The organism is Streptomyces purpureus (assembly GCF_014648195.1).
Classification (GTDB): domain Bacteria; phylum Actinomycetota; class Actinomycetes; order Streptomycetales; family Streptomycetaceae; genus Streptomyces; species Streptomyces purpureus.
On the sequence record NZ_BMQQ01000041.1, the window covers coordinates 1 to 46045 of the forward strand.

The following is a 46045-nucleotide window of genomic DNA, read 5'->3' on the forward strand; positions in this document are numbered from 1 at the left end:
CAGTTGTTGATCGCGTTCGGGTTACCGCTGGACTCCCGCATGATGTTGCGGTGGATGCCCTCGTAGCTGCCCGGGATGTTGTGCTGCTTCATGATGTCGAGGGACTCGCGGATCCAGCCGTCGAGGTTGTTGGCGTAGACCGCCTTCGCCGGCGCCGCCTTGGCGGCCGGGGCGGGCGCGGCCAGAGCGGTGGGGCGCGCCGAGCGGTCCGCGCGCTCGGTGGCGGCCGCGCGGGGGGCGGCCTCCTTGGCGATGGTGAGCTTCATGCCCGGCCGGATGAGCGCCGGGTTCTTGCCCACGACGGCGCGGTTGTCCTTGTAGAGCTGCTTCCAGCCGCCCTTCACCGAGTGCTTCTCGGCGATCTTCGAGAGCGAGTCACCGGCGACCACGGAATACGTCACCTTGCCGGACTTCGCGGCCGCCTTGACCGCAGCCGTGAGCGATCCCTTTTCAACTGCGACGGAATGTGCGGCCTGCGGCGTCGCCGCTCCGGCGGTGGTGGCGCCGATCACCGGCAGCACGAGTGCGGCGCCGCCGGTGCCGACGGCGGCGAGACGGCGAGCGAGCGGGTTGTCCTTGGGTCGGCGGTGCTTTCCGTGTCCACGCATGGCGAGTTCCTCTCCTTCGCCTGCGAGGTGAGCTGTCGGGTTCGGGCAGGAGATGCCCGGCCGCGGCGCACGCGGCTTCACCCCGAGCCGCTCCGGAGACCGGACCGGCGGCAAACCTGGGTCCCCCGCTCCTGCCGGACGTGTGGGTGGGTTCGATGCCCGGACGGCGGCAGGATTCGGCGGTCCATCCGGATGGAGGTGACCGTAAGCGAAGGAAAGCGACAAGAACAAGGCCGCGATTCATCAATGCAAATGAATCTGGCGTAAGAAAAGAAAAGGATCAACCCTACGCCCGCCACGCTTTGACCCAACTATTCTGCCGGGCTTCACATCTGACTCCGCGCCAGCATCACAGGGGGCGGAATTGGAGGTGACCCACATCACTGGCGGCGACCACCGATTCACCATTTATTAGAAAACGGAATTGGCGTCACCCATCACCCGAAACAAGAACCTACGGGCATACTTTCTCGAAGTATCAATAAAGGTGCCTAAACGGACATCGCTTTGGTGCCGGCCTCTACGACGATCACCGCCACAGCTGGCGGCGGACCAGTTCGTGGAACAGGCCGTCCGTGTCCGCGAGCAGTTCCGCCGGGGAGCCCAGCTGGACGACACGGCCGTCCGACATGGCGATCACCCGGTCGGCGTCCATGATCGTGGACAGTCTGTGCGCGATCACGATGCGGGTCGCGCGCAGGGCGCGGGTGGATTGGATCACCACGCGCTGGGCTTCGTTGTCCAGCGCGCTGGTGGCCTCGTCGAAGAAGAGGATCCGGGGCCGGCGGATGAGGGCCTGAGCGATCATGAGCCGCTGGCGCTGGCCGCCCGAGATGGTGCCGCCGCCGTCGGAGAGCATGGTGTGCATGCCCATCGGCATGGCCTTGATGTCCTCGGCCAGCCCGGCCATCGCAGCGGCCTCCCACGCCTCCTCCAGCGAGAACGCTTCCGCTCCCCGGATGCAGTCGAGGATGGAGCCGGTGAAGGGCTGGGCGTTCTGCAGGACGACGCCGCACTGGCGGCGCACCGCCGCCTGGTCGAGCGCCGCCAGATCCTGGCCGTCGAAGAGCACACTGCCTGAGGTGGGCTTGTCGAAGCCGATGAGCAGCCGCAGCAGGGTCGACTTTCCGCAGCCGCTCGCTCCGACGATCGCGACGAACTCGCCGGGGCGGACCTGGAAGTCCACGCCGTCGAGGACGAGCGGACCGTCCTCGGTGTAGCGGTAGGACAGCTGCCGGGCCTCCACGGCTCCGCTCAGCACGCCCGGCTGGGTGGCGGCGCCGCGTACCTCCGGCTCGGCCCGCAGGATCGGCGCGACCTCCTCGAAGAGAGGCTGCACGGCGGCGGCGGACAGGAGCGCTCCGGTCAGCTGTGTCACCGAGGAGAGCATCATCGTCACGGCGGTGCTGAAGGTGAGGAACTCCGCGGCCGACATCGTGCCGCGGGCCGGTCCGGCCAGCAGCATGAACATCACGAGCGTGCACAGCGGCAGGCAGACGGCGTTGAGGACCGTGACGAGGTTCTGCAGCCTGCCGACGCGCTGCTGCAGCACCCGCGTGCCCGCGAACTCGCGCGCCCAGGCCGCGTAGGCGAAGCTCTCGGCGGCGGCGACGCGCAGCTTGGGCAGACCGCGCAGCGTCTGGAAGGCGCGGTTGTCGAGCCGGTGGCTGATCTTGATCAGGCGACGCTGGTAGCGCAGCTGCCAGAGCCCCAGCCCGGTGAAGACCGCCGCGATCACCAGCAGCATGGCGAGCGCGACCAGCGCCAGCGGCACGCTGTAGACCAGCAGCAGCACCAGGTTCATCGTGCCGACCGTGCTCGCCTGCACGCAGACCGTGCCGATGCCGGACAGGGTGCGGCGGATGGCGCTGATGCCCATGGCCGCGCCGGCCAGCTCCCCCGTCGAGCGTCCCGCGAAGAAGTTCGTCGGCAGCCGCAGCAGCCGGTCCCACACCGCGGGCTGCAGCGTGGCCTCTATCCGGCCCTCCAGCCGAAGGATGGACATGTTCTGCAGCAGCATGAAGGCGGCCGCGACCACGCCGGCCGCGATGAGCGCGACGGCGGTCTGCACGATCAGGCCGGCTTCGGCCGCCGGTACGTACTGGCCGAGCACCTTGCCGGTGGCCACGGGCACCAGCGCCCCCAGCACCACCGCGACCAGCCCGCCGAGGACGATGGCCCGCAGCTCCTGGCGGGTGCCCCGCAGGCTGAAGCGCAGCAGGGACAGCAGCCCCGGCTTTCCGTCGGGCAGCGGGCGGTAGAACATCACGGCGTGCCGTTCGAAGCCGGCCTCACCGGTCTTGGTGATCCGCTCGCGCGTTCCGTCCGCGGGGTCGACCGCCACGTACCCGCCGCGCCGCCACAGCAGGGCGACCGGCGTCGCGTCCTCCTCGCGCCGGCCCACCAGAGGCCCGCTGTTCTCCCGCCACCAGCGCCCTTCGAGCCGGACCGTGCGCGTACGGAGCCGGGAGGCGAGCGCGACCCGCTCGACGGGGTCCATCCGCTCGGCTCCCGCCCCCGCGTCAGCCGGTTCGGACAGGGTGATGCGCGCCTCTTCGGCGACCAGACGGCAGGCGGCGAAGGTCGCGTCCACGCTGGCGGTGGGGCGGGCGCCCCTGCCGGAGCGGCCGATGGAGGCCAGCAGCGCCTGGTCGGCCTCGGTACGTGCCGCGCGGCCGGCTTCCAGGCCGGCCGCCGTACGGTCCTCGTGGTCGCGCTCGCGCTGTTCGATCCAGCGGTCCAGCGCGTAGAGCAGCCGGTACTGCTGCTCGACCATGCCCTGCCACATGGCCGGGTCGACGAGGAGGACGCCGGCCGCCTCGGCCTCGTAGGCGGCGCCGTACTGCACGCTGCCGGGGGTGAGCCGCATCCACACGATGTCGTCGTCGGCCGCGCCCGGCTCGCTGTCGGCCCGGCCGTCCAGCGGCGCCTGGTAGAGCACCCTCAGACCGCGGCCGACGCCGAGCGCGAAGGCGTTCTCGAGGGGGCTGAGACCGCTGTGGGCGTGTCCGTACCCGCCGGGGCCGTACCCCCCCTGGCCTTCGTACCCGTGCGCGTCGTACCCCTGCCCGGTGCTCCACTGCCCGGTGTTCCACTGGGTCGCGTCCCACTGGTTCGTGTCCCACCCGTTGCCGTGCTCCGGGCGGTACAGCTCCCGCAGCTCGATGCGGCGCAGGTGGCAGTCGCGCGAGGGCCGGCCGATCAGGGTGTGCTGGGGGCCCTCCGCGGGGCCCAGCAACAGCGCGCCCGCTTCGAGGCGGCCCAGGAAGTGCCAGTGGCCGAGCAGCGCGGCGTCGACGGCGAACAGGTCCAGCGCGCCGTGAACGACGAGCCAGAGTACGGACGGGCCCTCCAGTGCCAGGCTGCGCAGGTCCGTGCAGTCGACCGGTGTGCCCAGTGCGCCCAGGGCGGCCGCGACCGGGTCCGGCGCCATGGGAGTGTGGGCGGCGGTGACCGGGGCGGGGTGCGGAGAGGTCACCTCAGTGCTCCTTGACCAGTTCGGCGTACGGGCCCCCGGTGGCCAGCAGGTACTCGTGCCGTCCTCGTTCGACGACGGTGCCGCGGTCGAGCACCAGGATCTCGTCGCTGTCGCGCACGGTGCTGAGCCGGTGGGCGATGACCACGCAGGCGCAGCCGCGGCGGCGCAGGTTGTCGATGACGAGCCGTTCGGTCACCGCGTCCAGGGCGCTGGTCACTTCGTCGAGCACCATCACGCTGGGGTCGCGGACGAGGGCCCGGGCGATCTCCAGGCGCTGACGCTGGCCTCCGGAGAAGTTGCGGCCGTCCTGCTCGACGCGGCTGCGTATCCCGCCGGGGCGGCGGGAGACCACGTCGAGGACGGCGGCGTCCTGGAGCGCGGCGACGACGGCCTCGTCCGGGATGGAGGGGTCCCACAGCGTCACGTTGTCGCGGACGGTGCCCTCGAAGAGGAAGACGTCCTGGTCGACGAAGGAGACGGAGGCGGACAGCGCGCCGCGCGGGATGTCCTCCAGCCGCATCGCGTCGATACGGATGGCGCCTTCCCAGGGTGCGTAGAGTCCCGCGATCAGCCGGGAGACGGTGGATTTGCCGCTGCCGGAGCCGCCGACGAGCGCGACCTGCTGCCCCGGGCCGACGGACAGCGAGAAGTCCTTGAGCAGCGGGGCGTCCAGCGGGCTGTAGCCGAAGGTGACGCCGTCCAGCTCCACGCGGCCGGTGAGGCGGCGGGCGGTGGCGGGTTCGCGGCGGGTGTGGATCGGGTCGACGGGGAAGTTCTCGACGTCCTTGAGCCGGGCGACGTCGGCGGCGAAGTCCTGGATCCGTCCGGCGACGCCGTTGAGACGGGTGATCGGCGCGGTGAAGCTGGTCACCAGGGCCTGGAAGGCGACGAGCAGACCGACGGTGAGATGTCCCTCGACCGCCCGCAGGCCGCCGATCATCAGGATCAGGGCGCTGTTGAGCGCGGCCAGGGTGGGTGCGACGATCGCCAGCCACGCGCTGGGCACGCCGAGGCGCTGCTGCACGTCGAGGGTGACGGCGTGCTGGCCGGCCCAGCGGCGGAAGAATCCGTTCTCGCCGCCGGTGGCCTTCATGGTCTCGATGAGCTGGAGGCCGCTGTAGGACGTGTTGGTGAGCCGTGCGCTCTCGGCGCGGAGTTTCCGGGTGCCGGTCGCCCGTACGTGGATCGCGATCCGCATGGCCACCACGTTGAGCAGCGCGATGCCGATGCCGACGACGGTGAGTTGGGGGTCGTACGTCCACAGCAGCACGGCGTAGAGCACGACGACGACGGCGTCCACGCCCGCGGCGGACAGGTCACGGGCGAGCGTTTCGGCGACCGCGTCGTTGGACCGCAGCCGCTGGACCAGGTCGGCCGGGCTCCGCTGGGCGTAGAAGGTGACGGGCAGCCTGAGCAGGTGCCGCAGGAACCGGGCGCTGCCGAGGGTCGAGGAGATGATGCGCCCGCGCAGCAGGTTGGCCTGCTGGAGCGCGGTGAGCACCGCGGCGAGCACCAGTGCGGACGCCATCGCCGTGAAGAGCACACCGAGCAGGGACGTCTGCCCTCCGATGAGGAACATGTCGATGTACGTGCGGCTCAGGGCGGGTACGGCGGCGCCGACGGCGACCAGCAGGAGGCTGGAGATCACGGCGGCGGCCATGGTGCCCGAAGTGCCGCGCAGGCGGGCCGGCATGGCGGCGAGGACGCCGGGGCGGCGGCCGCTGCGGCGGAAGCCGGGGCCGGGCTCGAAGGTGAGCACGATGCCGGTGAAACTGGTGTCGAACTCGTCCATGGGTACGAACCGGCGGCCCTTGCCGGGGTCGTTGACGTACACGCCCATGCGTCCGAAGCGGCGTGCCATACCGTCGTAGACGACGTAGTGGTTGAACTCCCAGAACAGGATGGCCGGGGCGGCGACCTCGGCGAGCGCCGCCAGGTCCATCTGCATGCCCTTGGCCTGCAGTCCGTAACCGCGCGCCGCCTTGAGGAGGTTGCTCGCGCGTGAGCCGTCGCGGGAGACACCGCAGGCGATCCGGAGCTCTTCCAGGGGGACGAAACGGCCGTAGTGGCCAAGCACCATGGCGAGGGCGGCGGCGCCGCACTCGACCGCCTCCATCTGCAGCACGGTGGGGGTGCGTACGGCGCGGGGGCGGCGGCCCTTGGGGGCGGGGCGACGGCGTCGGCGGCCGGCGGGCTGGAGCCGGCGGGAACTCGGCCCGGACCGGGCCGGGGCCCCGTCTCGGTCGTTGTCGCGAGCGCGGTCGTCGGTGGAGGTCACGGGAGCAGCCAGTCGATGGGGCGTTCGGCGGAGAGGTGGACGGCGGCGGTGACCGGCGTCCCGGAGTCGACGGGGTGCGGGGGGCCGTCCGCGGAGGACCAGGCGTAACCGGACGGGCCGGAGGAGCGCTTCAGTTTCACGAGTACCGCGACCGGGTTGCCCTGGCGGGCGAACTGCGCCGCGCGGGCGCTGTCGCCGAGGAAGTTGCCGATCTGCGCCTGCGTCTGGGGCGCGCGGCCCACCGCCGCGACGCGACCGCGCAGCACGCCGAACCGCTCCCGGGGCACGGTCTGGACCGCCAGGTCGACCGAGGCGCCCACCTGGATCGTCGAGGCGCTGCCGCCCGGTACGTACACCATGGCCACCAGCGGCTCGTCCGAATCCGTCACGCGCTCGACGGTCGCCACGTCCGCGCCGGTGGTGACGACCGAACCGGTGGTGGCGAAGAGGGTGGTCACCCGACCGCCGGCCACCGCGCGCACGGGCCGGTCACCCTGTTCGGTCCGCACGACGAGGAGGGGCGTGCCGGATGAGACCGTCCGGCCTTCTTCGACGAGGACGTCGGTGACCTGTCCGGCGACAGGACTCTGCAGGAGGTAACTGCCCCCGGCGTGGGTGAGGATGCCGGGCGCGCTGAGCTTGGAGGACACCGTGCCGGTGAAGGCCCAGAAGCACGCGGCGGCCATGACGACGACCGTGACCGCCAGGACGAGTCGTCCCTGCGGGCGCGCGAAGCGTACGGGAAGATCGAGTTCTTCGGGTGACTGCAGCTTGGAAAGCGCCTTTTGGCGGAACTGCACGGACTATTCCTTCGGCTGCATTTGTTTCGGGTCGGGCGCGGTGGTGCACCATGAACCCCGGAACGGGGAAGTTCCGGGGTTCATGGTGAAATCCGCTCAGAGACCGGCGAGACCGGTGACGCCGGCGGCGTTGACCGAAACGCCGGCGACGCCCGAGGCCAGGCCGGGGACGCCGGAGGCGAGGCTCTGGACACCCTGGACGGTCTGGAGCGAGCCGACGACGCCGAGGACGTTGGTGACGTCGCCCGTCGCGGCACCGGCGAGACCACCGGAGACGGTCACCAGACCGCCGGAGACGGCGTCCAGCTCGGTGTCGGCGATCTCACGGGTCTCAAGGTCGTTACGCATGTGCGCACCCTTCGTTCTTTTTCGGGGGGAATCCATATCTGCGGCAGCCGGACGGCCTTACGGGCCCGTAAGTCGGCCGTTGTTCGCAACCGCCGCAGCGCGCCTGATCAAAGCACGGGAACGGGTGACGCTGCCAATTGAGTTGACGCGCTCTCAGAGGCGGATGTGTACCTCGAATGACGTGCGTCAAGCTAGTTTCACCGAATGGCGACATCTTCTCCTCAGAACCGAGTAACACTTATCGCGACCTCGTCATGCGAGGGGTATGAATGGGGCAGAGTTCGACATAGCGGCGTGGTTGGTGAGGCGGATCAGGTGACCGGTGGCTACGGGAAACTCTCGACAGACACACAATGTGGAGGTTCTCGTCGGGTCTCATCCAGGATCGGCGATGCCGTGGTCAGGGACGGTGTGAACGTGATCAGCGACCGACGGCCCAGGCGAGTGCGTAACCGGTGCTGTTGAGCGCGAAGTGCAGCGCGACGGGCGGGATCAGACTTCCGGACCTGCGGCGCAGCTCGCACAGGAGCACTCCGGCGAGAGCGGTGGCGACGACCGCCGCCGCCACGGACAGTGCGACCGCGGTCCGACCGGACCCGAAGAGCGACTCGGCCGCGGCGTTCGACCGGGTGAGGCCGCGTGAGGGCGGTACGTGCCAGAGTCCGAAGAGCAGCGAGGAGACCGCGGTCGCCCAGGTGGTCCCCCACCGGCGTGCGACGAGCGCCCACAACACCCCGCGGAAGGCGACCTCCTCCAGCAGCACCGTGCCGAACGGCACACGCACCAGTACGCGATACACGAGCTCCCCACCGGACAGTCCGGCCGCCCGCTCGTCGGTGAACGCCTCCCGGGTGAAGGGCAGCGCGAGCCCCACCAGACACACCACCACCACAGTGCCGGCCAGCACGAGCCCCCAGCGCCCTCCTCGGCGTAGCGACTTCCGCCCGAGCCCGAGCTCATCCCAGGTGAGCCCGGCCAGCCGAGCGATCAACAACAGGAGCCCGGCGGCGCCCACACAGACCGGCACGTACCACTCGGGCACGAGCACGTTGTTGAGCGTGCTTGCGCCCGCGAGCACCACAAGGGTCAGGAACAGCATCGCCATCGCGGCCCAGGATGACCGATCCCGCGCCGGCGACGGCCGCAACGCGCCGCGCTGTCCGCGCCGGGCCCCGGGTCGCAGCAGCCTTCGTCAGCCGCCCGCTTCGACGTACGACGCCAAGTTGGCCAGTGAGGAGGCGATCCCGGCCTCGTGGGCCGCTGGGTCGATGCCCGGTGGCACGTCCGTGGCGGTGACGGTGACCAGGGTTCCGTCCGGGGCGGGGGCAAGGTGCCAGGTCATGGTCATGGTGCCTGCGAAGGCCGGGTCGTCGGACTCGAACACCGCCCGTTGTACGACGCGCTCCGGGGGCGCCAGGTCGACGATCTCGATGTCGACGACGTCCGTCGCGTCCGACGTCTTGCCCGGGGCGCCGGTGGCGTCGAGGTAGCTGAGGATCATCCGGAATCCGCCGCCGGGGCGGGGATCCCACCGCTCGATCCGGCCGCGCATGCCGTCCGGCGGCAGCCAGGCCTCGAGGGCGACCCGGTCGAGAAGGGCGCCGTAGACAGTCGCTGGGGGTGCCGCGATCAGCCGGCTGGCGCGGTCGGTCCTGTCCATGGCCGGATTCTAGGACGGTCAGGCGACCGCGCTGAGGGTGTCCGCCAGTCTGCGGCGGGCCGCGCGGGCGGCCGGGACGATGGTCAGGGCCAGGGCTCCGAGGACCGCGGCCACGGCGAGAGTCAGCAGCTGGAGCAGCGGCGGGGCGTGGGCGATGCCCGCGCCGATGCCGCTGGAGTGGCCCTCGCGGTCGATCAGCCAGTTGGCCACGGGGACTCCGAGCGCCGTGCCTGCGACCGCGGCGGCGAGGGATGTGCAGCCGATGGCGGTCACGGTGACCGCGGTGATCTGGCGGGGTGAGAGGCCGATGGCCTTCAGGGCCAGGAGATCCCGTTCGCCGTCGCGGACGCAGCCTCCGATCGCGGTGGACAGTTCGGTGAGGCCGATGAGGGCGAGGACGGCGATCAGGCCGGCCACCACGCCGCGCAGGGCGGACAGGCGGTCCGCGGGGCTGGTGACCTCGTGGACGTCGAGCCGCCCGGCGGAGGCGTCGGCGAGTTCGGCGCGTACGGTCCCCGGGTCCGCGCCGGGGTGGAGCTGGAGCTGGTAGAGGGTGGGGCGCAGCGCCGGGTCGTTCTCGCGGAGGGTGTCCAGCGAGGTGGAGATGACCCGGCCGGCGTTCTCCGGTTCGATGCTGCGGCCGACGATGTGCAGCACCTGCGGGTGGCCGCCGACGGTGATCCGTACCCAGTCCCCCACGCGGACGCCGAGCAGGTCGAGCAGGCCCTGTCCGGCGACCGCCTCGTCGGGGCCGTGGGCCGGGCGGCCCTCGGCGACCGTGTAGGGGTAGGGCTTGTCGCGGGTGCCGAGGCCGCGCAGGGCGATGGTGCCGGTCTGGCCGGGGACGAGGGCGGCCACTTCCAGTCCGGGGTGGGCGGCCGCGATGTGAGCGTTGCCTTCGAGGAGGGTCTGGGCCTGGCGGTCGCCCAGGCGCTCGTCGGCGCGTGCGGTGAGGGCGGCGGCCAGGCCGACCTGTTCGGGCCGGCTGTCGAAGCGTTCGATGGTGGTCCAGGCGCCGAGAGCCACGGTGATCAGCAGCAGGGGCAGCGCGAGGCGGACGATGGTGGCGGGCGCCCGGCGGCCGCGGCCGAAGGCCCGGTGCCAGCCGAGGACCAGCGGCGCGGGCACCCGCAGCCCGAGCGCCTTCCTGGCCGGGCCGGACAGTCCTCCCCCGCCCGCCGCCGCCGGGGCGAGCGGTACCGGTACGGGCTCCACCCGCCCGGCGCGCCAGGCGGCCAGGCAGGTGGTGGCCCCGATGAACAGCACGGCCGCCACGGGCACCCCGAGCAGCGCCGCGGTGTGGCCGGGCAGGCCCTGCCAGACGCCGACGGCGTCGCCGAGCCTGCCGGGCAGACGGCTGCCGAGGAACTGGATGAGGACGGCGGCGAGGGCCGCGCCGAGCACCGCGAACGCCAGGTGCTGGACGAGGAAGACGCGGACCACCTGGCCGGGGGTGAAGCCGATGGCCTTCAGTACGGAGATGTCGCGCAGGTGTCCGCGGACCCGGGTGCTGATGGCGCCGAACACGGCGAGCGCGGCGGCGAGCAGCGCGCCGAGGCCGAAGACGCCGAGGATCTGGCCGAGGAGTTTGGTGTCGCCCTGGGCGTCGGCCCGGGCCTGCTCCCAGGTGGAGACGTCGGTGACGGCGCCGGCCCCGAGCGCGGTGACGGCGCGCTGCACGGCGTAGTCGGTGTCGCCCTGGTCGGCCAGGAGCAGTCCGACGACCTGCCCGGAGTGCTCGCCGGCGAGAGCCCGGGGCAGGGCCCAGACGGTGCCGGGGTGTTCGCCGGGCCGGTAGCGGGGCTCGGCGCTCTCGGCGACGCCGAGGACGGTGAGGGTGCGCGGGCTGCCGCCGGGGAGGGTGAGGAGGTCGCCCGGTTCGGCCCACAGCGCGCGGGCGAGGGAGCTTTCGAGGACGACGCCGTCGGGGACTGCGGGGTCGAGCCAGCGGCCGGAGGTCAGGAGCGGGCGCCCGGTGGTGGGCGGCTGTTCGCCGGCGGCCCGCAGCTCGACGCCCGCGCGGGCGCCGCGGGACTCGAGGGTGGCCGATGCCGTGCGGTACGGGCCGGAGACGTCCGTGACGCCGTCGAGTCCGGCGAGCCGGCCGGCGTCGGCGGCGGCGCCGGTGTGGATCCAGACGTGCGCCCCGCGGGACTGGGCGAAGACCCGCTGCCAGGGGTTGGTGGCGTAGCCGAACAGCGCCGTCGCGAGGAGCAGGGAGGCGACGATTCCGGCGGTGGCGCAGACGAGGAACAGCCCCTCGCCGCGGTGGGTGCGCAGGTCGGCGTGTGCCCAGCGCAGCATGGCCCGCACGGTCAGCCCTTCAGTTCGAGCACGCCGGACAGGCCGGTGCCGCGCCGTGGTGCTCGGTCCAGCTCGGCGTCGTCGGCTATCCGGCCGTCGAAGAAGCTGATCGCCCGGTCCGCGGCGCTGGCGAGCCGGGCGTCGTGGGTGACGAGCACGATCGTCTGGCCGCGCTGGTGGAAGCGGGAGAGCAGCCGCATGACCTCGCGGGTGCCCTTGCTGTCGAGGCTGCCGGCCGGTTCGTCGGCGAGGAGGAGGCGGGGCTGGTTGACCAGGGCGCGGGCGAGGGCGACGCGCTGCTGTTCGCCGCCGGAGAGCTCGCCGGGCATGCTGCGTGCCTTGTTCTCCAGGCCGAGCTCGGCGAGGAGTGTCTCGCGTTCGGCGCGGGCCTGCCGCGCCGAGGTGCCGGCGAGCAGGGCGGGGAGTTCGACGTTGTCGGCGACGGTCAGGTTGGAGACCAGGTTGAAGAACTGGAAGACGATGCCGATCCGGCGGCGCCGCTCGACCGCCCAGCGTGCCTCGCTGTAGGCGTCGGTGCACTCGCCGTCGAGCCAGAGGGAGCCGCTGTCGGGGCGCTGGAGGCCGCCGAGCAGATGGAGCAGTGTGGACTTCCCGGCGCCGGAGGGTCCGGTGACGGCGACGAACTCGCCGTGCCGTACGGACAGGTCCACTCCCCGGACGGCGTGGGCGGGGGCGCCCTCGCCGTGGTGGGTCTTGACGAGGCCCTCGGCCCGCAGCAGTGGGCTGCCGGTGTCCGGGCGTACGGAGTCGTCGGCGCCTGTGCGTATGGAGTCGTCGGCGGGGTCGCTCATTCCAACTCCTCCAGTTCCTCCTGGCAGCGCTCCAGCCAGTCGAGGTCGGCCTGCAGATGCAGCATGGCGCCCTCGATGAGCAGCTGGGAGATGCGGTTGTCGCGGTCTTCGGCGGCTGCCAGCTTGGAAAGGTTGCGCATGGTGATGAGGTACTCGCGTCGCTGTTTGTTGATCAGAGCGATCTGGTCGGCGAGCCCGGTGCGCGGGGCGAGGGCGAGTTTCATGAAGAATTCGTCCCGGACTCTGGGTTCGTCGGCCGTCTCCTCGAACCAGGCACGCAGCGCCTCCTGCCCGGAATCGGTGAGGCGGTAGATCTTTTTGTTGGGCCGGCTCTCCTGGGCGATCTCCTCGCCCTCGATGAGTCCCGACTTCTCCAGCCGGCCGAGGGTGACATAGATCTGGCCGACGTTGGTTGGAGGGTACGCGGCGCCCAGCAGTTGCTCAAGGTCCTGCTTGAGCTCGTAGCCGTGGGCGGGGCCTTTGGCGAGGAGGGCGAGGAGGGGCAGGCGCACTCGTGCTGTCCTCCTCCGTAGGCTGTTGTGCGATGCGGGCTCTAGTATCGCCCATGCCTAACGGGTATACATGCCCGTGTCGCCGGACGCGGGTGTCCGGCGCCGGTGCACTGGGAGGAACCTATGCGGTGGATACGTGCCGCGGGTAGGGGTCTCCTGGTCGCGATGGTCGTCATGGCCGGGTACGTGGCGTCCGGCACCCCCACCGGCACGGAGCGCGACGGTGGGCGCGGCCCCATGACGCTTGCCACGGCGGGCGATCTCACCGGCTATCTCGGCCCGGTGCTGGAGGGCTGGAACCGGGATCATCCGGCGGAGAAGGTGACGCTCGTCGAGCTGCCGGACTCCGCCGACGAGACCCGCTCCCAGATGATCACGGATCTGCGGTCGGGCGGGGGCCGGTTCGACGTCCTCAACATCGACGTGGCGTGGACCTCGGAGTTCGCCGCCGCGGGATGGATCGCGCCGCTGGAGCGGGACCGTTTCGCGCTGGAGAGCTTCCTGCCGCGCGTGACGGACACGGCGACGTACGACGGCAGGCTGTACGCGGTCCCGTACGTGACGAACGCCGGGATGCTCTTCTACCGCAAGGACGTGCTCGACCGCGAGGGCGAACGGCCCCCGCGGACCTGGGCCGAGCTGGAGCGGCAGGCGCGGACCATCGCGCCCAAGTACGGCCTGGGCGGATACGCGGGCCAGTTCCTGCCGTACGAGGGCCTGACGGTGAACGCCGCCGAGGCGGTGTATTCGGCGGGCGGCACGATCCTCGGCGACGACGGGGAGCGGGTCACCGTCGATTCGGCCGCGGCGCGCTCGGGGATCGGCTTCCTGGCGCGCGGCGTGCGGGACGGCTGGATCCCCCGGGAAGCGCTGACCTACAAGGAGGAGGAGTCCCGGCAGGCGTTCCAGGACGGCCGGCTGCTCTTCCTGCGCAACTGGCCGTACACCTGGGCGGGCGCCTCCGGCAAGGACTCCGAGGTCGCGGGGAAGTTCGGGGCGGTGCCTCTGCCGGGCCCCGACGGGCCGGGTACGAGCGTGCTGGGCGGCGCCAATCTGGCGGTGAGCTCCCATGCGCGGCATCCGGAGTCGGCGCGCGATCTGATCGCGTACCTCACCAGTGAGCCGGTGCAGCGCCGGGTGCTCACGGAGGGCGCCCTGCCGCCCGTACGGGCCGCGCTGTACGAGGACCCGGCGCTGGTGAGCCGCTTCCCGTACCTGCCGGCGCTGCGTACGAGCGTGCTGTCGGCCGCGCCACGCCCGAAGAGTCCGCATTACGAGCAGGTCAGTCTGGCCGTGCAGGCCGTGGTGCATGACGCGTTGGCGCAGCACCAGACGCCCGAGGCCGCCGTGCGCCGGCTGGCGGACGAGCTCGCGGCGATCACCCGCCGCCGCTGACTCCTGCCCGGCCATCTTCCCCCTTCTGGATAACCTCCTAGATACCTGTTAGGTATCTCTTCGGTCGCTTCCCTGACCCTTAAACCGGGATATACACCCCCAACCTCCGCCGCTTTCTGCGCAATCGTTGACACCCTCTCGTCACCCCTACTTAACATGCATGCATAACCGCTACCCGCTCTGGGTGGCGTGCACCCCTTCACGAAGAAACAAGGTCAACGGGTGATGCTCACAGCCCCGGCCGGCGACGGCCTCTCGCAGCGCACCGACCACCACTGGTGGCGCGACGCGGTGATCTATCAGGTGTACGTCCGCAGCTTCCTGGACAGCACCGGGGACGGAATCGGCGACCTCGCCGGGGTCCGCGCCGGTCTGCCGTACCTCAAGAAGCTCGGCGTCGACGGCATCTGGCTGAGCCCCTTCTACCCGTCACCGCAGGCCGACCACGGCTACGACGTCGCCGACTACCGCGACGTGGACCCCGTCTTCGGCGACCTCGACGAGTTCGGCCGGCTGGTCGCCGACGCGCACCGGCTCGGCATCAAGGTCCTGCTCGACATCGTCCCCAACCACTGCTCCAGCGAGCACCTCTGGTTCCGCGAGGCGCTCGGCGCGGCCGCCGGCAGCGCCGCCCGCTCCCGCTTCCACTTCGCCGAGGGCCGGGGCGCGGACGGCGAGCTGCCGCCCAACAACTGGCACGCGATGTTCGGCGGTCCCGCCTGGAGCCGGATCACCGAGCCGGACGGCACGCCCGGCCAGTGGTACCTGCACATGTTCACGCCCGAGCAGCCGGACCTGAACTGGCGCAACCCCGAGGTCGGCGCCCACTTCGACGAGGTGCTGCGGTTCTGGCTGGACCGGGGCGTCGACGGTTTCCGTATCGACGTGGCCGCCGGTCTCTTCAAGCACCCCGAGCTGCCGGACTCCCCCGACCCGGAGGCGGACGCCCGTACCCGCGACTCGGTCAACCCGCTCGCCTGGAACCAGCCCGAGGTGCACGACGTGTGGCGCCACTGGCGCTCGGTCTGCGAGGAGTACACGGCCCGCGACGGCCGCGAGCGGCTGCTGGTCGGCGAGGTGTCCGTGCCGACCGCCCGCGAGCACGCCATGTACGTCCGCCCCGACGAGCTGCACCAGGCGTTCTTCTTCGACCTGCTGGGCGCGCCCTGGGACGCCGACACCTTCCGCAAGGTGATCACCGAGGCGATGCGGGACATCGCCGGCACCGGCTCCACGGTCACCTGGGTGCTCAACAACCACGACCAGGTCCGCAGCGTCACCCGCTACGGAGAGTCCGGCACCGAGGGCAGCGGGCTGGGCGCCGCCCGCGCCCGGGCCGCCGCCATGCTGATGCTCGCGCTGCCCGGCGCCGCGTACATCTACCAGGGCGAGGAGCTCGGCCTGCCGGAGGTCGACGACCTGCCCGACGAGGTGCTCACAGACCCGATATTCCGCCGCACCGGAAGCCGGGCCCGCATCCGCGACGGCTGCCGGGTGCCGCTGCCGTGGTCGGGGCACGCCTCGCCGTTCGGCTTCAGCACCGGCGCCGAGAGCGCCAAGCCGTGGCTGCCGCAGCCGGGCTGGTTCGCCGAGCACGCCACCGACCGGGCGCTCGCCGACACCCGCTCGTTCTGGCACCTGTACCGCGAGGGCCTGCAGCTCCGTAAGGGCCTGCCCCAGCTGGGCGAGGGCACCATGCGGTGGCTGGAGTCGCCGCCCGGCGTCCTCGCCTTCACCCGCGGCGAAGGCCTGGTCTGCGCCGTCAACTTCTCCCCCGTGCCGGTGCCGGCCCCGGTCGCCGGCGCCCCTCTGCTCGCCAGCGGGCCGTGCCCGGCCGGCGTACTGCCCGGATCCACCGCCGCCTGGTGGATCAGCGACGACCACATCACCCACCCCTGACCCGGAGGTACGGCAATCATGATGCGACGACGGACAGCGACGCTCAGCTGCGCGGCACTCACCCTGGCGCTCGGCGCGACCGCCTGCGGCGGCCCGGTGGCCGCGGGCGGCGGGCAGAAGGAACTCGGCGGCCAGACCCTCACCGTCGCCGGTGTCTGGTCCGGTGCCGAGCAGAAGAACTTCCAGAAGGTGCTGGACGCCTTCACGGAGAAGACCGGGGCCAAGACCCAGTTCGTCTCCACCGGTGACAACGTCTCCACAGTCGTCGGCAGCAAGATCGAGGGCGGCAACGCCCCCGACGTGGTGATGGTCCCGCAGGTCGGCGTGTTGCAGCAGTTCGCGAAGAACAACTGGCTCAAGCCGCTCTCCGACACGACGCGCAAGTCCGTCGACGCCAACTACGCGACAGTCTGGAAGTCCTACGGAACCGTCGACGGATCGCTGTACGGCCTGTACTTCAAGGCGGCCCACAAGTCGACCGTCTGGTACAGCCCCGCGGCCTTCGAGCAGGCGGGTGTCAAGCCGCCGAAGACGTACGAGGAGATGCTCACCACCGGGCAGGCCGTGTCCGACTCGGGCCTGCCGGCCTTCGCGGTCGCCGGTGAGGACGGGTGGACGCTCACCGACTGGTTCGAGAACATCTACCTCTCCCAGGCCGGCCCCACGATGTACGACCGCCTGGCCAGGCACGAGGTCAAGTGGACCGACCCGACCGTGGTCAAGGCTCTGACCACCCTCGGCAAGCTGCTCTCCGACAAGAAGCTGATCGCGGGCGGCCAGAAGGGCGCGCTGGGCACCGACTTCCCCGGCTCGGTCGAGAAGGTCTTCGGCCCCGACCCGGAGGCCGGGATGGTGTACGAGGGCGACTTCGTCGCCGGCATCGCCAAGGACCAGTTCGGCAAGAAGATCGGCGAGGAAGCCGCCTTCTTCCCCTTCCCCGCGGTCACCGGCGGCCAGGCCCCGGTGGTCAGCGGCGGTGACGCCGCGGTCGTCCTGAAGGACGGCAAGAACCAGAAGGCCGCGATGGCGTTCCTGGAGTACCTGTCGACCCCCGAGGCGGCCGCCGTGTGGGCGAAGGCGGGCGGATTCCTCTCCCCCAACAAGAAGCTGGACCTCGCCTCGTACGGCGACGACACGCTGCGCGAGACCGCCAAGTCGCTGATCAACGCCGGGGACTCGGTCCGCTTCGACATGTCCGACCAGGCTCCGGCGGCCTTCGGCGGCACCAAGGGCACCGGCGAGTGGAAACTGCTCCAGGACTTCCTGCGCGACCCGTCGAACCCGGCCGGCACCGCGGCACAGCTGGAGACCGCCGCGGCCAAGGCGTACAGGAACTGAGGCGGACGTCATGACCACAGTCACCGCACCCGCACCGCCGCGGCGGGCCGCCGGCCCGCCCGGCGGCCCCGGGGCCACCACCCCCCGGGCCCGCGCCCGCCGCCGGCGCCGCATCATCGCCGTGGCGTTCGTCCTGCCGGCGCTCCTGCTGCTGGGCGCGCTGGTGGTGTACCCCGTGCTGTTCTCCGTCGGCCGCAGCTTCTTCGACGCGTCCGGTACGCGCTTCGTCGGCGGCGGCAACTACGCGGAGATGTTCCGCGACCCGGCCACGCTCAAGGCCATCCGCAACAGCGCGATCTGGGTGGTCGTCGCCCCGACGCTGCTGACCGGGCTCGGTCTGATCCTCGCCGTCCTGGTCGAGAAGATCCGCTGGGCCACCGCCTTCAAACTCCTGCTGTTCATGCCGATGGCGGTCTCCTTCCTCGCCGCGGGCATCATCTTCCGCCTCGCGTACGAGGAGGATCCCGACAAGGGCGTGCTCAACGCCGCCGTGGTCGGGGTGCACGACACCTTCAGCGAATCGTCCTCGTACCCGGCGGCCCGTGCCCGGGAGGGCCACGGCCTGGCCAGGGCGGCCGACGGTTCGTACGCCACGGCCGGAACGGCCGCCCCGGGCAGCAGCGTGAGTCTCGCGTTCGTCGGCGTCCCCCCGAAGGAGATACCGGCCGAGGCGAAGCCCGCCGCAGAGGCGGCCGCCGCCGGCGCCGCCACGCGCGAGATACGCGGTGTCGTCTACCTGGACTTCACCCCCGGAGGCGGCGGCAAGCCCGGCGTGGTCGACAAGGCCGAGCGCGGACTGCCGGGCATGACGGTGGAGGCGGTGCGGGACGGCAAGGCGGTCGCCAAGGCCACCACCGCGGCCGACGGCTCTTTCCGCTTCGGTGACCTGGCCGACGGTACGTACACGGTGCGGCTGCCCGCGGCGAACTTCTCGCCGCCGTACGAGGGTGTCTCGTGGCTCGGCCCGGCCCTTGTCACACCGGCGATCATCGGGGCCTATCTGTGGATCTGGACCGGGTTCGCCATGGTCCTGATCGGCGCGGGCCTCTCCGCCCTGCCCCGCGACACCTTGGAGGCGGCGCGGATGGACGGCGCCAACGAGTGGCAGGTGTTCCGCAGGATCACCGTGCCGCTGCTGGCGCCCGTCCTGACGGTCGTCTTCGTGACCCTGGTCATCAACGTGATGAAGGTCTTCGACCTGATCTACATCATCGCGCCGGGTCCGGTGCAGGAGGACGCCACCGTGCTGGCCACCCAGATGTGGCTGGTCTCCTTCGGCGGCGGCAACAACCAGGGCCTGGGCAGCGCGCTCGGCGTCCTGCTCCTGCTGCTGGTCATCCCCGCCATGGTGTTCAACGTCCGCCGTTTCCGCAGGAGCCAGTCATGAGCACGATGACATCGACGACGGGCGGCGGCCGGCTGCGCCGCTGGCTGGGCAACGGCCTGGTCCAGGCGTTCCTGGTGGTCGTGGGACTGGTCTGGGTCACGCCGGTCGCCGGGCTCCTGCTGTCCTCGCTGCGCTCGGCCAACGACAACGCGGCGAGCGGCTGGTGGACCGCCCTGACCAGCCCCGGGCAGCTGTCCCTGGACAACTACACGGCGCTGCTCGGCAATGCCGGCATCACCCAGGCGTTCTGGAACACCGTGCTGATCTCGGTGCCGACGACCGTTCTGGTCGTCGTCCTCGCGGCGCTCGCCGGATACGCCTTCGCCTGGCTGGAGTTCCCGGGCCGGGACTGGATCTTCCTGCTGGTGGTGGCGCTGCTGGTGGTGCCCGTGCAGGTGGGTCTGCTGCCGGTGGCGAAGCTGTTCGGGCAGCTGGGGCTGTTCGGCACGATCCCGGGCGTGGTGCTGTTCCATGTCGCGTACGGGCTGCCGTTCGCCATCTTCCTGCTGCGGAACTACTTCGCCGAGATGCCGCGCGAGATGCTGGAGGCAGCCCGGATGGACGGCGGCGGCGAATGGCGGATCTTCACCCGGCTCGTACTCCCGGTGGGCCGGCCCGCCATCGCCAGTCTCGCCATCTTCCAGTTCCTGTGGGTGTGGAACGACATGCTGGTGGCACTGCTCTTCGCGGACAGCACCTCGCAGCCACTCACGGTGGAACTCCAGTCGCAGGTGAGGCAGTTCGGCAGCAACATCGATGTGCTGGCGCCCGGCGCCTTCCTGTCACTGATCGTGCCGGTGGTCGTCTTCTTCGCCTTCCAGCGGCACTTCGTGCAGGGGGTGATGGCGGGCTCGGTCAAGTGAGCCCGCCGTGGGGGTCAGTGGGCGCGCCCCGTCGTGGAGGCGAAGCCGAGCCAGGTGTGGCGATTGTTCCACCAACACCAGCCGACCTTGGGGGCGTTGCGCCGCTCACGGCCGTCGCGCCCCGTGCCGTTGCTGATCCAGATCGCCGGCGTACGGGCGTCCAGGGTGCCGTTCGCCTTACGCAGCCGGGAGCCGATGGTCATGAAGCAGCGGTTGCGCTCCAGGGCCGCCGGCTGCTGGAGCACCCAGTGGATGCCTTCGGTGAGGATCAGGGGGGTGCGGTCCTCCTTGGTGAGGGCGGGCAGCGCCTCGTCCGGGCTCCAGTTGGCCATGTGGTCGCCGCGGTCCACGCCTTTCACGAGGTAGAGCGGGGCGTCCGGAACCTCGACGGCGCAGGGGGTGAAGAGGTCGACGTCGGGCATGTCGACGACGACGAAGCCGGCCTTGTCGTCGCGGCGGAGCAGCGGCGCCAGCGCGGAGGCCGGCACCCGGTCGGGGTGGACGGCGAGCAGGGCGTCGCCGTGTCCGCTGTCGGCCTCCTCGGCGAAGGTCCGTACGGCGTCGGCCGGCAGCCCGGCGAGCTCGTGCACGCCGAGCTCGATCAGGCGCTCCGCCTGCGCGGCGAGCGGCGGGAGAGGGGGAACGGCTTCGGTGGACGGGGTGTCGGGCAAGGTACTCCTCGTTCGCGGTACGGGCGGTCGACTTGTGATCAACGGCGCGGCCGACGGGAATGTTCCCGCCGCGACCGGGCCCCGCGGGGCGGACTGTTCGCTCGGATGACGGTGCGGTCGCCGCCGGCGCCTAGAGGGTCACGAGGATCTTGCCGGTGTGCGTGTTGGACTCCATCAGCCGGTGCGCGTCGGCGACGCGGTCCAGCCCGTCGAAGGTCTCGGCGATCACGGGCGCCAGCGTGCCGTCGGCCAGGCCCGAGCCGATGTACGCGGCAGCACGCTGCCGGAGGTCCGAACGCTCCACGAGTGTGCCGTTGTTGTACATGTGCACCGTCTGAGGCCAGTTGAGGCCGAGCTGCGCCGGGCGCGGGTCGAGCCAGCCGTACAGCACCGCCGTACCGCCCGGGGCGAGGGCGTCGCCGAGTGCGGCGAAGCCGGGCCCGCCGATCGCGTCGAAGACGACGTCGGCGCCGTGGCCTGAGGTGATGCGGCGGACCTCCGCGACCAGGTCCTCGGAGTCCGTCGCGATCACATGGGCCGCGCCGAGCTCCAGGAGCCGCTGCCGCTTCCCCGGCCCGCGCGTGGTGGCGATGGGGATCGCGCCGTGCCGCAGGACCGTCTGGATCGCGGCCGTGCCGACCCCGCTCGACGCGCCGGTGATCACCACATGGTCGCCGGGGTTCATCCCGGCCGTCTCCACCAGCCCGCCGTACGCCGTCGTGTACGTCAGCCACGCCGCCGCCGAGGTCACGGCGTCGGCGCCGGCGGGACGGCGCACCACCGACTCCTGCGGCAGCACGACCCGTTCGGCGTACACGCCGTGGACGCCGAAGTCGAAGTTGGCCGCGGCCATCACCGGGTCGCCGGGCGCGAAGCCGGTCACACCGTCGCCGACCGCCTCGACGACACCGGCGGCCTCGTAGCCGAGCCGGGAGCCGGGCAGCGTGGGCGGGTAGTAGTAGGTGCCCGCGCGGAAGAGGGCGTCGGCGCGGTTGAGGCCGATCGCGTCCACGCGGAAGAGCACCTCGCCAGGGCCGGGCGGGCCGAGCGGCACGTCCTCGACGCGCAGGACTTCGGGACCGCCGATTTCATGGAAGAGAACTGCCTTGGTGTAAGGGGTAGTTGCCATGCGGACGACGCTATGCATCAGCGGTGCGACGATCCATGCCGCCATGTCTTCCCTTACTGTCCGATCGTCTCGCGAACCGTGGGCCGGCGTACGGTCGGGGCATGGATGTCCTCAGCGACGCCGTCACCGCCATGCGCGCGGGACGGCCGCACTCCTCCCGTACGGCACAGAACGCTCCGTGGGGCGTGCGGTTCCCCGACTCGGACGGTGCCGGATTCCACGTCGTACTCCGGGGCGCGGCCTGGCTGCTGCGCCCGGGGGAAGCCGCGCCGGTGCACCTCGGCCCCGGCGACGTGGTCTTCCTGGCGCACGGCTACGGGCACGCTCTCGCCGACCATCCGGACACTCCCCTGGAGGACTTCGCGCTGGGGCCGGACGGCTCCTGGCCGGTGGCCCCGGATCCCGGCCCGGCTCCGGACGCGGACACGCTGCTGCTTTGCGGCGCCTACCAGTTGAACCGGTCGCGTGCACACCCGCTGCTCTCGGAGCTGCCTCCCGTCGTCCACGTACGGGCCGGGGTGGGGACACACCACGGCCTCCGGTCGGCCCTGGACCTGCTGGGCGCGGAGCTGACGGAGCCGCACCCCGGCTCCGACGCGATCATCTCCGGCCTCCTGGACACGCTGTTGGTGTACCTGTTGCGCACCTGGTGGCTGCGGAAGTCCCCGGAAGGGCAGGAGGCGACAGGCTGGGCGGCAGCCCTGCGGGACCCCGCGGTGAGCGCCGCACTGCGGGCGATGCACTCCGACCCGACCCGCCGATGGACGGTGGAGGGACTCGCCTCCCACGGCGGCCTGTCCAGGGCCGCCTTCGCCCGCCGCTTCAACACGCTGGTGGGCAGGCCGCCCCTGACCTACCTGACCTGGCTCCGCATGACGACGGCGGCCCGCCTGCTGCGCTCGGGCGACACGCCGCTGCGCATCGTCGCGGAACGCGCGGGCTACACCTCCGAGTTCGCCTTCGCCAAGGCGTTCAAGCGCGAGTACGGCGTCCCGCCGGGGCAGTGGCGGCGGCGTCACCCGGCGGCCGCCGGTCGCTAGATGGCTGAGCTCCCCGAGGTGATCATCCGCCCGAAGTCGCCGGAGGGGTCACGGACTCCTCGTCCAAGCGCAGGCCGGCGCTGCGTGAGCGACCTGGGCTCCTCGCCCGGGCGGCGGGAGACGCAGGTCACATCCGTCCATGTCACAGGGCGCGGGGCTGTCTCGTCTCAGGGTCGTAGCCAATGACAACCACGGAGGAGCACACCATGGACACGCGACTGAACTACTTCGCCAGCCCGACCGCCGGCAAGGCCTTCAAGCACTTCATGGCGGCCGGCAAGGCGATCAAGGACTCGACCCTGCCGGCCGCCACACAGGAACTGGTGTCGCTGCGCGTGAGCCAGATCAACGGCTGCGCGGTCTGCGTCGACAACCAAGGAGGCAGCCGCTGCCGGGGAGACCTCGGTGCGGCTGCACCTGGTGGCGGCGTGGCGGGAGGCCACGGTCTTCACCGACGCCGAGCGCGCCGCGCTGGAGTTCGCCGAGCAGGGCACCCGGATCGCGGACGCGGCCGGCGGGGTCAGTGACGAGGTGTGGGTCACCCCGTGGTGGCCACTCGGTCGCGCCACCAGTCCACCGTCTCCTTGACCTGCTCGTCGATCGGGGTGGCCCGTACCGTGAACGCGGCTTCGTAGGCGCTGGAGTCGAGGACGAACGACCGGTCGAACTGGTAGCGGATCTCCTTCAGTTCGCGGATCAGCGGGGAGAAGAGCGACGCCACCCCGAGCGCGGCGGGCGAGATCCTGCGTACCGCGACCGGGCCCGTGCCCGACCCCTCGGAGAGGCGGGCGACCATCTCGCGGGTGGAGAGCGGCGGTTCCGTCGGGACGTGCCAGGTCTGGCCCCAGGCCCGCTCCTCCCCCACCACCTCGACCAAGGCCCTGGCCACATCAGGGAGATAGCTCCAGCTGTGCGGGGCGTCCGGGTCCCCGAGCGTGGAGACCGGCTTGCCGCGCAGCAGCCGTGGCATGACGTGCGCGGCAAGGTGGCCGCCGTCGGTCACGCCGGGGCCGAAGAAGTCCGAGGCCCGTACCTCGACGGCCTTGATACGTCCCTGGTCGTGCAGGGTCCGCGCCCGCTCCCAGACGGCGGCCCGCACCCGTCCCTTGGGGCCGGTCGCCGCGAGCGGCAGCTTCTCGGTCATGGGCCCGTCCACCGGGCCGTATCCGTAGAGGTTGCCCAGCATCACCAGGACCGCCCCGGTCGCCTCCGCCGCCGCGCAGAGCGACGAGGCCAGCGCCGGCCACTCGGCCACCCAGCGGTGGTAGGGCGGCGCGGCGCAGCTGAATATGGCGGCCGCGCCCTGGGACGCCTCGATCAGTCGTTCACTGTCCGCCGCGTCCAGCGCCATATGTTCGATACCGGGCTCCGGGGGCCGGCCCGAGCGGGTCACGACCCGGACCGCATGCCCCTGCTCGGCCAGCAGCCGAGCGGTGGCCGCACCGGCGGCCCCGAATCCCACGACGATGTAAAGGCTCACATCCGCACACTAGCGCGAACGACTGACAGAGCTTCAGGGACGTGGTTCCGTCGTGAGGTCCTCCACTCGGGGAGCGATGCGGCCGAACAGGTCGCCGATGGTGGCCAGGGCCGCGCTGTGGAGGGTGGCCGCGGGCAGGGCGGCTCCGGTTCCGGTTCCGTCAGGGGTGGCGAGTGAGCGGGTCGCGGTGGCTTCTGCCACGACGGTGGGCCGGTAGCCGAGGTTGAAGGCGCCCTGGGCGGTGAAGCTGACGCACATGTGTGTCATGAATCCGGCCAGCACCAGCTCCGGGCCCGCGCCCAGTTCGCGCAGCGTCTTCTCCAGATCCGTGTCGTGGAAGGCGTTGGGGAATTGCTTGACCACCACCGGCTCCCCTTCGACCGGGGCGACCTCGGGGCTGATGGCGCCGATCTCGGTACGGATGTCGTACGGGGTGCCGTCGCCGCCGTCGTTGACGATGTGCACGACGTGCGCGCCCTGGGCGCGGGCGGCGGAGAGCAGCCGCGCGCCGGCGGCCAGGGCCGGCTCGGCCCCCTCCAGCGCCATGACTCCGGTGCGGTACGTGTTCTGGAAGTCGATCATGAGGAGGGTGGTGTCGGCGAGCCTGGGGAGCTGGTTGTCCAGACCGATCAGGTCGCGGAGTGTGGTGGAAACGGGCATGGCTGATCTCCTCTCGTGCCGGTGGGCACCGGCAAGGTGGGTACAGGGGTCGCGCGTCCGGACGTACGGGGAGGGTGCAGTCGGCGGTGAGCTGTGGCCGGGGCTGCGAGTCGTCAGGCCGTGGTGGTACGGAAGCGGCGCCGGTAGGCGCCCGGGCTCGTGGCGATCTGCCGCCGGAAGGCGCGGTGAAGGGTCTCCACCGAGCGGAGCCCGGCGGCCTGGGCGATGTGGTCCAGGGGCTGGTCGGTGCTCTCCAGCAGGCGGCGGGCGGCCTCGACCCGCAGGGCCTCGACGTACGCGGCGGGTGTGGTTCCGGTCTCCTGCGTGAAGACGCGGGCGAAGTGCCGCTCGCTCAGGCACATGCGGGAGGCCAGCGTGGCCGCCGAGAGGTCGGCGTCGAGGTGGTCGGCGATGTAGAGGCGCAGCTCGTCGATGTCCCTGCGGGATGCCGGAGGGCGGCTGATCGGGACACTGAACTGGCTCTGGCCGCCTTGGCGTTTGAGGTAGACGACCAGGTGCCGGGCGACCGTGAGGGCGAGGTCCTCGCCGTGGTCTTCGGCGACGAGGGCGAGGGCCAGGTCGAGGCAGGCGCTGATGCCCGCGCCGGTCCATACCCGGCCGGAGCGGACGAAGATCGGGTCGGGGTCGACGGTGACGGCGGGGTGGTCGGCGGCGAGCTGGTCGGCGGTGGACCAGTGCGTGGTCGCGGTCCTGCCGTCCAGCAGACCGGCCGCCGCGAGCAGGTGGGCCCCCACGCACACCGAGGCGATCCGCCGCGTGTGGGGCGCGGTGTCCTTGATCCAGTCGACGACGTGCGGGTCGATCCTTGGCCGGGGCCCGTCGGCGTACGCGTCCACCGCGCCCGGCACGAGGAGGGTGTCCACCCCGGCGCCGACGTCGGCGAAACCGAGGTCGGTGACCACCCGCACGCCGGCCGAGGTGGCCACGGCCTCCCCCGCCCGCCCGGGACCGGCCAGCTGGACGCGGTAGCGGGCCCGGCCACCGGCCTCCCGGTTGGCCAGCGTGAACACCTCGGCCGGCCCGGTGACGTCGAGCAGATCGACATCGGGGAAGACCGCGATCACAACGCGGTGACTGATCTCGGACATGCCCCCATCGTCGGGCCCCGCCCGGCGCGACGGCAATGACGGGCTGATGTCACATCCGGACATCCAGGTCGAGCATCAGTGCCACGGGCTCAGACCGGCGGCCCCGCCGAGAGCGAGGCGCCCTTGGAGGAGGTCTTCAGCGACGGCACCGTCTGCTTCCGGACGCCGGAAGAGAGGAACGGCGATACCGGCCGGCGCTCCACTCCCCGGGACAAGGCCGTGGGCCGCGCCGGTGCCGCCCAAGGATGCCCAGGCCATGGCCGCCGAATCCGTCGGAGGCCCGCTCACGGGCTGAATCGGCATCCGGCCGCCGGTTGAGGACGAAATATCGGCGCCCGGGAGCGGTGGGGCCGCTCCCGGGCACGACAGACCAGCCCGGCGAACCGGTTCTCAGTAGGCGATGCGGTCGGACTTGGCCAGCCACGCGTCGAACGGCGCCGTACGGTTCGGCAGGTCCAGCTGCTCGACCGACATCGGCCACCTCGACGCGGGCTGCTTCTCGAACAGGTCGTAGAACCTGCGGTCGTCGAATCCGGCCATCGCGGCGTCGTCACGGTCGGCGGCGTAGATGAACCGGTCGACGCGCGCCCACAGCGCGGAGGAAAGACACATCGGACACGGCTCGCACGAGGTGATCAGCACACAGCCCTCGAGCGAGAAGGTGCCCAGTTCCTTGCAGGCGGCCCGGATCGCGCTCACCTCGGCATGCGCCGTCGGGTCCAGGTTCGCGGTGACCTGATTGTTACCTATCGCGACAACCTCGCCCGCCTTGGCCACCAGCGCGCCGAACGGACCGCCGCCGTTCGCCACGCTGTTCGTGGCCAGCCTGATCGCCTCGTCCAGCCAGGTCCGCTCCAGCTCGTGGCTGCTCGTCTCTTGGGTGTGCGCGGTCATGGTTGCTCCTTCTTGGAAACGGTGAGGATTCCCCCGGATGCTCTGCCGCGCTTCCGCCCATGTGAGGGGGTCGGAGTACTGGGTCGGAGTACTCCACGACACTCATCCTTGCTTCGTTGGAATGCGTGTAAGGAGTACACAGCCAACCGACCGGAAACAGTCAGAGGTTGAAGACATGAAACGTCGGCAAACAGAGGCCCGACCTTTCGTAGCTTGCTACAAGGGTCGGCGCCTCGGACCCACGCGCCAGGCCCGGTCCTGCCGACGCTCAACCTGATTGGGGCGCGTATGAGCCCTCTTGTCCCCTGATCACGTCCGGGCACGTCCGGGGGTGAGACGTCCCCGCGTTCAGGATGAAACCTTCGGGTGGGCCTCGAAGAACTCCCAGATGAGATCGGTCGCGTTCACGCCGGTCGCCGGGTGGCCCCTGGTCTGGTCCTTACTGCCTGGCCAGCTGTGGCCCATGTCCGGGAGACGGTACGTCGTGAACGCCGATTTGTCGCGACATGTCGCCGATGTGCGCGTACTCTTGCCCTCGATCTTTCCGGGACTCCCCGCCTTGCAATCGAGGCGTTCCGTCCAGGCCTTTATGCCCTGTTCGAAATCCCTGTAGTATTTCTCCAGACCGCCGACAAAAGTGACCACCGACACCGGTTTTTTCGGCATATACGTGGTTTTCTGCGCGGCCGTGCCGATATAGCCGCCGCTGACCGGGGCAATCGCGGCGAACGTGCCCGGTATTTCTATCACGAGTTTGAAGGACATGTCCGCGCCGTTGGAAATACCGGTGGCGTAGATGCGCCGGGGATCGGCCTTCCATGCGTCGACGAGCCGTTTCGTCATCGCGCCGATGAAACCGACGTCGTCCTCGCTGCCGCAGCAGATGAGGGCGTTGTACCCCTGATCGACTCCATTCGGATAGGCGACGAGAAAGCGTTCCTTGTCGGCCTTGGCATTGAAACCGGTCAGTTTGGCGGCGTACGCACCGTTGGCCGGGTAGGGGTGCATGACGACGACCAGGGGGAGTCGTTCAGCCGGCGTGTAGCCGTGCGTGGACCGCGTAGACGCGCTGCTCGCCCTTCCAGGTCATGGTGACCGTCTGATCGCCGGGGCGTGGCGTCTCCTTCGCCGGCGGCGTTGTCGACGGCGTTGTCGACTGCGTCGTCGGAGGCCTCGTGGGCTTCGCTCTTCCGCTGCCGTCGTCATCGGTGTTCGCACCGCAGCTGACCAGGGGGAACAGCAGGGCCAGAGCGGCGATCCGTAAGAGGGGTGTCCGCATTGGAGCATGGTGGCAGCGGCGTGAGGGACGATCCAGAGGAATGGAGGATTCTGAGCGCGAAGGAGTTCAGACGCCGATTCCGTAATTCGTTTCGTGCCGTGCGGCGGGCGTCGTACCGTGGCGCGGTGGCGACTCAGGTGATCATTCTCAACGGTGGTTCCAGCTCGGGTAAATCCGCGATCGTACGGTGCCTGCAGGCAGTACTGCCGGAGCCATGGCTGGCGTTCGGCTGCGACTCGTTCGTCGACGCCTTGCCGGCGAAGATGCAGGAGTCGGACGACGGGATCGTGTTCGCGGCGGATGGCGAGGTGAGCGTCGGTGCGGACTTCCGGGCGCTGGAGGCGGCCTGGATGGAGGGCGTCGCGGCGATGGTCCGTGCAGGCGCGAGGGTCGTCATCGACGACGTCTTCCTCGGCACAGCGGCGTCCCAGGAGCGGTGGCGGAAGGCCCTGTACGGACTGGACGTGCTGTGGGTCGGCGTCAGGTGTGACAGTACGGTCGCCGCGGGTCGTGAGGGAGCGCGGGGAGATCGCATCCGGGGGATGGCCGCGTCGCAGGCCGACGTGGTTCACGAGGGAGTCACCTACGACTTGGAGGTGGACACGACACACACCGAGTCACTGACGTGTGCGCGCACCATCGCCGCGCAGGTCAGCCGCTGATCACGGGATCGGTTCCCGGCTCACGGGCCGCCGTGACAGTCGCTCCCTCCTGCCGCCGCGTATTTCGAAGGCGGCCACGCTCCTCGGCCGCCTAGCCTCCCCCCATGCCGACCACAGAACTCCAGCGGATCAACTCCTTCCTGACGGCCTTCGCCCGCCGTCAGGCCGTGCGCGTCGTCGACGTCCAGGGCGGGTTCGCCGTGTACGACGACGTTTTCGCGCATTCCCACGCGAACAACCAGGTCGTCATCGACACCGCCGTGGACCCCGGAGCACTGCCCGCCATCGCGGAGGAGGCACTGGCGCATCTGCCGCACCGACTGGTCTCCGTCCTGGACGACGAAGTCGGCATGGCGTGTGCAGAGCCCATGACCCGGGCCGGATACACCCACTCCACCTATCTGGTCATGCTGCACACCGGCCCGGTGCCCGCCGGTGGAGCCGCGGAGGAGGTCGGCCTCGACGCGCTACGTGCCCCACACACCCTGCGCTGGCAGGGTCTCCTCCCGGACGTCGACGACGAGGTCGTACGCCACCTCGTCGAACGGCGCGAGGTCCGCCACCGCGGAGCCGACGTCGTTCGCTTCGTCGGCGCACGTACGGAGGAGGGCGAGGTCGCCTCCTGGGCCGACCTCTATCTGGAGCCGGCCACCGGCATCGCCCAGATCGAGGAGCTGATCACCGCGGAGGCCCAACTCGGTCGCGGCTATGCCGACGCCGTCCTGACCACCGCCCTGCGCATGGCTGCCGACAAGGGCTGCGGTACCCGTTTCCTGACCGCTGATGCGGCGGACTGGCCACGACACTGGTACGAGCGCCGCGGCTTCTCCGTCATTGGCCGCTCCCACTGCTTCGAACGGAGCTGAGTCGGTGTTGAGGCGGCGGCGGTCGGCGGCCTCCGTGCGGCGGTGTCTCGGACAGTAGGGTGAATCAACGTACGACCTGACGTGAAGGACGAGGCAGCACCAGGCAGGGGGACGTGGCAGTGGACACAGCGGGGATGGTGGAGATCACCTCGGAGGAGGAGCTGCGCGAGCTGCTGGGCGTGCCGACGCCGGTCGCTCTGGCGAAGGAGCGGTCCGCTCTACACGAGCTCGACCGGGAGTGGCTCGCGCACGCGTCCCTCTGCCTGATCGCCACCGCGGACGCGAACGGGTGGTGCGACGTGTCTCCCAAGGGTGATCCGGCCGGCTTCACGAAGGTCCTGGACGACACCACCATCGCGATCCCGGAACGCCCCGGGAACCGACGTGCCGACAGCTTCCACAACGTCCTGGCCAACCCACGTGTGGGCCTGCTCTTCCTGGTGCCGGGACGGGGCGACACCCTGCGTATCAACGGCCGGGCGCGTCTGGTGCGGGAAGCTCCGTTCTTCGACGAGATGACGGTCAAGGGTCATCGGCCCCGACTCGCGATGGTCGTCGAGACCGAGGAGATCTTCTTCCACTGCTCGAAGGCGTTCCTCCGCTCCGACCTGTGGAAGCCGGAGACCTGGACGCCGGAAGCCGTACCCTCACGTGCGCGGATCTCCAAGAGCCTGGAGCGCACGGACCAGTCGCTGGAGGACCTGGAGCGCTACTACGGCCCCCGGTACGCGGAGGGCATGTACCGCTGATCCCAACGGGCCCGTAGGGCCGCGCCCTCAGCCGAGGACGGCGAGGACGCGGTCCGGGGTCAGGGGCAGTTCGCGCAGGCGCCGGCCCGTCGCATGGCAGAAGGCGTTGCCGACGGCCGCCGCCGTGCCCACGATGCCGATTTCGCCGATGCCCTTGCCGCCGGCCGGGTTGAGGTGTTTGTCGTCCTCCTCGATCCAGTGCGCCTCGATGTCGCCTACGTCCGCGTGGACCGGTACGTGATACGAGGCCAGGTCGCTCTCCGGGAAGTCCCCGAACGCCGGGTCCGTCGTGCTGTGTTCCGTCAGGGCCATGCCCAGCCCCATGATCATGCCGCCCACGAACTGGGAGCGTGCGGTGAGGGGGTTGAGGATGCGGCCCGCGGCGAACACGCCCAGCAGGCGCCGCGCCCGCACCTCTCCGGTGACCGTGTCGACCTGCACCTCGGCGAACTGGGCGCCGAAGGCGTGCCGAGCGTACGGCGAGCGCTGCTTGGCGTGCGCCCTCGTGTCGGCGGAGGCGGAGAGTCCGCCGTCGGGCACCGGCCCTTCGTGGCGGTCGAGGCGGGCGATCAGGGCTGTGCACGCGTCATGGACGGCCCAGCCCCAGGACGCCGTGCCCGAGGAACCGCCGGCCAGCGGGGCCTCGGGGAGCGTCGTGTGGCCGATCGCCGTCGTGACCCTGTCGAGCGGCACGCCGAGGGCGTCGGCCGCGATCTGCGCCAGTACGGTACGGGCGCCGGTGCCGATGTCGGTGGCGTTGACCTCGACGACGTACGTGCCGTCCGGGAGCGCATGAGCCCGCGCCGTGCAGGGCGAGACCAGTACGGGGTAGGTGGCGGCCGCCACGCCCGTACCGATCAGCAAGGGCCCGTCCCGCCGAGAGGCGCGGTGCGCGGACCAGCCGAACCGTGTGGCGCCCTCACGCAGGCAGTCGACCACATGACGGCTGCTGAAGGGGTGGCCGCTTTCGGGTTCGGTGGCGGGCTCGTTGCGGATCCGTAGTTCGACGGGGTCGAGGCCGAGGGCGTCGGCCAGTTCGTCCATGGCCGATTCGAGCGCGTACATGCCGGGGCACTCCCCCGGGGCGCGCATCCAGGAGGGCGTGGGGACGTCGAGCGCGACGACCCGGTGGGTGGTGAGGTGGGCGGGCGCGGCGTACATGACGCGGGCGGGGACGGCGGCCTGCTCGACGAACTCGCTGACGCGGGAGGTGTACGTCGTCACCTCGTGGGCGAGGGCGGTCAGGACGCCGTCCTCTCGGGCTGCGAGTCTCACGTGGTGCAGGGTGGGGGCGCGGTGGCCGACGACGGCCGGCATGTGGCGCCGTGGCAGGGCGAGTTTGACGGGCCGGCCCGTGTGGCGGGCGGCCATCACGGCCAGGACGACGTGCGGCCGCGGGGTGCCTTTGGACCCGAATCCCCCGCCGACGTGCTCGGAGATGACGGTGATGCTGTCCTCGGGCAGGTCGAAGAGACTGGCCAGCGCTGTCCGTACGGGTCCCGCTCCCTGGCTCGAGTCGTGGACGGTGAGCCGGCCGGTGCCGCCGTCCCAATGGGCGGTGGCGGCGTGCGGTTCCATGGGGTGGTTGTGCAGCGGCGGGACCTTGTACGTGCACTCGACGCGTACGGGCGAGGCGGCGAAGGAGGTGGCGGCGTCGCCCTGTTCGAGGTGTGCGGGGTATCCGCCGTTGGCCTTCTCGGGCGTGTAGACGCCTGGGTGGTCGACGGTGAGGACCACGTCGTGCGGGGTGTCGGGGTCGGTTTCGTAGGTGACGCGTACGGCCTGCGCCGCTTCCCGGGCGGCCTCCAGCGTGTCGGCCACCGCCAGGGCGACGTACCAGCCGTGGTGGGGCACCACGGTGTCCTGGAGCACGTGCAGCTGCGGATCGTCGGTGGGGCCGAGGCGAGGCGCGTCGAAGGGGGTGAGGACCGCGATGACTCCGGGCAGGGCCAGGGCCGCCGTCGTGTCGACGGCGGTGACGCGGCCGCGGGCGACGGTGGCGGGGACGGGCCAGGCGTGGGCGCAGCGCGGCGGGGTGTGCTCGGCGGCGTAGCGGGCGGTGCCGGTGACCTTCTCCCAGCCCTCCCGGCGGGTGGTGGGCGTGCCCAGTGCGGTGCCGACGACGGCGACGCTGGTGGAGTTCATGGTGCCTACTCGTTCGTCCGGGGTCGGGTGCGGGGGGGTGGGCGGAGAGGTCAGGCGGACGCTGAGCGTACGAGTGTGTCCAGCACGTCGCAGGCGAGGTTCTTCGCCAGTCCGACCTTGTAGCCGTTGTCGCGCAGCGGCTGGGCCTGGAGGAGTTCGGCTTCGACCGCCTGCCGTACGGCCTCCTGCGTCGGTACGGCGCCGCGCAGGCGCTCCTCGGTGATCGTGGCGCGCCAGGGGCGGTGGGCGAGCCCGCCGAAGCAGACCGCGACATGGCGGACGCGCCCCGCGTCGAGGTCGAGCACGGCGGCGACGGAGGCGAGCGCGAAGGAGTACGAGGCGCGGTCCCTGACCTTGCGGTAGCGCGACGGGAGCCCGGCCGGGCCCGGCGGGAGGAGGACGGCGGTGACGATGTCGCCGGGGACCACGACCGTGTCCTGCTCCGGGCTGTCGCCGGGGAGCCGGTGGAACGTGGTGGCGGGGACCGTACGGAGTCCCTGCGGGCCCCGCAGTTCGATCTGGGCGTCGACGGCGGCCAGTGCCACCGCCAGATCCGAGGGCTGGGTGGCGATGCAGTGCGCGGAGTGGCCGAGGACGGCGTGGTCGCGGTGGACCCCGTCGCGGGCGCCGCAGCCGCTGCCCGGCTCGCGCTTGTTGCAGGGTTTGGAGATGTCCTGGAAGTACGAGCAGCGGGTGCGCTGCAGCAGGTTGCCGCCGGTCGTGGCGGCGTTGCGCAGCTGCCCCGAGGCGCCGGCCAGCAGCGCCTGCGAGACGACCGGGTAGCGGGCGGCGACGAGAGGATGGGCGGCGAAGTCGCTGTTGCGTACGCCAGAGCCGACCCGCAGTCCGCCGTCCCCCGTCTCCTCGATCGCGTCGAGGGGCAGCCGGGTGAGGTCGACGAGGGTGTCGGGGCGTTCCACGCCGAGTTTCATGAGGTCCACGAGGTTGGTGCCGCCACCGAGATAGCGGGAGCCGGGGCGGCCTCCGTGGGCGTCGACGGCTTCGGCGAGGCTACCTGCGGCCACGTAGGCGAACGGCTTCACGCGATCACGTCCAGGACCGCGTCCACGATGCGCGGATAGGCGCCGCAGCGGCAGAGGTTCCCGCTCATGCGCTCGGCGACCTCGTCACGGGTGAGGGCGGAGCGACGTGCGGAGGTGGTGGGGTCGGATCCGGCCTCCGCCGTGACTTCGGCGAGCATCCCCACGGCGGAGCAGAGCTGGCCGGGGGTGCAGTAACCGCACTGGTAGGCGTCCCGTTCCACGAAGGCGGCCTGGAGGGGGTGCGGTGTCGCGGCGTCGCCGAGCCCTTCCACGGTGGTGACCGAGGTGCCCTGCTGTGCGACGGCGAGCAGCAGGCAGCTGTTGACGCGCCGGCCGTCGACCAGAACGGTGCAGGCGCCGCACTGGCCGTGGTCGCATCCCTTCTTCGCACCGATCAGGTCGAGGTGCTCGCGGAGGGCGTCGAGGAGAGTGACCCTGTGGTCCAGGGTGAGCGTGTACTCCTCGCCGTTCACCCGCAACGTGATGCGGGAGCTGGTCTGCCCGGAATGGCCGGAATGGTTCGCCACGGCTGCCCCTCCTGTCGGCGATGTGCCCGTCGCCTGTGACACCTACCGTGGCCGCGCCGCAGGGGACGCCGGACGGGCACGGCTGTCCCTCGGACGGCGGTGGCCGCTCCCCCGGCCGGGGGCGGAACCAACCCGGTGCGGTCTCGCCCGGCTCACGAAACTCACAGACCTCACGGACCTCACGGATGGGGGTCCTGCTTGCCGGCGGGGTCCTCGGGGGTCGTCCAGCTCTCCCGCCTGGCCTGCGCGGCGGGGGGCTGGGCCATGCCGGCGGCTCGCCGACGGCGGGCGGCACGCCGGCTTCCCCACCAGAACGCGAAGATCAGTATCCCGGCCACCACCACTCCCACCAGGATCAGCAGGAGCGAAGGCGAGCCGGAAGCCGCGAGGACGGGCGGGGCGGACGGCGTGACGGCCGTGGAAGACAGCGTGGAGAGCATGGGTGCCCTTCTTCTCGATCTGGGGCTGGGGTCGGGGACGGGGCGGAGTCGTACGGTGCGGGGCCGGGAGGGCCCTGGGGGCCGGTGGAGGACCGGGGGAGGAAGGCCCCGGCGGCCGGTGGTGGACCGGAAAAGGCCCCGGCGGCGAGCTGAATCCTCGAGCCCGCCGCCGGGACCCCGTATGCCTTCTCCCGCACGTACCCCGTCACACTCCGACTCGGCCCTCTGAGCCGGTCACCGGCCGCTGGTGTCAGCCATGCCGCATGTCATCGGGGTCGGGGGGCAGGGTCCTGCCGGTGGATCCCCTCATTCCGGGGCCGGGCGTCTCCCGGATGGGCGCGTCGGTGGGGGTCATCCCGGCCTGGCCGCCGGACGGCATGCCGCCGCCCTGCGCGTCCGTCGGGCTGATCCGGCCACGCCAGCCGCGGCTTTCGCCGCTCTCCTCGATGAAGCCCTTGAAGCGCTTCAGGTCTCCCTTGACGCGCCGGTCGACGACGCCGAGGGCGTCACCCATCTTCTCGGGCATCCCCTCGGGCTCGAAGTCCATGGCGAGGCTCACGCGTGTGTGGGCCTCGTCGAGGGGCTGGAACGTGACGACGCCCTTCTGCTTGACGTCGCCGCCCACGGTGCGCCAGGAGATGCGCTCGTCGGGCAGCTGGTCGACGATCTCGGTGTCGAATTCCCGCTCGACCCCGGCGACCTTGGTCCGCCAGTGGCAGTGCTGGTCGTCGAGTTGCCTGACGTCCTCCACTCCCTCCATGAACCTTGGGAACTCCTCGAACTGAGTCCACTGGTTGTAGGCCATGCGCAGCGGAACATCCACGTCGATGGACTGCTTCACCATGCTCACGGTTTTTCCCTCCGTCCATCAGGACAATTGGGTTCATTTCACCGCGTACCCCGACCTGACCAACTCATTCCCTCGACCTGTATGCCACCGGGCCTCCTCCCGCGCCTGCCCAGACTCGGCGGAATATTGCCTTCCGATCGGCAGCTGGGCCGCACGCCAGGCGTAGCGGCCGGTAGCGGTGCGTACCGGTGGAGCGGAGCTCAGCAGAGCTCGTAGATGCAGTAATGCTCACTGCTCTCCACGAAGCAGTAGGTCGTGCCGTCCTCCTCGACTTCGACGTCGTTGCATCCGGGATCCGCGCGAAACTGCGGCGATGCGTGGCCGCCGCAGGGACCGCACGGCCCACCCCCGCGCCGGGCGCCGGAAGAGACGCGCTGGGGACCGCCCTCCCGGCGTCGGATGATGAAGGGCGGGGCTCCGGTGCCGCGGGCATGCGTCGACTTCCTGGCTCCCGAGAGTTCGGATGCTTTGACGCTACGGAAGGACTCGATGACCACCTGCGCGTCGGCGTCGATGGCGAACTCGCGGATCTCGTCGCCCGCAGTGGTCCGCCGGCCTGTGCCGGTGCTGTCGCGCAGAGCCTCTTCGCCCACCCAGACGATCGGGCCGTCGGCGCACGGGCACGGGTCGGTCACGCACACGCACAGCTGGAATGGCTGATTGCCGGCCCGCCGGAGCGGATGGTCCCCGGAAACGTCCAGCGGCACGCCGGTGACTGTCGTTGTCGTGGCTCTGGCGAATTTGTTCGCCCTCGCCTCTTCATAAGTGGCCATAGCAACTCCGTACCTGGATCCGGAAGACCGCCTCAGTATTGATCCGGCCCGGTCAAGCCATGCCTCGACACGCTGCCGATACGCCTGATACGACGCCGTCGTCTCAGGAGAGGCTCCGGTACGGAGAAGTGACGGCCCACGGCAGTTGCCCGCGCCCGCCGCGCTCTGCGGGACGCGCTGCTCCCCTGCGAGACGGACGGACGGTCAGGCTCGCAGCGACGCCTGGCTGGTGGCGGCGACCTTCTGACCGGCCGGTCCTCCGCGTCGGCGGGGGCGGCGAAGGTGATCTGCGAAAAACCGGTGGCGGAATCCGGCCGTCGCACACGACCATGCGCGCATGAGTAGTCAACCCGCGCGATGGACCCAGGCGACCGTCTACCCCGACATGTGGGCCGACCCGGACGACGACCCTCGAGAGAAGGACGGTGCCAGTCCGGAGGGCGAGCTTGCCACGCTGCAGGACTTCCTGGAGGGCTACCGCTTGACCCTGCGGATGAAGTGCGACGGTCTGAACGCGGAGCAGCTGGCCCGTCGGTCGGTTCCGCCGTCGACGATGTCGCTGCTCGGCCTGGTTCGGCACCTCGCCGAGGTGGAACGGGACTGGCACAACTGGATCCGTGACGGCGACCCGCTGCCGAAGCTGTACGGGAAGCGTGACGCGGACTTCGAGGGAGCTGTCGCCGACCAGACCGTGGTCGACGCCGCGTACGCCGATCTGGAGCGCGAGCAGGCCGCGACCGACGCCGCGCTGGCCGCGACCGAGGACCTGGGCGCGCGCGTGGGCAAGGAGGGGATCGCGGTTCGAGAGCTGATGGTGCACCGGATCGAGGAGTACGCCCGTCACTGCGGGCATGCCGACCTGCTGCGCGAGTGCGTCGACGGCCGGGTGGGCCAGTAACGCGGGCGGCCCCGCCCTGGGTCCGCGTCCCGGACGCGGACCCGGCAGGCCGAGTTCATCCCGGGCTGACAGGGCACGACCCCTTGACCTCAAGTGAACTTGAGATTTTACGGTGACCTTGTTCAGCCGATCACCAGCTCAGGGGGCACACCATGGAGACCGCGACGTACTCGGACCAGGAGCTCGCCGCTCAGCCGGTCGCCTACTGGACCGGGATGGCCTATGAGGAGATCATCGGGTTCATTCGTGGCCGACAGGCCGAACTCGGCTTCACCCAGCCGCAGTACTGGATCCTCAGGCACCTGTCGAAGAACGACATCTCGGTCGACGGTCACGGCATGACCGTCGCCGAACTCGTCGAAACCATGAGAACGTACCTGCGGTCCGAGGACGATCTCGCCGCGGAAGCCCTGACCATGCTGGACCGCGGATGGGTGACGCGGGACAGTGAGGGGCGGCTGTGGATCACCGACGCCGGGGACGCCGCGCGGGCGGACCTCAAGGCCCACGCACCCGCCTGGCGTGAGCAGATGCACGCGGGCATCGACGACGCCGATTACGTGACGACGCTGAGGGTGCTCCAGCGCATGATGCGCAACGTGGCGGCGAGTTGAGCCGTGGGGGAGCGGCGCGGCGGCGCAGACTTGGTGCGGTTCGAGCTGAAGGGGCCGCCGACGGTCGCGGCACCGCTCCCGCTCCCCTCACCCTCACCCTCAAGTTGCCTCGCATCGGCGGCCGATCGCCCCTGCCACCTGTCATAAGGTCATGCGCATGATCACGACCTTCAGCGACCCGTTCCTCCGCCTCACCGAGCGGCACTCCGCCTGGGGTGCCGAACAGCTCGAGACCTTCAACGAGTTCATACCCATGGGCGAGTGGAGCGCCGACCTCGGGCAGTGCCTGTACCGCCAGTCCGGGCGCGAGCTGCGCATCTCCCTGCTCGGTACGTTCGACACCGACGATCAGTCGTGGCTGTGGGCCTGGGCCAACCCCGGCTTCGAGGGGTCGCCGGTGGTCGAGGCCGCGGGGAAGGCACGGCGGTACGGGCAGGAGCACGGTCTGCCGGAGTTCACGAACGAGCTGATCCACCTCGCCGGCCACGAGGACCCCCGGCGGGCCGCCGAGACCCTGGCCTTCACGGCGATGGGGGTTCTCGGCGCCGCGGGGTACATCGGCGTCCAGGCCAACCCGAGCGCCCGTGCGTACATGGTGCCCGACGACCCGCAGGTGCCCCGCGCCGAGCCGAACGCGATCACTCTCCCTCGCGTGCTGATGTCCGGCGCCGCCCTGCTCGGCGGCTCCGCCCGGGAGGTCGTGGACGGCTACTTCGCCCACCATGAACTCCCCCGCCGCGCCGGGGCCGACCGCATCAGCGCCGGCCTCCCCGACGGCGGCACGGTGGACGTGCTCTTCGACGACCTGGACCGCATCGCGTCGGTGCACGTCAACACCGGCTCCCCGTCGGCCGTCTGACCAATGGCCGGCTCAGGGCGGTACACGGCACAATCCTCGGCCGTGGAGATCACCTCGCGCGCACTCAACAGGGCGACTCTCAGCCGCCAGCTGCTGCTACGGCGGGAGTCGCTCGACGTCGTCGACGCGGTCCGTCGCCTGGTGGCGCTGCAGGCGCAGCACGCGGCTTCGCCGTATCTCGCGCTGTGGAACCGGCTCGAAGGCTTCGCACCGGCCGATCTGGACGCCGCCTTCACGGACCGTACGGTCGTCAAGGCGACCTTGATGCGGATCACGCTGCACGCGGTTCTCGCCGATGACTACGAGGTCTTCCGTGCGGCGATGAGGCCGACGCTGTACGCCTCCCGCCTCGGTCACCGTTTCGCCGCCGCGGGACTCACGCCCGCGGACGCGGAGGAGTTGGTGCCGGGGCTGCTGGCGTTCGCCGACCGGCCGCGAACCATCGCCGAGATGGAGGCGTGGCTGGAGGAACGGCTCGGTACGGAGAAGAAGGCCGGGGCGTGGTGGGGTCTACGGGCGTACGCACCGCTGCTGCACGTCCCCACGGGCGGACCATGGTCCTTCGGTTACCGTCCGTCGTACGTGGGTCTTGAGCCCGCGCAGGGGGCCGAGGTGGATGCCTCGGAGGCGCTGCGGACCCTCGTCCTGCGCTACCTGGAAGGGTTCGGTCCCGCGTCGGTGGCGGACGTGGCGCAGTTCGCGATGGTGCAGCGCAGCCGCGTCCGCCAGGCGTTGCGGGCGCTCGACGGTGCCGTGGAGCAGATCGACGGACCTGACGGCGCTGTCCTGTTCGACCTTCCCGGTGCCGCGCGCCCGTCGGCCGGCACACCGGCACCGCCCCGGCTGATGGGGATGTGGGACAACGTCCTGCTGGCTTACGCCGACCGCAGCCGCCTGATCCCGCCGGCCTACCGCCCGCTGGTGATCCGTATCAACGGGGACGTACTGCCCACGCTGCTGGTCGACGGCTACGTCGCCGGTGTCTGGCGACCGGTCGAAGGGGGGATCGAGGCGACGGCGTTCCACGATCTCCCCCGCGGCGTGTGGGACGGGCTCGCCGAGGAGGCCGCGTCCCTGACGGCGTTGCTGGCCGACCGCGATCCCCGGGTCTACAGCCGCCACCACCACTGGTGGGCCAAGCTCCCCGATGCGCGGGTGCGAACGCTGCCGGGCTAGGGCGAACAGGCAGGCTCACCGGGGGGCCGCGGCGATGAGGCGTCGTAGGGCGGCCTGGGCGGGTGGGCCCCAGGTGGGTTTGCCGCCGGGGCGGCCGTGAACTCCGGCCTCTCCGACGAAGATGCCGCCGAGGGCACGCCACACCGCCCAGCCGCGGGCCCGGCGCAGGGTCGCGGCGTCCGGGGCCGGCTGGTAGGCGCGGTAGAAGCGGTCGGCGGCGCCGTCCGGCAGCAGCGCCCACGCGGCGGCGAGGTCACAGGCCGGATCGCCCGCGCAGAGGTCGCCGAAGTCGATCACGCCGCAGAAGGTGCCGTCCGCGGTGAGGACGTTGGCCGGATGCAGGTCGGCGTGGAGCCAGAGTGCGGGACCTGTCCATTCGGGTGCGGCAAGGGCGTCTTCCCATACCGCGCGGACGCCGTCCGGATCGGGGAGCAGTCCCCGCTCGGTGGCGGAGGCGAGCCCTTCGGCCACCTGCTCGGCGTGGTCGGCCAGCGGGCCTCCGCGGCCACGGCCGACCGGCGCCCCGTCGGGAGCGGGCCGGTGAAGAGCCGTCAGGAAGGCGGCCAAGCTGTCGGCCGCGTCCGCGGCGCGCGTGGCGGGGGCACGGTCGGCAGGCGAGCCCGGCACCCAGGTGGTGACGATCCAGGGCCGCGGGAACCGCTCGGAAGGCTGCCCAAGGCGCTGTGGGACGGGGACCCGCAGAGGGAGGCGCGGGGCGAGTTCAGGCAGCCAGGCGTGCTCCTTGAGCAGCAGTTCGTCGGCGGAGAGCGTTGCCCAGGGCAGCCGGACAGCAAGGTCGTCGCCAAGCCGCCACAGTTGGTTGTCCCAGCCACGCGCACCGAGCCGTAAAGGGCGATCGGCCAGGTCGGGATGCTGGTCGCGCAGCAGATCCCGGACCAACTTCGGGGTGATCTCGATCTCGGCGTACGTCATACGGAGCAACCGTAGTCGCCCCGCCGGCCCGCCTGTCCCCCTTTCCGGCACGGGGCCTTCGGGGGGCGCCGTGTCCGACCGGCAGACCATGACTTCACGCATGCGATGAACAGAACCCCTCCCGTCGTACGTATGAGAGGCCGGACGCGTCCCCCCAGGTCGCCCTCTCGGCGACCGCAGTCCGTACCCTCGCAGGAGGCGAAGAGTTGAGTCACAGGCGAATACCCAAGCGGAAGGCGATTTTCGCGGGGGCCGGGGCGGTGGGTGTCGCCGCGGCGGCGATCCTGCTGCCGCAGGCGAATGCCTCGCAGGACGGCGCCGGGGAGCAGGCGGGCTCGCCGAGAAAGCTGAGTGCCGCCGCGGCCGCGGAGGTCCTTCAGCAGCTGGGCAAGCAGCTCGGCGACTCCTACGGCGGCGCGTACTACGAGGCGGACAAGCAGCAGCTCGTCGTCAACGTCGCGGGAGGCGGCGACCGGGCCCAGGCCGAGGTGGAGAAGGCCGGTGCCGTTGCGCGCGGGGTGCGCAACAGCGTGCCGACGCTCACCTCCGCCATGGGCTCGCTGAGCGACAAGGCGTCGGTCCCCGGCACCGCGTGGGCCGTCGACCCACGGACGAACCAGATCCTGGTCACCGCCGACCGTACGGTCACCGGCGAGCGTTGGGACAAGGTTGAGCGCGCGGTCCGTTCGCTGGGCGACGGTGTCGCCCGCATCCAGAAGTCCAAAGGCGAGTTCAAGCCGTTCATCGAGGGCGGCGACGCCATCTTCGGCGGCGGCGCGCGCTGTTCGCTCGGCTTCAACGTCACCACCCAGGACGGCCAGTCCGGCTTCCTCACGGCGGGGCACTGCGGTGTCGCCACCGAGCGGTGGTCGGAGCAGCAGAACGGCCAACCCATTGGAACCGTACAGGAAGCCGTCTTCCCCGGGGCGGGCGACTTCGCACTCGTGACGTACGACGACCCCAACATTGAGGCTCCGAGCGCCGTCGACACCGGCGACGGCCGGACCGTGGAGATCAAGCAGGCGGCCGACGCGGCGGTCGGTCAGCAGGTGTTCCGGATGGGCAGCACGACCGGCCTGCGGGACGGCCAGGTGACCGGACTGGACGCCACCGTGAACTACCCCGAGGGCACGGTCTCGGGACTCATCCAGACCAACGTCTGCGCGGAGCCCGGCGACAGTGGCGGCGCCCTGTTCACCCGGGACGGAGACGCCGTCGGCCTCACCTCGGGCGGCAGCGGCGACTGCACCTCGGGCGGCGAGACGTTCTTCCAGCCGGTGACCACAGCCCTGGACGCCGTCGGCGCCCAGATCGGCGCGGGTGGTGCCGGTGATGGCGCCGGTAACGACAACGGCAACGGCAACGGAGGTGGCGCCGGTAACGGAGACAGCAATGACGACGGTGGCGCGGGTGACGGAGAGGGAGGTGACGGGGGCAACGGCGGTGCCCACAGCGGGGGCATCGAGGACGGCGGCCGAGGGAACGGCATCGGCTGACGCCTAGGCACGACAGCGGCCCTGGACATCGACCATGTCCAGGGCCGCAGCCGTGTCGACGGCTCTGGTCGTGATGCTCGCCGTCGGCCGTCAGTCCGTGCGCAACGCCTCGAGCAATTGCCTCAACGCCTCCCGCGTGTGTTCCAGGTCCCCGGGGTCGCGGGAGGCCGCCAGCCAGAGTGCGGCCTCGTTCATCGCCCCCGACAGCAGGTGGACCAGAGGCGCGACCGGCCGGGGCGCGATGATGCCCGCGTCGACGAGGGAGGTCAGCGCGTCGGCGAGGTGTCGGCCTGACGCGGCTTCGTCCATCGCGCGCCACTCGGCCCACCCCAGCACAGCGGGCCCGTCGATCAGCATGATCCGCTGGATGTCCGGATCGGTGGCTGCGGTCAGGAACTCCTGGCAGCCCGCGGCGAATTGGCCCCAGGGATCGTCCTGGCCGTCGGCGACCGCGGCCACGCGCCGTCCCACCTCCTGCTGCACCTCCTCCAAGACGGCATGGAAAAGCTCCGGTTTGCCGGCGAAATGGTGGTAGAGCGCCCCCTTGGTCACCCCGGCGGCGAGGACGATCTCCGCCAGGCTGACCGCGGCGTAGCCACGGTCGGAGAACAGACGCCTGCCCTCCCGCAGCAGCGCCTGCCTGGTCTGTTCCCGCTGCTGCACCCGGACGCCACGCTCTGACATCGCTCTCCTTCTCTCCGAACTTCTCTCCGAGACACCCTTTGACATACCAACGGTACGCGAATACTTTTCACATACCAACGGTACGCGAAAGAGGTTTCCGGTATGCAAATAACCAGCTTCTATCCGGTGATCGGCACGGCAAGGCTGGAGGAGTCCCACGACTTCTACACCCGGCTGCTGGGGTTCAAGACGACGTTCGCGACGGACTGGTACGTCAGCCTGCGCCACGACGGGGAGCCCGGCTACGAACTCGCCCTCCTCGACCACACCCACCCCACCATCCCGGACGGCCACCGCGTCCCCGCCCAGGGGCTGCTCCTCAACTTCGAGGTGGCGGACGTCGACGCGGAGTGGGACCGGCTCGTCGTGCGCGAAGGGCTGCGGCCCCTCCTTGAGTTGCGCAGCGAAGACTTCGGGCAGCGGCACTTCATCGTGGCCGACCCGAACGACGTCCTGATCGACGTCATCACGCCCATCCCACCCGCGCCGGAGTACGCCGCGCAGTATGTCGATCAATCGTGAGCCTGTAGGGCCGCGACAGAGTCACGCGGCCCGTCGGGGCCCCCGCCAGGCCTTCATCGGGCCTCGGCGTGGGCCGACCAGTCACGTTTGATCGTGCGCATGAGCGCCGGCAGCACGATGAGTGAGCGGAACGGCTTGATCGCGGCCATGTACGCGGCTCCGAGCAGGCCGTTCGGCTTGATCAGGACCGTCATCTGGCCGCGGTACGCGCCGGATTCGTCCTGGACCCAGGCGACGTGCATGACGGAGTGGACGGTCCGGTTGGCCATCTCCGACGCCCATTCGTCGGGGAGCAGGTAGATCGAGGTGAGCGGGACGTCTGTGAAGTCCGGACCCCGGGGCGCCTCTTGCAGATCGCTGGGAAGGTTGTCCCGCAGTGAGATCACGCGGGAGCCGACACCGGCGTTCTTGTTGTCCCAGCCGAGCAGGGCACCCAGCTTCTCCCGGACCCTCCAGAGGAACCGGACCACGACATTGGCGCCGTCAGGAAAGCTGCTGTCCGAGTCCGAGACCATGGTCGACACCAGCCGGGGGAAGTCGTCGGGGCCGCCCGGCGTCGGCAGTGCCCAGACGTCCTCCACCTGGAAGCCGTCGGCGACCTCGTGTATGCGCCAAGGGCGCCTGGTGTGGGCCGAGTTGGGGAGCTTCATGTCAGGTCCTCCGTAACAAGTGCGTGGGCAGTGGGTCGCGGGCAGGAACGGTCATGCGGTCGGGGGAGCGCTCGACGGCTCGGGTGCGACGGGTGTGACGGGTGTGACGGGTGTGACGGGCGTGGCGGGTGGCAGGCCGAGCAGGCCTCGGACGGCGCGGGTGGCGAGTTCGGTGTCGTGGGGTGCGTGGCCGGCGAGCTCGATGCCGAGCGCCTCCACCACGCCGAGGTACGCCGATGCCATGACCGCCGCCGGCGGCCCGGGCGGGATGGCGCCGCTGCTGCGCGCGGCGGAGATGAGAGCGGCGCAGTCGGCTTCGAGCCGGCCGACGATCTCCGTGATTGCCCGGCCGACCGGATGGTCCTGGCCGGCGAACTCGACCCTCAGGGTCATCATGACGTTGGCCACGTCCCGGCGGCAGTAGACCGCATGCGCAGGCGCTGCCACGCGGCCGTGCCGAGGGTGATGCCCCATATGAGGAAGAGGCCGTACCAGAAGAGGCCCCATGCGGCCTGCGGGTGGGCGTCCTTGGCGGCGAAGGCCGGGGAGGAGACGACGCGCTCGGCGGCGAGGAGGTACTGCATCGCGAAGTAGGTGAAGCCCCAGAGGGACATGCCGACGGCGGCGATCAGCGCCGGCACCGCGATGAGACGGTCCGGGAGGCGCCGGCCCCAGGGGTGGACGAGGGCGACGGCGAGCAGTGCCCCGAAGACGGACACCGCGCCCATCACCCAGTAGCCGATCGCCGCCTCCATGGTGCCGTGCGGGGCGGTGGCGAAGTCGCCGGGGAAGGTCGCTCCGACGCCGGCTCCCCACCAGAAGTGCGGTGCCGCGTAGGCAAGTGCTGCCGCCGCGGCCGTGTAGGCGGCCCAGGTGGACTGCCGACCCGGCAGAGAGATCGCGGTCACGGCGGTCATGAGGTCCTCCAGAAGTCTCGGCTTCCGGGCGGCCTCTTCGTCCCCCGCCCGGCACCAACTCTCCGCGAGCAGACCCCCCTCGCGGATCGTGCACCCGAACGATCACCGTCTCCCCCGCACGGGGGAGACGTCTCGTCAGACGGTGATGGCGACCTTCGCCCGGGCGTGCTCCCCTTCGACGTACCGGATGGCGTCGGGTATTTCGGCCAGTGGGTACGTCCGGTCGAGGACCGGGGCGACCTTTCCGGCCTCGACCCATTCCCTCAGCGTCGCCAGGTTCTGCTTGCTCGGTGTCGCCGTGAGGACGAGCAGCCGGTGGCCGACGAAGCGGGACAGGGTCTGGCCTTTGATGATGAGGCCCATCGGCCCGATCAGACTGCCCCCTTCGAACACGCCGCCGCCGGAGAGGACGAGCGTGCCGGTGGGGGTCAGTGCGCGCCGGCAGTCTGCCAGTGAGCGGTTCCCGACCAGGTCGAGGACGACGTCGTAGCGCCGTCCGCCGGTGGTGAAGTCTTCCTGGGTGTAGTCGATGACATGATCCGCGCCGAGCCAGCGGACCAGGTCCACATTGCGCGTACTGCACACACCGGTGACGTCTGCCCCGAGCGCCTTGGCGATCTGTACGGCGAAGGTCCCCACCCCACCCGACGCACCGTTGATCAGAACCTGCTGCCCGGGTCCGACCCGCCCCAGATCGCGCAGGCCCATCAGGGCGGTGTTCCCCGCGAGGGGCAGCGCCGCCGCCTGTTCGTACGTGAGGTTGGTCGGCATCCGCTCCACGACCTCCTGCGAGGCGGACACGTACTCGGCGAATGCCCCGTCGGCCTCGCCGAACACGTCGTGACCGGGACGCAGCCGGTGCACGTCCTTGCCCACCGCTTCCACCCGCCCCGCGAAGTCCGTGCCCCGGATCCTCACCTTCGGTCTGCCAAGGCCGAGGGCAAGGCGTGCGACGTACGGGTCGCCCCGCATGAGATGCCAGTCGCGCGCGTTGACCGCGGCCGCGTGGACCCGTACCAGCACCTCGTGGTCACCGATGGTTGGCTTCTCGACCTCGCCGCACTCCAGTACGTCCGGTGAGCCGTACCGGTCCTGCACGATCGCCTTCATGCCGCCTCCGTGACGTCCCGCGTTTCGCTGAAGCCGGTCCGCCTGACCGGAAGATCAGCCCCGCTCGTCACGGTACGTGAGCGGCGCCGGCGCAGGCATCGGGGACAGCCCCTAGTAGTGCTTTGTTAGGCGGTGTCGTAGGACTGCCACGGGGTGGGTTGTCGGCAGGTGGGGCAGTGGCCGGTCC

At 71.0% G+C, this 46045-nt stretch carries 44 protein-coding genes, 2 pseudogenes and 1 riboswitch; of the genes and pseudogenes, 16 read left to right on the forward strand and 30 right to left on the reverse strand.

Annotated elements, in window-relative coordinates; genetic code table 11:
* From IEZ01_RS31735 to IEZ01_RS31780, 10 genes are all read right to left on the reverse strand, one after another.
* A partial coding sequence (locus IEZ01_RS31735; protein WP_189205176.1) for a LysM peptidoglycan-binding domain-containing protein occupies positions 1-608 on the reverse strand: 608 nt, incomplete at its 3' end.
* A gap of 4 nt (positions 609-612) precedes the next feature.
* A riboswitch (cyclic di-AMP (ydaO/yuaA leader) is annotated at positions 613-767 on the reverse strand.
* A gap of 370 nt (positions 768-1137) precedes the next feature.
* Positions 1138-4041, reverse strand: a complete 2904-nt coding sequence (locus IEZ01_RS31740; RefSeq protein WP_189205208.1) for an NHLP bacteriocin export ABC transporter permease/ATPase subunit — start codon at positions 4039-4041, stop codon at positions 1138-1140.
* Positions 4042-4087: 46 nt separating this feature from the next.
* Positions 4088-6202, reverse strand: coding sequence for an NHLP family bacteriocin export ABC transporter peptidase/permease/ATPase subunit (locus tag IEZ01_RS31745; RefSeq protein WP_040875273.1), 2115 nt, complete (start codon positions 6200-6202; stop codon positions 4088-4090).
* Positions 6203-6360: 158 nt separating this feature from the next.
* Entirely contained in the window at positions 6361-7164 is an 804-nt protein-coding gene (locus IEZ01_RS31750; RefSeq protein ID WP_019883901.1) for a biotin/lipoyl-containing protein, read from the reverse strand.
* A 96-nt stretch (positions 7165-7260) separates the two neighbouring features.
* On the reverse strand, positions 7261-7512 hold the full coding sequence (locus IEZ01_RS31755) for a hypothetical protein (protein WP_019883902.1): 252 nt from the start codon (positions 7510-7512) through the stop codon (positions 7261-7263).
* 421 nt (positions 7513-7933) lie between these two features.
* Positions 7934-8617 (reverse strand): CPBP family intramembrane glutamic endopeptidase, encoded by a 684-nt coding sequence (locus IEZ01_RS31760; protein ID WP_019883904.1) that lies wholly within the window; start codon positions 8615-8617, stop codon positions 7934-7936.
* Between the two features lie 87 nt (positions 8618-8704).
* Complete coding sequence (locus IEZ01_RS31765) at positions 8705-9172, reverse strand: SRPBCC family protein (protein ID WP_019883905.1); 468 nt, start codon at positions 9170-9172, stop codon at positions 8705-8707.
* An 18-nt stretch (positions 9173-9190) separates the two neighbouring features.
* Complete coding sequence (locus IEZ01_RS31770) at positions 9191-11485, reverse strand: ABC transporter permease (protein ID WP_189205178.1); 2295 nt, start codon at positions 11483-11485, stop codon at positions 9191-9193.
* A 2-nt stretch (positions 11486-11487) separates the two neighbouring features.
* The gene (locus IEZ01_RS31775) at positions 11488-12288 is read right to left on the reverse strand and encodes an ABC transporter ATP-binding protein (protein WP_229833314.1); all 801 of its coding nucleotides are present in this window, start codon (positions 12286-12288) and stop codon (positions 11488-11490) included.
* A complete protein-coding gene (locus IEZ01_RS31780) occupies positions 12285-12800 on the reverse strand; it encodes a PadR family transcriptional regulator (RefSeq protein WP_019883908.1) in 516 nt (171 codons plus the stop codon). The genes IEZ01_RS31775 and IEZ01_RS31780 overlap by 4 nt, the downstream gene beginning before the upstream one ends.
* A 123-nt stretch (positions 12801-12923) precedes the next feature.
* On the opposite strand from IEZ01_RS31780, the gene IEZ01_RS31785 reads away from it, so the two are divergent.
* From IEZ01_RS31785 to IEZ01_RS31805, 5 genes are all read left to right on the forward strand, one after another.
* Entirely contained in the window at positions 12924-14195 is a 1272-nt protein-coding gene (locus tag IEZ01_RS31785) for an ABC transporter substrate-binding protein (protein WP_189205180.1), read from the forward strand.
* A 225-nt stretch (positions 14196-14420) separates the two neighbouring features.
* Positions 14421-16094, forward strand: coding sequence for a glycoside hydrolase family 13 protein (locus tag IEZ01_RS31790; RefSeq protein ID WP_019883911.1), 1674 nt, complete (start codon positions 14421-14423; stop codon positions 16092-16094).
* An 18-nt stretch (positions 16095-16112) separates the two neighbouring features.
* The gene (locus IEZ01_RS31795) at positions 16113-17432 is read left to right on the forward strand and encodes an ABC transporter substrate-binding protein (RefSeq protein ID WP_189205182.1); all 1320 of its coding nucleotides are present in this window, start codon (positions 16113-16115) and stop codon (positions 17430-17432) included.
* A 10-nt stretch (positions 17433-17442) separates the two neighbouring features.
* Entirely contained in the window at positions 17443-18819 is a 1377-nt protein-coding gene (locus IEZ01_RS31800; RefSeq protein WP_189205184.1) for a carbohydrate ABC transporter permease, read from the forward strand.
* Positions 18816-19682 (forward strand): carbohydrate ABC transporter permease, encoded by an 867-nt coding sequence (locus IEZ01_RS31805; protein ID WP_019883914.1) that lies wholly within the window; start codon positions 18816-18818, stop codon positions 19680-19682. Before IEZ01_RS31800 ends, IEZ01_RS31805 begins: the two co-directional genes overlap by 4 nt.
* Positions 19683-19696: 14 nt before the next feature.
* On the opposite strand, the gene IEZ01_RS31810 is transcribed toward IEZ01_RS31805, so the two are convergent.
* Positions 19697-20353 (reverse strand): DUF5701 family protein, encoded by a 657-nt coding sequence (locus IEZ01_RS31810; RefSeq protein WP_019883915.1) that lies wholly within the window; start codon positions 20351-20353, stop codon positions 19697-19699.
* A 130-nt stretch (positions 20354-20483) separates the two neighbouring features.
* Complete coding sequence (locus IEZ01_RS31815) at positions 20484-21482, reverse strand: zinc-dependent alcohol dehydrogenase family protein (protein WP_189205186.1); 999 nt, start codon at positions 21480-21482, stop codon at positions 20484-20486.
* 101 nt (positions 21483-21583) lie between these two features.
* On the opposite strand from IEZ01_RS31815, the gene IEZ01_RS31820 reads away from it, so the two are divergent.
* Both IEZ01_RS31820 and IEZ01_RS31825 read left to right on the forward strand, forming a co-directional pair.
* Positions 21584-22522: an AraC family transcriptional regulator gene (locus IEZ01_RS31820; protein WP_189205188.1), complete on the forward strand. Its 939-nt coding sequence runs from the start codon at positions 21584-21586 to the stop codon at positions 22520-22522.
* Between the two features lie 206 nt (positions 22523-22728).
* Positions 22729-23059: pseudogene (locus IEZ01_RS31825) on the forward strand (carboxymuconolactone decarboxylase family protein); the annotation flags it as partial.
* Between the two features lies 1 nt (position 23060).
* Here the strand turns inward: IEZ01_RS31825 and IEZ01_RS31830 are convergent.
* From IEZ01_RS31830 to IEZ01_RS35375, 6 genes are all read right to left on the reverse strand, one after another.
* On the reverse strand, positions 23061-24002 hold the full coding sequence (locus IEZ01_RS31830) for an NAD-dependent epimerase/dehydratase family protein (protein WP_189205190.1): 942 nt from the start codon (positions 24000-24002) through the stop codon (positions 23061-23063).
* Positions 24003-24035: 33 nt separating this feature from the next.
* Complete coding sequence (locus tag IEZ01_RS31835) at positions 24036-24662, reverse strand: cysteine hydrolase family protein (protein ID WP_189205192.1); 627 nt, start codon at positions 24660-24662, stop codon at positions 24036-24038.
* Positions 24663-24775: 113 nt separating this feature from the next.
* Complete coding sequence (locus IEZ01_RS31840; RefSeq protein ID WP_189205194.1) at positions 24776-25771, reverse strand: GlxA family transcriptional regulator; 996 nt, start codon at positions 25769-25771, stop codon at positions 24776-24778.
* A gap of 390 nt (positions 25772-26161) precedes the next feature.
* Complete coding sequence (locus IEZ01_RS31845; RefSeq protein ID WP_019883926.1) at positions 26162-26665, reverse strand: nucleoside deaminase; 504 nt, start codon at positions 26663-26665, stop codon at positions 26162-26164.
* Between the two features lie 348 nt (positions 26666-27013).
* Positions 27014-27673, reverse strand: coding sequence for a CE1 family esterase (locus IEZ01_RS31850; RefSeq protein ID WP_019883927.1), 660 nt, complete (start codon positions 27671-27673; stop codon positions 27014-27016).
* Positions 27674-27695: 22 nt separating this feature from the next.
* Complete coding sequence (locus tag IEZ01_RS35375) at positions 27696-27944, reverse strand: hypothetical protein (protein WP_229833315.1); 249 nt, start codon at positions 27942-27944, stop codon at positions 27696-27698.
* A 125-nt stretch (positions 27945-28069) separates the two neighbouring features.
* Here IEZ01_RS35375 and cpt point away from each other — a divergent pair, with 125 nt between their 5' ends.
* The 3 genes from cpt (at position 28070) to IEZ01_RS31865 (ending at position 30221) form a co-directional block, all read left to right on the forward strand.
* Positions 28070-28606, forward strand: a complete 537-nt coding sequence (cpt, locus tag IEZ01_RS31855; protein WP_028797181.1) for a chloramphenicol phosphotransferase CPT — start codon at positions 28070-28072, stop codon at positions 28604-28606.
* Positions 28607-28710: 104 nt separating this feature from the next.
* Positions 28711-29472, forward strand: a complete 762-nt coding sequence (locus IEZ01_RS31860; RefSeq protein WP_189205196.1) for a GNAT family N-acetyltransferase — start codon at positions 28711-28713, stop codon at positions 29470-29472.
* 134 nt (positions 29473-29606) lie between these two features.
* Complete coding sequence (locus IEZ01_RS31865) at positions 29607-30221, forward strand: pyridoxamine 5'-phosphate oxidase family protein (protein WP_019883931.1); 615 nt, start codon at positions 29607-29609, stop codon at positions 30219-30221.
* Positions 30222-30248: 27 nt separating this feature from the next.
* Here the strand turns inward: IEZ01_RS31865 and IEZ01_RS31870 are convergent, their stop codons facing one another.
* From IEZ01_RS31870 to IEZ01_RS31895, 6 genes and pseudogenes are all read right to left on the reverse strand, one after another.
* The gene (locus tag IEZ01_RS31870) at positions 30249-32366 is read right to left on the reverse strand and encodes a xanthine dehydrogenase family protein molybdopterin-binding subunit (protein WP_019883933.1); all 2118 of its coding nucleotides are present in this window, start codon (positions 32364-32366) and stop codon (positions 30249-30251) included.
* Between the two features lie 50 nt (positions 32367-32416).
* Positions 32417-33409, reverse strand: coding sequence for an FAD binding domain-containing protein (locus IEZ01_RS31875; RefSeq protein WP_019883934.1), 993 nt, complete (start codon positions 33407-33409; stop codon positions 32417-32419).
* The gene (locus IEZ01_RS31880) at positions 33406-33936 is read right to left on the reverse strand and encodes a (2Fe-2S)-binding protein (RefSeq protein ID WP_019883935.1); all 531 of its coding nucleotides are present in this window, start codon (positions 33934-33936) and stop codon (positions 33406-33408) included. The genes IEZ01_RS31875 and IEZ01_RS31880 overlap by 4 nt, the downstream gene beginning before the upstream one ends.
* 179 nt (positions 33937-34115) lie before the next feature.
* Positions 34116-34376, reverse strand: a complete 261-nt coding sequence (locus IEZ01_RS31885; protein WP_019883936.1) for a DUF6479 family protein — start codon at positions 34374-34376, stop codon at positions 34116-34118.
* Positions 34377-34770: 394 nt separating this feature from the next.
* Positions 34771-35226 (reverse strand): annotated as a pseudogene (locus IEZ01_RS31890) (SRPBCC family protein); the annotation flags it as partial.
* 200 nt (positions 35227-35426) lie between these two features.
* A complete protein-coding gene (locus tag IEZ01_RS31895; protein WP_189205198.1) occupies positions 35427-35999 on the reverse strand; it encodes a hypothetical protein in 573 nt (190 codons plus the stop codon).
* 337 nt (positions 36000-36336) lie between these two features.
* On the opposite strand from IEZ01_RS31895, the gene IEZ01_RS31900 reads away from it, so the two are divergent.
* The 4 genes from IEZ01_RS31900 (at position 36337) to IEZ01_RS31915 (ending at position 39546) form a co-directional block, all read left to right on the forward strand.
* Positions 36337-36897 (forward strand): mycothiol transferase, encoded by a 561-nt coding sequence (locus IEZ01_RS31900; protein WP_078513215.1) that lies wholly within the window; start codon positions 36337-36339, stop codon positions 36895-36897.
* Positions 36898-37049: 152 nt separating this feature from the next.
* Positions 37050-37511, forward strand: coding sequence for a MarR family winged helix-turn-helix transcriptional regulator (locus IEZ01_RS31905; RefSeq protein WP_189205200.1), 462 nt, complete (start codon positions 37050-37052; stop codon positions 37509-37511).
* Between the two features lie 157 nt (positions 37512-37668).
* A complete protein-coding gene (locus tag IEZ01_RS31910; protein WP_019883941.1) occupies positions 37669-38370 on the forward strand; it encodes a DUF6882 domain-containing protein in 702 nt (233 codons plus the stop codon).
* A 42-nt stretch (positions 38371-38412) separates the two neighbouring features.
* On the forward strand, positions 38413-39546 hold the full coding sequence (locus IEZ01_RS31915; RefSeq protein ID WP_019883942.1) for a winged helix DNA-binding domain-containing protein: 1134 nt from the start codon (positions 38413-38415) through the stop codon (positions 39544-39546).
* Positions 39547-39561: 15 nt separating this feature from the next.
* On the opposite strand, the gene IEZ01_RS31920 is transcribed toward IEZ01_RS31915, so the two are convergent.
* Entirely contained in the window at positions 39562-40479 is a 918-nt protein-coding gene (locus IEZ01_RS31920; protein ID WP_019883943.1) for an aminoglycoside phosphotransferase family protein, read from the reverse strand.
* A gap of 206 nt (positions 40480-40685) precedes the next feature.
* Here IEZ01_RS31920 and IEZ01_RS31925 point away from each other — a divergent pair, with 206 nt between their 5' ends.
* The gene (locus IEZ01_RS31925; RefSeq protein ID WP_229833316.1) at positions 40686-41975 is read left to right on the forward strand and encodes a S1 family peptidase; all 1290 of its coding nucleotides are present in this window, start codon (positions 40686-40688) and stop codon (positions 41973-41975) included.
* A gap of 90 nt (positions 41976-42065) precedes the next feature.
* Here IEZ01_RS31925 and IEZ01_RS31930 read toward each other — a convergent pair whose 3' ends face one another.
* A complete protein-coding gene (locus IEZ01_RS31930) occupies positions 42066-42659 on the reverse strand; it encodes a TetR/AcrR family transcriptional regulator (protein WP_019883945.1) in 594 nt (197 codons plus the stop codon).
* A gap of 102 nt (positions 42660-42761) precedes the next feature.
* Between IEZ01_RS31930 and IEZ01_RS31935 the strand changes: the two genes are divergently transcribed.
* Positions 42762-43181: a VOC family protein gene (locus tag IEZ01_RS31935; protein ID WP_028797184.1), complete on the forward strand. Its 420-nt coding sequence runs from the start codon at positions 42762-42764 to the stop codon at positions 43179-43181.
* 53 nt (positions 43182-43234) lie between these two features.
* Here the strand turns inward: IEZ01_RS31935 and IEZ01_RS31940 are convergent, their stop codons facing one another.
* The 4 genes from IEZ01_RS31940 to IEZ01_RS31955 form a co-directional block, all read right to left on the reverse strand.
* Complete coding sequence (locus IEZ01_RS31940) at positions 43235-43831, reverse strand: DUF2867 domain-containing protein (RefSeq protein ID WP_019883947.1); 597 nt, start codon at positions 43829-43831, stop codon at positions 43235-43237.
* A gap of 51 nt (positions 43832-43882) precedes the next feature.
* A complete protein-coding gene (locus IEZ01_RS31945) occupies positions 43883-44227 on the reverse strand; it encodes a hypothetical protein (protein WP_189205202.1) in 345 nt (114 codons plus the stop codon).
* Entirely contained in the window at positions 44224-44748 is a 525-nt protein-coding gene (locus IEZ01_RS31950) for a DUF3995 domain-containing protein (RefSeq protein WP_189205204.1), read from the reverse strand. Before IEZ01_RS31950 ends, IEZ01_RS31945 begins: the two co-directional genes overlap by 4 nt.
* A gap of 135 nt (positions 44749-44883) precedes the next feature.
* Positions 44884-45858, reverse strand: a complete 975-nt coding sequence (locus tag IEZ01_RS31955) for an NAD(P)-dependent alcohol dehydrogenase (RefSeq protein WP_189205206.1) — start codon at positions 45856-45858, stop codon at positions 44884-44886.
* Between the last annotated feature and the right edge of the window lie 187 nt (positions 45859-46045).

Coding starts and splice junctions, on each gene's coding strand:
- IEZ01_RS31740 (WP_189205208.1), bottom strand. CDS start 4,041: ATGGCGCCGGACCCGGTCGCGGCCGCCCTGGGCGCACTGGGCACACCG.
- IEZ01_RS31745 (WP_040875273.1), bottom strand. CDS start 6,202: ATGGAGGCGGTCGAGTGCGGCGCCGCCGCCCTCGCCATGGTGCTTGGC.
- IEZ01_RS31755 (WP_019883902.1), bottom strand. CDS start 7,512: ATGCGTAACGACCTTGAGACCCGTGAGATCGCCGACACCGAGCTGGAC.
- IEZ01_RS31760 (WP_019883904.1), bottom strand. CDS start 8,617: ATGGCGATGCTGTTCCTGACCCTTGTGGTGCTCGCGGGCGCAAGCACG.
- IEZ01_RS31765 (WP_019883905.1), bottom strand. CDS start 9,172: ATGGACAGGACCGACCGCGCCAGCCGGCTGATCGCGGCACCCCCAGCG.
- IEZ01_RS31775 (WP_229833314.1), bottom strand. CDS start 12,288: ATGAGCGACCCCGCCGACGACTCCATACGCACAGGCGCCGACGACTCC.
- IEZ01_RS31785 (WP_189205180.1), top strand. CDS start 12,924: ATGCGGTGGATACGTGCCGCGGGTAGGGGTCTCCTGGTCGCGATGGTC.
- IEZ01_RS31790 (WP_019883911.1), top strand. CDS start 14,421: ATGCTCACAGCCCCGGCCGGCGACGGCCTCTCGCAGCGCACCGACCAC.
- IEZ01_RS31795 (WP_189205182.1), top strand. CDS start 16,113: ATGATGCGACGACGGACAGCGACGCTCAGCTGCGCGGCACTCACCCTG.
- IEZ01_RS31800 (WP_189205184.1), top strand. CDS start 17,443: ATGACCACAGTCACCGCACCCGCACCGCCGCGGCGGGCCGCCGGCCCG.
- IEZ01_RS31805 (WP_019883914.1), top strand. CDS start 18,816: ATGAGCACGATGACATCGACGACGGGCGGCGGCCGGCTGCGCCGCTGG.
- IEZ01_RS31815 (WP_189205186.1), bottom strand. CDS start 21,482: ATGGCAACTACCCCTTACACCAAGGCAGTTCTCTTCCATGAAATCGGC.
- IEZ01_RS31820 (WP_189205188.1), top strand. CDS start 21,584: ATGGATGTCCTCAGCGACGCCGTCACCGCCATGCGCGCGGGACGGCCG.
- IEZ01_RS31835 (WP_189205192.1), bottom strand. CDS start 24,662: ATGCCCGTTTCCACCACACTCCGCGACCTGATCGGTCTGGACAACCAG.
- IEZ01_RS31840 (WP_189205194.1), bottom strand. CDS start 25,771: ATGTCCGAGATCAGTCACCGCGTTGTGATCGCGGTCTTCCCCGATGTC.
- IEZ01_RS31845 (WP_019883926.1), bottom strand. CDS start 26,665: ATGACCGCGCACACCCAAGAGACGAGCAGCCACGAGCTGGAGCGGACC.
- IEZ01_RS31850 (WP_019883927.1), bottom strand. CDS start 27,673: ATGCACCCCTACCCGGCCAACGGTGCGTACGCCGCCAAACTGACCGGT.
- IEZ01_RS35375 (WP_229833315.1), bottom strand. CDS start 27,944: ATGCGGACACCCCTCTTACGGATCGCCGCTCTGGCCCTGCTGTTCCCC.
- IEZ01_RS31860 (WP_189205196.1), top strand. CDS start 28,711: ATGCCGACCACAGAACTCCAGCGGATCAACTCCTTCCTGACGGCCTTC.
- IEZ01_RS31865 (WP_019883931.1), top strand. CDS start 29,607: ATGGTGGAGATCACCTCGGAGGAGGAGCTGCGCGAGCTGCTGGGCGTG.
- IEZ01_RS31870 (WP_019883933.1), bottom strand. CDS start 32,366: ATGAACTCCACCAGCGTCGCCGTCGTCGGCACCGCACTGGGCACGCCC.
- IEZ01_RS31885 (WP_019883936.1), bottom strand. CDS start 34,376: ATGCTCTCCACGCTGTCTTCCACGGCCGTCACGCCGTCCGCCCCGCCC.
- IEZ01_RS31895 (WP_189205198.1), bottom strand. CDS start 35,999: ATGGCCACTTATGAAGAGGCGAGGGCGAACAAATTCGCCAGAGCCACG.
- IEZ01_RS31900 (WP_078513215.1), top strand. CDS start 36,337: ATGAGTAGTCAACCCGCGCGATGGACCCAGGCGACCGTCTACCCCGAC.
- IEZ01_RS31905 (WP_189205200.1), top strand. CDS start 37,050: ATGGAGACCGCGACGTACTCGGACCAGGAGCTCGCCGCTCAGCCGGTC.
- IEZ01_RS31910 (WP_019883941.1), top strand. CDS start 37,669: ATGATCACGACCTTCAGCGACCCGTTCCTCCGCCTCACCGAGCGGCAC.
- IEZ01_RS31920 (WP_019883943.1), bottom strand. CDS start 40,479: ATGACGTACGCCGAGATCGAGATCACCCCGAAGTTGGTCCGGGATCTG.
- IEZ01_RS31930 (WP_019883945.1), bottom strand. CDS start 42,659: ATGTCAGAGCGTGGCGTCCGGGTGCAGCAGCGGGAACAGACCAGGCAG.
- IEZ01_RS31935 (WP_028797184.1), top strand. CDS start 42,762: ATGCAAATAACCAGCTTCTATCCGGTGATCGGCACGGCAAGGCTGGAG.
- IEZ01_RS31940 (WP_019883947.1), bottom strand. CDS start 43,831: ATGAAGCTCCCCAACTCGGCCCACACCAGGCGCCCTTGGCGCATACAC.
- IEZ01_RS31945 (WP_189205202.1), bottom strand. CDS start 44,227: ATGATGACCCTGAGGGTCGAGTTCGCCGGCCAGGACCATCCGGTCGGC.
- IEZ01_RS31950 (WP_189205204.1), bottom strand. CDS start 44,748: ATGACCGCCGTGACCGCGATCTCTCTGCCGGGTCGGCAGTCCACCTGG.
- IEZ01_RS31955 (WP_189205206.1), bottom strand. CDS start 45,858: ATGAAGGCGATCGTGCAGGACCGGTACGGCTCACCGGACGTACTGGAG.